The sequence below is a fragment of the Bradyrhizobium sp. AZCC 2289 genome, assembly GCF_036924615.1.
In the GTDB taxonomy this organism is placed as follows: Bacteria; Pseudomonadota; Alphaproteobacteria; order Rhizobiales; family Xanthobacteraceae; genus Bradyrhizobium.
This window is the reverse complement of sequence record NZ_JAZHRY010000001.1, coordinates 5,210,100-5,264,596: the sequence shown is the minus strand read 5'-3', so window position 1 is coordinate 5,264,596 and position 54,497 is coordinate 5,210,100. Positions and strand designations below refer to the sequence as shown.

The following is a 54,497-nucleotide window of genomic DNA, read 5'->3' as shown; positions in this document are numbered from 1 at the left end:
GTGCCAAGAACCTGCTGCAGGGTCTAACCACTACCCCCGGACAGCGCTTCGAGGAATTATTCCTGACACCCTTCCAATCCTTCCTCTCGGAAAGCCGCAGGCAGGAGCACCAGCGGTTGGAGGACGCGGTAGGGAGCGCGTTTGTCGCGACGATCGAGAACCTCCGTTCGACCGAGATGCCGCGGCGGGCTGCAGCGCCCAAACCGGCGGTGACCGGCTTCGTCGCCCACGATCCGGCGGTGCAGGCGATCGTACGTCAGGTCGAGACCGCAGCGGCCCGCAAGATGCCGATCCTGATCCGTGGCGAGACCGGCACCGGCAAGGAACAGCTCGCCCGCCACGCCCACGCCGCCAGCGGACGTAGCGGCGCCTTCGTCCCCGTCAACTGCGCCGCGCTTCCCGAGAGCCTCGTCGAGGCGGAACTATTCGGCTATGCCGAGGGCTCCTTTACCGGCGCGCGGCGCGGCGGCGCCATTGGCCTCGTCAAGGAGGCCGACGGCGGAACCCTGTTCCTCGACGAAATCGGCGATATGCCCGTCACATTGCAAGCGGTGCTGCTCCGCCTGCTCGACGACTGGACCGTGCGTCCGATCGGCGGCGCCCGCGCCAAGGTCGACGTCTTTCTTGTCTCCGCCACCAACGCCACCCTCGACAAGGCCATCCTCGAAGGACGCTTCCGCTCCGACCTACTCTACCGCCTCAATACCCTCGAGGTCACGCTGCCGCGGCTGCAGGATCGCACCGACTTCGACGCCATCGTCCACCATTTGCTCAGCGCCATCGATCCGGATTGCGAAATCACCTCGGCCACCATCGCCAACCTCGCGGCGCGGCCCTGGCCCGGCAACATCCGCGAATTGCGCAACATGCTGGCACGCTTCACCCTTGCCGCCACCGACGGCTTTATCGACGAGGCCGCGGTCGGAGCCATGATCGGCCCGCCTCCGCACAAGACCTCCGGCTCGCTGCAGGACATCCAGCGCGCCCGCGTCCTCGCCGTCCACTCCGAGACCGCCGGCAACATCAGCGAAACCGCACGACGTCTCGGTATCTCAAGAAATACCGTCTATCGGGCGCTCGGCCAAAGCCGCCGGGACAGCGGCCCATAGCCATCGCTGCCCTATATGTGACGGCCGCCAGCCACCGGATTGCAGCACGGACTTTATTGAAAACATCGTCCTGGTAGCCCCGGTCTCCTTTGCAGCACGCAGACAAGGAGTATAGGCTGTGCCGATAGGCGACATGAAAGAAACGCCTGCTAAAGCCGGGAAGTAAACGCGGGATAGGTTGTCTGATCGGATGACGCCGTGGTCATCGTGACGAGAGCGCCGGACAAATGTCCAAAATTCGATCCTGGAATGGGCCCTCCAAATGAATGGACGGGGACATCGGTCGATGAGCTTTTTGCATCATGGAGACGGTTATCTGACCGGGAACCCACATCAAGGTGATCGATAGCAGACCTGTCGAGACGCGGGTCGCCGACGTCGTCACCCCGGAGGAGCCAGGATGGACCAACGAGAAGTGCGGGTGGCGTGGGAAAAATTCGTCGAGCGCGGAGCCCTGTCGGCGAATTTGAGATCGTCGGTCGCAGCATCGTGGCAGAGATCTAAAAACCATCAAGTCACGGTCGATCGCGCCAGAGCGCCGCTGGTACCGGAAGCCGAGTTGTATCGTCACCGTTCCAAGCATGCCTTGCTCCGCAATGCCGCACGCTCCGCGCTCGAGAGCTCCGGAACATTCCTGAGCGATGCGAACTCCATGATGATTTTGACCGATCCCTCCGGATTGATCGTCGATACACAGGGAGACGCCAGAGTTATTGATGCCGGTCGCGCGGTTCATCTGGAGCATGGCGGACGATGGAGCGAAGCCGACATCGGCACCAATGCCATCGGCGCCGCGATGGCGGAATCGAAACCCGTCCAGATTCGCGGTACGGAGCATTTCTGCTCGGAAATTCAGCGATGGACCTGCGCTGCCGTTCCGATACATGACCCCGCCGACGGCGAACTTCTGGGAGTCGTTGATATTTCGGGTCCGGCAAACACTTTCAACCCGCAGAGTCTCGCGCTGGCCGTTTCCGTGGGCCATCATGTGGAAAGCGTATTGGCGCAATCGATCAGGCAGGATCACGAAAATCTGCTGCGTCACTTTCTCTCCAAGAGGTCGTTGTGGGCAAGCGACGATTGCGTCGTGCTCGATCGCCGGGGCATGATCGTCCATGCGACCGAGCACGCACTGAGCGTCGTCAGGGGTCACCGCAACTTTGTTGCCGATGGTGCGCCCACACAATTTCTGAAAGCGATCCCCTTTGACGAGTGGCCGCTCAAAGTGAAGGAGATACTTCCGAACGCGAGCTTCGATCTCGTGAGGAACGAAAGCTCCAACATTGGTGCCATCATATTGCTGCACACGCGCCGGCGTGTGGCAGTCGTAGATCGAAGCAGCCAAACCGAGAAACTTCGCTCGACCGAGATGCCGCGGCGGGCTGCAGCGCCCAAACCGGCGGTGACCGGCTTCGTCGCCCACGATCCGGCGGTGCAGGCGATCGTGCGTCAGGTCGAGACCGCAGCAGCCCGCAAGATGCCGATCCTGATCCGCGGCGAGACCGGCACCGGCAAGGAACAGCTCGCCCGCCACGCCCACGCCGCCAGCGGACGTAGCGGCGCCTTCGTCCCCGTCAACTGCGCCGCGCTTCCGGAGAGCCTCGTCGAGGCGGAACTATTCGGCTATGCCGAGGGCTCCTTTACCGGCGCGCGGCGCGGCGGCGCCATTGGCCTCGTCAAGGAGGCCGACGGCGGAACCCTGTTCCTCGACGAAATCGGCGATATGCCCGTCACATTGCAAGCGGTGCTGCTCCGCCTGCTCGACGACTGGACCGTGCGTCCGATCGGCGGCGCCCGCGCCAAGGTCGACGTCTTTCTTGTCTCCGCCACCAACGCCACCCTCGACAAGGCCATCCTCGAGGGACGCTTCCGCTCCGACCTGCTCTACCGCCTCAATACCCTCGAGGTGACGCTGCCGCGGCTGCAGGATCGCACCGACTTCGACGCCATCGTCCACCATTTGCTCGGCGCCATCGATCCGGATTGCGAAATCACCTCGGCCACCATCGCCAACCTCGCCGTGCGGCCCTGGCCCGGCAACATCCGCGAACTGCGCAACATGCTGGCGCGCTTCACCCTTGCCGCCACCGACGGCTTCATCGACGAGGCCGCGGTCGGGGCCATGATCGGCCCGCCTCCGCACAAGACCTCCGGCTCGTTGCAGGACATCCAGCGCGCCCGCGTCCTCTCCGTCCACTCCGAAACCGCCGGCAACATCAGCGAAACCGCACGACGTCTCGGTATCTCAAGAAATACCGTCTATCGGGTTCTGGAGCAGTGTCCGGCGCGGTCAGGATAATGTCGTCTTCGCTGCAGATCGACGCAATGTCGCAGCGACGTCGGGTGGTAGGTTCAAATCATGGAGACACAACTCCCGATTCTTGCCATTGGTCGCACAGGCGATTCCCCAGTTCGCCGGACAGCAATGTTTACGATGGTTCGAATCCCTCCACGTCCTACATCCCGCCGAATCTGCGATATAGCCCGATATTCCGCGACGCAGCCGCCGACGGATTCGGAATGACGTCACATTGGTCACTGACGCTGCGGCGGCGTTCGGCTCGGACGGGATGAGAGCGGATGCGACGAACGCCCCGAAGTTCGCACACGCCACTGAACCATTGATGTCGCGGCTTCCCACTGTAAACGGCTACGCGCGCCCTACCCGAGCCTGATGCCAAACTGATGGACTCTCTACTCAGTCCTTATCAGTCACGGGATGTTGTCTGCGTACGAACGGCCGCTTTGCGCCAGGAGCAGCCCTTCAACCGCCTAAGTGCGACGCGCTTCTTCAATCAGCCAATCCCGGAAGGCCAACAATGGTGGAAGTGTCGAGCCGGCAGAAGCACATTCAATATTCAAGCCGTACGCGCGCCATGACGGACCATGCGATGCGAATGCAGAAGATGCGTCAGGCGTTGCAGCGGACAATTGAAAAGCTGCCGAAAAGCGCAAAGGAGGATCCGGAATTCCGCGCCATCGCGGACATGGCGCGCCATTGCTCCTGCAACTTGGTTTGCCCGCGCGCTTCTGATTGATGAGATCGATGAGGGCAGTTTCGTACTGATCCTCGAACTTGCCGGGCTCGAAGTGGCCGGCCTTCTGATTGACGATGTGCCTAGCGAGATCAAGCATGTCCTTCGTGACTTTGACATCCTGGATGTCATCGAAATACTCGTCCGCGGAACGCACTTCGTATGGATAGCGCAGCAGCGTTCCCATCAAGCCCTTGTCAATCGGCTCGAGCGCGATGATGTGCTCGCGATTGGTAAGCACCACGCGTCCGATGGCGAGCTTGTTCATTTCGCGGAGAGTTTCGCGGATGACTGCGAAGGCGTCATGGCCGACCTTGCCATCGGGAGTGAGGTAGTAGGGACGGATCAGGTAGCGTGGATCGATCTCGCTGCCGTCGACGAACTCGTCGATTTCGATGGTTCGCGTCGATTCCAGCGCAACGTTCTCAAGCTCCTCCTTCGTCACCTCGATGAAAGTGTCGGTGTCGACCTTGTAGCCCTTGACGATGTCCTCGTTGGCGACCTCTTCGCCGAGCATGGCTCTACCGCGCTGGCGCGCGCATGGACGCCGGCTGGCCTGGCAGCTTCAGCCTGGGCCCTGCCTCGGTAAGCTTGCCGCCGGCGAGGTCAAACACCTGCAGGTCCTTGTCGAAATAGTTTCCCACATATAGGTAGTCGCTGTTCGGGCTGTAAGCGATGCCCTCCGGCAGGCCGCCGAGCGGCGCACGCGCAGTCACCGTCAGCTTACCGCCGGTGCCGATTGACATCAGAACGAGTTCGCCGGCTTTGGTCTTGAACCAGTCGCCGTCCTTGGCCGCGGTGCCGAGCAGCAGCGGGGCGGCTGCGGTCTTCCCATCGGGCGCGATGGCGAAGCCTTCCGGTCCGATACCAGGGGTCATCACGTCGACAACGTGGGGATGTGGGCCGGTCGCTTCGATAATCACCGCGGCATCGACGTTGTTCTTCTGTGCGCCGGTGTTCGAGGCGATGACGTATTTGCCGTCTGGTGTGATGTCGATGTTGTAGGGATTGAATGCCGATGGAATGTCCATCGACTTGTCGTAGGTCACTTTTTGTCCATCGATCGCCAACACGCCGATTTTGTGCACGAGGTTCAGGCAGACAAAAGCGCGCTTGCCGTCGGGTGCGATGACAACGGCGGCAGCCTGCTGCTCCAGCGGTACCTCGCCTGCGGCCTTGACCGTCAAGCCCTGGATGGAGACAACAGAAACACTCTTGCCGTCTCGGTTGGCAATCAACGCGAGGTCGCCCTTCTTGGAGATCGAGAGACCGGACGGCTGCCGCCCCACGGTAACCGTGTCGATCAATTTCGGCGGGTCGGCGGTGAGGTCAATCACGTAGAGTTTGTCATCCGGGACCGATTTCCAGGAGCTGCCCTCTTGGACGTGAACCACGGAATTGGCGACCAGGCCCAACTTGCCGTCTGGTGTGATCTGCAGGTTGGTTGGCGGGCCCAGCAGGGAATTCGCCAGCGGCAGGCTGGCGCGGATCTTGGGTTTGGTCGGGTCGGAGACGTCCACGACCAGCACGGCGTCATTACCCGGAGCGCCGTTCGTCGGGCCTTCGGGACCATAGGTGATCTTGTTGTCAAGGCCGATCAGGATATCGTTGGTTCCGGCCTGCGCCAAGCCGCTGTCGACGAGGCCGGCCAGGCACATGGCGCAAAGAGCACTGCGTAAAGTCATGATGCGTTTTCTCCCCGTCCCGACCCATTTCTAGATGAGCCCGTTTCGTCACCGTACTTCGCAGCCTTTAGGGCTGGCAACCATTTACCGCGCTGACGGCGCCGGGACTTTCGCCAGCGCCACGTGGACCATTGATCTTCGAGCAGCGCGCCGCGCAGCCGCGTGACTGTGAATCAGCACCCGACATTGACCCCACAGATGCGAAGTCAATCAAGCGCTTAGGACACCGATCGGCGTTCGGGCCCCACGCCGGATGACAACTGAGGAAACAGAATGTAGGCCGCCGAGGCGAAATCGCCCTGGAAGAACCGAGCGAAGCCCAGCGCGTACAGCGGTGCCTGTAGCTGCGGCACGAATGGCGATTGGAAGCGAAAGTGACGTTCTTCGATGGCGACCTTCCTGCCGATCAGCAACCGAACCGGATCGATGCTGTTGACGACGATCAGCGCGCGACGATAGGATTGCGCTTGGCCGATCATCCGGATGAACCAGTCTTCCGGCGGATCTCCGGATCCGGCGGCAGCCGTATTCACGACGGTCCTTCCCTCGTCGTCGAGGTGCTTCGCGCCCATCATCGCGCTCAGCGGCTCCTGCTCGGCCTGCTCCATCGCTTGTCTCTTGAGATCCTCCGTTTTCGGCGAATTCTCCAATAGAACAAACGATTTCAGCGCCGTGGAGAAATCCATCTCCGCGAACAGGCCGAGAATGCGGTCGCGTTCGGTGTCCATCCGAACGTCCACCGAGACCGTGCCCATTTCGCGCAGGGACGCGCGCTGCAAACGGCGCAACTCCTCTTCCAGCTCGGCCTCGAGCGCGAACGCTTCGTCGCACTTTATGTGGCGCAGCCGTTGAAGCGCGTCCATTACCCATGACGCCTTCGCGCTGGCCTAGCCGCACCCATCACGCATCCGGAGCAAACCGACAAATACGTGATGGCAATCGTACGACCTTTAAATCGGTTCTGATGAGGCAAAAATGCACCTCAACCCAGAGTCCCTCAGCTTTGCGCTGTTGATTTCAGATCTCGGCAGCATCGCCCGTGCCGCCAATATGCTCGGCATGAAACAAGCGACTCTGAGCCGAAAACTCACGGCCCTTGAAAGTCGGGTCGGGGTTCGCCTCTTCGACCGATCGACTCGCGGAGCCGTGCCTACCGTCTCTGGGCCGGGTTTCTGAATCAAGCGCGCCGGATCGTGGCTAGGCAAGCGAAAGCCCGCCGTCCGGCCTGCTCTGGGTTCATGAAATCAAGCATGACGGCTATCGGCTGATGGTGCGCCAGGCGACACGCTCAAAATGACAGTCGCTATCCCGGCCGCTTCGAAGGGGCAGCGCTTGTTCGCCGTGAGACTAGTCAAATCGAAGGGGATTAGCCAGTTCGCGGGCCAAGGCTCGGGATCGATCCCGCCTTCCTTACCCGTGGTGACGGTGATGGCGGTGGTAGCGATGATACACCCGGGCAGAACTGCCCTGCCAATCATTCCGGAAGAGACCGTTGGGATAGAGCGGGTTGCCGGGTCCATAGTTCTGGCAGTTCGCGGTCGGATAATATTGCGCGCAGTACCCGGGCTCCTCGACGACGGCCTGCGCTCTCGCTGGACCTGCGAGCGTCGTTGCTAGCAACGCTGCGCCAAGTACCCCTGCGCCAAGGATTGCAAATTTTGTCATGAACGGCCTCGAAAGGTTGGGTTTTTAGGTAGAACACCGCGCCTGCGTGCCTGTTCCCCCATCTATTCGCCGGTGCCTTCACGTCCGATCAATTCGGCGTGCTTTTGTCCAATGGTTCGAGCTAGGATGCCGAAAAAGGAGAACAAGATGCGGATGAACATAGTCGTTGAGGCGCTTGAGTAGCACGTCGCGGTTGGAGGCGGGCGAGGCCCATGCGCCAGCAAAAACCTGGCCCGGACGCGCCGCCGGTTAGCATGACCCGGAAGCGCGATTCGTGTTATTCGTGCGCGAGGACCGGCTGCTCGACAGACCTGCCCCCGCGCGCCCGCACGAACATCCCGCGAGCTATGTCACCAACCCGAACGACACCGTGCATCCCAGTGGTCATCGTCGCCCCGGCATGATGATGTCGAAGGCATGCGACGGCGACGTTCCCGGTGACGGGTTGGCGCGCGGTCGGTTGACGAGCTGGAGGCCAAGCACCGCTTGCGCTGTCGTGTCGCTGCGGAAGTCGATCACCTCGCCCTTGGCTTCGGCGGCCCAGATCGGCGCACACTCACTGCGCTCGATCATTAGCGTGTCGGCCATGATCTGCGCTTCGGCTTCCTGCCGTTCGCGCTAGCTCATGGCCGCGCCATCATCGGCGAGCGCGTCCAACTCCTGCTCAATGCGGACGATGATCTGATCACGGAATAAAAAACACATCAGTCCTAATGCGTCCGGGCTCTCAACGAATGTGATTGCTGGCCCCTCGACGTTGCGCACCATGGCGGAGACGATCTTGGTCACGAAGCCGATCGGCAAGCCGTGCTCAATGGCGCTGTCGCAATTCGGTGCGGCGGCAGCGGTGAGCGCTTCGATGTGCTCGCGCATCTTCGCCTTGGCCACCGATGATGGCCATGGACTGCCGCGCACCCGGTGAAGATCAGCGGCAAGCTCACGCAGCCGGTGACGGTAACGAGCCACTCCATCGCTTAAGGTTTCGCCCTTCTTCGGCAACTCCGACAACGGCGGGTCGTCAACCGGCCGCAATGGTGCAATCGCCGGGGATGCCGCCGCGCAAGAGCCAGTCGCTTACTGCACCTCGCAACTGCGCGTAGGTATTCCAGCGCGCGCCCCGGACCTCATACAACGCCTTCTGCCAATCAGCCGTCGCGCTACAGGGTCAATCGCGTCCTTCTGACAGCGCGCCGCTCACTTCCGGTCTTCCCCGCTAAGCAGACATGCCAAGCGGCGGCTGGCATGTCTCAAAGGTGCCAAAAGCAGAAGTTTACCCCCAACAGTCCGTACAGCCTGCTACACGCCATCCGTCCACGTGGGCGCAGCAGGCACCTCGCCGTCTTGGCACAACCCGTACAAGGACTGATGCTGACGGAAGCCGCGCAATTCGAAATGGCCGATTTCAACGACCGGTGCCGCAACTTCGGCGGCAAAAGCACCAGTCATGAGCAGTGGCCGGTCAACATCCTTGCAGAGGAGTTCCAGCCGGCTGAGGATGTTGATGTCGCGCCCGACGGCGGTGAAGTCGAGGCGATTGCCAGAGCCAATATTGCCGTATGCGGCATCACCATAGTGCAGAGCAATATCGATTGAAATATGCTGCTGGACCTCGGGCGGTGAAGCCTGCAGCGCAGCCAGCGTTGTCTGCGCTGCAGCCAGGGCCGACTCACAGGCCGGCGCCGGATCATCGCCGGTGACTGGAAAGATCGCAATGACCGCATCACCGATATACTTCAGGATGTCACCTTCGCTGCCAATGACGCCAGGGACGACCAGATCGAAGAAGGCATTTAGGAGTTCAATGATTCTTTGCTCCGGAAGCTCATCTGTCAGTCGGCTGAAACCACGCAAGTCGGCGAGCAGCATTGCCGCCTTGATGTGGCGGACGTTTCCGCGCTGGACTGCGCCCGCCATAATCCGCGCGCACGGATCTCGACCTACATAGGTGGCAAGAAGTTCACCATAGATCCGCCGGCCCGCCGTCACTTCGACAACTGGGGCAAAGGTCGGCACTAGTACCCACTTTTCTTAGATCGTGAGTCGTGATTCAAGGTCGGGATGATACCCGAAGCAAGAGAAGTCCACCTTTCGAGGAAAGATCGCAAGGTGCTTGAGGCGTGTTGTCGCTCACCGGTGACGTTGCAGCGCGATTTGAAGCGGGCGCGGATAGTTCTGTTGGCGGCGGTCGGGCGCAGCACCCGGTCGATCGCCAAGGAAGTTGGGGTCCAGCCGCGGATTGTCAGCCTTTGGCGGCATCGCTATGCCGATCATGGCCTAGAAGGGCTGCAAGACAAGCCGCGGCCGGGCAAGCAGCCGATCTATACGAAGGCCACCGACAAGCGGATTCTGAGGCTGCTGGACAAGCCGCCACCGGAAGGGTTCGCACGCTGGACCGGGCCCCTGCTGGCCGGGGCGCTGGGCGATGTTGACGTCCAATATGTCTGGCGGTTCCTGCGCAGCCACAAGATTGACCTCGCGGCTCGCAAGTCCTGGTGTGAGAGCAACGACCCGAACTTTACGGCCAAAGCCGCCGATGTTGTTGGCCTCTATGTCGCCCCGCCCGCGAAGGCCATTGTGCTATGCGTGGACGAAAAGCCCTCGATCCAGGCTTTGGAGCGAGCGCAGGGCTATCTGAAGCTGCCCAATGGCCGCGCCTTGACCGGCCAGAGCCACGATTACAAGCGGCATGGCACCACAACATTGTTTGCGGCGCTCGAAGTCGCCACCGGAAAGATCATCGCAACGCATTCAAAACGCCGTCGTCGCGTCGAGTTTCTCGACTTCATGAACAGCCTCACCGCGGCCTTTCCGAACCGCCAGCTTCACGTCATCCTCGACAACCTCAACACCCACAAGAAGAACGAGGACTGGCTCAAGGCCCACCCCAACGTGCAATTTCATTTCACGCCGACAAGTGCGTCCTGGCTCAATCAGGTCGAGGTATGGTTTTCGATCTTGCAGGGGCAGTCGCTCAGCGGCACCTCCTTCACAAGCCTCAAGCAGCTTCAGGAACACATCGATGCCTACGTCAGCGCGTACAATGACAGAGCAGAGCCCTTCGTCTGGACCAAGAAAAAGGTCCGTCAACGCCGTTTCAAAGGCCGCCGTATCACTCAGCTCTGATTCCGGGTACTAGATAGCGAAAGAGTTCAACGTCCGCTTCCCTAAACCCGCTGGGAGCGTCGCTTCCCCACGATATCGCGTTAACGATCCGATTCGAAAAGATAAGAGGCGCCATCACGTAATGGGTAATGCCTTGCGCCCGCAGCGTTGCGAGGATCGGGAAGCGCCGATCGGTGGCTTCGCTAAGGACAGTATCAAGCCACTGTCCGGTTTCGATAACGTACTGAAGGGGGCTATTCTGGTAATCCGACGTAGACTCGATACCGTGTCGCGACGTTCGGAACTCGGTACTCTGTCCACGGCGCCAGATACGCGATATTCCCCGGAATTCTGGATGCAGCGTACGGACATGCACTGTGGCGCGGGCTATCGGCGCCCCGAGCATGGTGAGCTTGTCGCAGAGCATCTCAAGAAGCCGACCGGTATCGGGCGCAAAACGTCCCTCCTCGCTTAGCCAGCGCAGAAGCTCGGCCTTGCGATCAGCAAGTGAGAAATCGAGAGCCTTGGTCACATTTCACCCGAAGGTTCCCAGGGCACATCCGCAACGATAAGTTCCTGTAGCGCGCTCGCAGCTCGGCTGGAAATTTCGTGCTGGCAGTGTCATGCCGGGCCGTCGCTTCATCGAGCCACCTTTCAGCCCGAGGAGAGCAATTTAGCACGGCCTGATGGCAGAGTGGTGGCCTCGTAGGTCACAGCAAATGGGGTGCTCGACTTCCGACTTGGGTCAAAAGCGCCGTTTTGACAGTCGGCCAGTCATTTCCAGTCTACCCTGATAACCGGACGTCTTCGGTGTCGACTGCCGCTTCGCAAAAGGGCCAAGAGCGGTCATATGCACCTGCTCCGTCGCCGCTCTCAGCCTCTCTCCCTGGTTCGCCCAGTCGAGACCGCGTTCCCGCGGACTCAATATCTGCGGGCCATGGTGCTTCATCAAGCAAGTTCGATAGACCGCTCTTTAAGCTCAGCGCCAAAACTCCCCGCTCAAAGGAGGCCCTTTTGGGCGCCGACGCAGGGTCCCACTCCAACGCCGATTGACACTCAAACGGGTCTGCATGGCGGCCGCGATCGCGCTGCACATGCAGATCGGTTACACGAACGAGCACACTTCGTTGATATCCGGACGCGGCAGACGCTCAAGCAATCCCGCCGGATCGCCATAGCCGATGGCACAGATAAAGTTCGATTTGATCTGGCCACCGGGGAAGAATTCCCGATCGACAGCCTCGTTGTCGAACCCGGACATCGGTCCGCAGTCGAGCCCGATGGCCCGCGCCGCCATGATAAAGTAGGCGCCTTGCAGGCTGCTGTTGCGGAAGGCCGTTGTTTCGGCAAAACCGGGCTTGTCGATAAACCAGGATCTGGCATCAACGTGCGGAAACAGGCGCGGCAGCCAGTCGTAGAACCTGGTGTCGTAGCCGATGATCGCTGTCACCGGCGCGTCTGTCACCTTTTGCCGGTTACCTTCAAGGACGAGGGGCTTTAGTCGCTCCTTCGCCGCCGGCGTCGTCACAAACACGATGCGCACGGGGAAGCAGTTCGCACTGGTCGGGCCCCAGCGCATCAGATCGTACAGGGCAACGAGTTGTTCACGCAAAACCGGCTTATCGAACCACTTGTTTTGAGTACGCGCTTTGCGAAAGATCGTATCAAGCGTGGAATCATCGAGCGGCGTCGCCATAAGATACCTCCTCGCTCTAGAAGCTACCCTTTCAATTCAAGTTGCAGCGCACTACCTCATCGAGGCGTCACGCGCCGCGATACACGCCAAAGTACGGGACTTCGCTAGGCGGCGGCGTGTATCCTGCGTCCTTGGCCTTCTTGAGAGCCTCAAGCCCTTCGTCGAAGGTCACGAGCGGCGTGGTCTTGACGCTCTTAACCGCCCCACCAGCTGAGATCGCCATGGACAGCGCCGTGGCGCTCACATTGTCCGGCAGCTGACAGATCACCAGCACGTCGTAATCGCCGAACGTCAGCCAGCCGTCGACGACACTGCCGCCGAGTCGTTGAACAACAGGTTTGACGGCCTCCATGCGGTTCTGAGGATCTTTAAGCAGGGCTGCCCACCCGACAGGGGCGTAAGCCGTCTGCAAGGCATAAAGGGCCATGGAGGGTCTCCTTTCAGAGTTTGCCGCCCCCTTGCTCACGCGCAAAACGCATTGCCGCGGTCGGATATCTTTGTTCCCCTCACAACGGCAAGCTCACGGCACCAGTGTTGATATTGAAAATAGTGTAGCACTTCGCGCCACTCCCGTGAAGGCACGCTCGAAACGAGAAGCCATCGTAATCGACAAAACAGTTATTGCGCCCACGCCGCGCTGGGATGCGATCTCGAACGGCCGCTTTGGGTGGCGGGTTCAACTGGTCAGCGCAACACACTAATCTTCTAGCAGAGATGGAGTGTGGGCCATGAAGCACGTCGCATTTATTACTCGGCGGCTCAGCGATCTGAAATCTGGGATCGCCGGCAAGCTGGCGAGCCGATGAGTTCGATCGGACGCCGATTTGACCGGGAATCCTCTTCGGACTTTTCGGTGATCTCGCCAAGCGGCGGCATTCGTCCGCCAGTTCGGCGACGAGCCAGGAAGGCGCTCAGCCTTACTGAATGGGAGGAGATTTCCAGAGGGCTCAGCAGGCAATGTTCGTTGCGCTTGATTGCCCGCCAATTGGGACGATCTGTATCGACCATCAGCTGTGAAGTCAGTCGCAATGGTGGATCGGATCGGTATCGGGCTGCCCGGTTCGAGGGTTTTGAGGTTCGCCAGACAGTAGGACGCAGCAAGGTCGCGTAATACGCACGGACATTTTGCTGTCCATCGGTAGAGTCGAGATGTGGCGCGGTGGTGTTAGGTAGAACATATCTGTTGCCGCCCCTTTCGTCTGGCGGTGCCTTAGTGGTTCCACCATGGCTCCGTTTCCACATCCACCGGGTCGCCGGAGGCAGTTGCCCGCCTCCGGCTCCCACAGAACGTAGCATGCGGATTTGCCGCACTACGCTCTTCGACAGTTGATTCACAGCACTGCAAGAGCCTGCAACTCCGTATATGGGAGGCGCAGCTTTGGTTTCAGTAACGGCGTCCGTTCGTTGATCTGGTTGAACATGCTCCAGTTGAGGGCTCGTCCGGCCCAGCTGCGGCTGCGCAACATCCGATGCCAGTAACGCTCCACGGCGCGGTACACCTTCACGAGACACCGAAGATTCCCGGCGACACCGTAATAGGCATAGTGGCCGCGTAGGAAGGCGTTGATTTCGCCGACCTGGTCACTGATCGTGTGATGTCGTATTTGCCGCATAAGCTCCTGCAGAGACGTAAGGCTGCGCCACAAGCGAGATTTCTCGGTGCGCATCCCAACCTTGAAGTTACCCTTCTGGTTTCGCGTGCAATACAGCGTCAGACCCAAGAAGTAGATGGTCTCCGGGCGTTTTCTGCCGCGTTTGCCTGCGTGTCGCTGCGCGAACCGACCAAACTCAACCAATTTGGTCTTGGTCGGCTCAAGAGTGAGGCCGAACTTTCCCAACCGAAGGCGTAAGGCGTCCTGAACACGGATGGCGTCCGATCGATATTGGAAGCAGATCACAAAGTCATCGATATAGCGCACCAGCCGGGCTTCGCCCCGCAACCGGCTCTTCACCACGCGTTCGAACCAGAGGTCGAGCACGTAGTGAAGATAGAGGTTACTCAAAAGTACGCTGATCGATCCCCCTTGCGGTGTTCCTTCCTCGTTCGGATGGACCTTTCCATCTTCTAAGACACCCGCTTTCAGCCAGCGCCGGATCAAACTGATCAGGCGTGGATCACCGACTCGATGCGCGACGAACCGGAGCACCCAATCATGATTGAGACTCCCGAAGAAGTTCTTGAGATCCGCCTCCAGCACCCAGCCCATCTTGCCGCCGGCGATGACCTCATTGAGGGTCGCCAGAGCATGATGAGCGCTGAGCTTTGGCCGGCCACCGAATGAGCAGGGCAGAAAGTCCTGCTCATAAATGGCAGACAACACTTCGGCCGTGCTGCGCTGGAGCGCCCGGTCGGCGACAGTCGGCACGCCAAGTGGCCGCTTTTCCGTCTTGCCGGGTTTGGGGATATAGACCCGCCGGATATCCGGCGCTCTATATCCTTGGCGGTGAATGGACTGGAGCATCGGCTCTATCCATCCATCGAAGCTCTTCTTCGCCGTCTCCACCGTCTGTCCATCCACCCCAGTGGCCGACCGCTTCGGAATCTGCAACAGATTCTTCCGCACCCGATCGCGCGTGATGTGATGAGCCAGCGACGTGAAACGGAGTTTTGGTTCGCGTCGAGCTTTCACTGCTATTTGTTCAAGTTTCGTTTCCATGGTCAGCTGATCTTCTCACTGAGTAGAAGGCCGTAACTCCCGTTGAATGGAGCCCATGTCGCCCAAGAACAATTCAACTACCGCTGACCGCTTCCCCATGTAGCCGGCTTTCCCGTCCTCGGAGTACTACCAGTCAGTCTGACTTCCACCCGGTCATCAGACCCTTCTCACCTCTTCGGCTTGGCAGGTCCTACAGGCTTGCGCCTGAACCGGATGGATCTCCCTTGTTCACGTTGCTTCCTTTGGTTGCATGCTGGCGGTACGAACCCCGGGAGCATCTCAGACCGCTCGCGTTGTCGCGGCCTGCGATTCCGCCTTCCCCTTTGAGCGACAGGGTCGGCTACTCCGATCACGTTCGATTTCGGGGCTATTTTCCCGTTCACTTCATTCCGGCCTACAACCTCCCTGTCTACGCTTCGCAACGGCCGTTACCGGACGCCACGCAAGACTCGGTTCGCGGCTGCTCGCTAGGCTTTGCCGCGGCCGTCATCGCAGACGGCAGACTTCAACGCGCTTGCAAGGCGCAACGCTCATCGAACCGGACGGGCGAATCTCTCGCATCCGGCTCTCGGACAAGACTTCACGCTTTCGCGTGCAACGCCATCTGCAGCTTCTGGACATTTATTGGAGTTGACTAGGTTTCCCAATCTCCGAGGTCCTTCACCACGTATTGCGTCTGTCTTGAACTGAGGTCCCTTCCCTCCACCGGAGTTACCCGGCTTCCGCGGTACTACGAACCTCTCCGCCACCCCAGGGCGCCCAGCCTGTCCCTCACGGGCTTCCGGTTGGTCATCGCGGACCACGCCTTGGGGCTTCCCGTGTTTCGTGCGCTTTCCTTGTGTACATGCCGCCGCCACTACCCCGGCGCAGCGTCTGAACGTATCGCTTCGCTCATTTCATCCAGACGTATCAGTCTTCCCCGATAGGGTTGTCGGGTCGACCTGCGCATTGTCCTTTTCGAGGATTGCTCGGCGTTCACTCGCGTTACGGCCTGCACACTCGCGCTGTCACCAATTCGTGACACGCTAATCGAAGGCTTCAGCCACTTCGTTACCTCCATGACTGCTCCGATTGCTTCCGGCTGGAGCGATTGCCGGGTGGGGCTTGCACCCACTGGAAAGCGCCGCCTTTGCACGGCGCACACCCTTGGCGGACATCGGGTTGCCGCTAAATGACCGGTAAGTGAAGCCCCCAGGCTCTTACAATGTGCTAATTTGAGCCGGCACGATCCACTGTCTTCAGCCCGGAACCGTTGCACCATGACCGATTATCATAATCCGGCATGGACCAAGGAAAGCCGCTTCCGCGGTAGCCTCGACGATGTGATTATCATCCCACTCGTTGTTGTCGCGCTCGCCGCCAACAAAATCCTGCGTTTCATCCTTTCGATCCTGATGCGGTTGCTCGACTACGCCTTCCCTTTGGCAATGCAGATCGTCTGGCTTCCGCTCTTCGCCGCCAGGGTTCTTGGCAATGTCATCGTTACTGCCATAGGCGGCGCGTTACGTCTTGTTCCCCTTTCCGAGACGAATCGTCGGCGCTGGAGCATATCGATCCGCCGGAACTGGTCGTGGCTTCGGCGGAAGATTAGCTATCAGGCGTTCGAACGAGCTGTGCATACCGCCTTTGAGAGCGGCATGGCATGCGTGTTCCGGAAATGCCGGCATCTCACGCCGAACACCGCACTGCTCGTGATCCTGGGCGCGGTACTTTGGCTCCCGATCTCTTTCGGGGCAGCAACGGCGATGCACGCGATATTGTTTGCGAAGGTCACGTCCTGGCCGGCGTGGATGCAACTCTTGCATCCGCTGGCAACGGTCATCGCGAAGAGCAAGCTCTTGGTGCTGCCGGTGTACCCGGCAGCCTGGCCACAGGCTAAAAGACACCCCCTCGTTCAGCTCGTATTCAAGGGCTATGAAACCCTCAAGCGCATGTATGTGATCAAAAAGGTCGGCTTTCGCTATCGGCAGGCAGAGATCGCCGGCATCGCAGTGGTTGAGAGGCTCGAGCGTACCATCGGCATCGCATCGGCGGTGAAGTGGCTGCGCAACGCGCACGTTGTCGAACATTTCGGCGTCGAGAAGCCCACTCAGAGATTGCAATCGTTCTTCTCGCGATGGTCAATCAAGTTCTCGGCCGAATACTACGAGGCGAAAGAACAGCAAGCCTCAGATGTCCTATCGTTAAGCAGCCGCGCGCTGCGAACGCTGAGGTGATCGTCAATCTCAAAACCGTATGCGGCCGTAGTCGCTATGGCGTAACCTTGAAACGCCAGCGTCATCACACCAACCAGCCAACGGCGCTCTCGCCTTGTGAGAGGTCAGCGATGCCCGAAAATCATGATCCGCGCCATGATACGCGCCCCTTGGGTCGAACCGGCATCCATGTGCTGCCCTTGGGCATCGGCACGAACAAGTGGCGGCGTGCCGATCGTGAGGCCGTGTTGGAAACGTACAGGACCATTTATAATGCCGGCCCGTGCATGATCGACACGGCTGAGATCTATTTCTCGGAGCGCGTCGTGGGCGACTGCTTGCGCGCCGGTCCCACCCGCGCGGTGATAGCATCGAAATTCCTTCCCTTTCCGGGCCGAACCTCTCCGCGCCGCCTGATGAGCGCGCTTGACGGTTCGCTCGCGCGCCTGGGCCTCAAGACAATCGATCTCTACCATGTTCATAATCCGCTGCCCTTGATCGACGTGGGAGTGTTCGCCGAAGGTCTCGTCGAAGCCGTGAAGTCCGGCAAGGCACGCGCGGTCGGCGTGGCAAATTTCAATGCGGACCAGATGCGCCGTATCGCCGATCACCTCGCAAGGGCAGGCGTGCCGCTCGCGGCCAATCAGGTCAACTACAGCCTGCTCCGACGAGGAGCGGAAACAAATGGCGTGCTCGAAGCCTGCCGTGAGCTCGATGTGGCACTCGTCGCGTATTTTCCCCTTGCGTCCGGCCGCCTCACGCAGCCGTCGGACAGCATCGGCACGAAAGCGCTGCTGACGTGTCTCGCCGATATTGCCCGCGCGCACGACGCCAGCATCAGCCAGGTCGCCCTGAACTGGCTGTTGGCGCGCGACAGCCACGTGATTCCCATCCCCGGCGCGACTAGGCCTGATCACGCCAGGACCAATCTCGATGCACTCGGTTGGCGCTTGAGTAAGACCGAGTTCGACGCAATCGACCGAGCCTCAGCAAAGAGCGGTACATGAATCCGGCGCCTTTCGTCCCTCCACCTTAGATTAGCACGACTCTGTTGCATTTCCGCCCTGACCGTGCCCGGACGGCCAATGCGGCCCCATTCCCTCACCAGCGACCATCCGCCGAATAGCGTGCGCTGGACATCCAACTTATAAAACCGTGCCACATTACGGCGATTGTCGATGCGGGTGAGCATGATTGCGGTCATGCGGCTTCCTCCTCTTGATGTTGGGTTTGCAATGCGCGGGAAACTGTTGAAGCATGGCAGCCGATAAGCTCTGCAATCTCTCGAAGACCTCGCCCCTCCTGCTGCAGATCCCGCGCATGCGCGATCTGCAGCGCATTGAGCTTGGGCTTGCGGCCGAACCTCCGGCCCTAAGCCCTAGCCCGTTCCCTGCCCTCCTTCGTCCTCGCCAGGATGAATGCCCGGTCGAGCTGGGCGAACGCCGACAGCATGGTGAGCATCGCAGCGGCCTGCGGCGCGTTGGTGTTGGCCCACGGCTCGGTCAGCGGCTCGAACGTGGCACCCCTCGCCTCGATGTCATGTACAATATTGAGCAGATCGCGCGACGACCGCGCCAGGCGGTCGATCCTGACCACCGCGAGCACGTCGCCCCGGTCAAGCGCAGCGATGACCCGCGGCAGCTGTGGCCGGTCGGCCCGACCGCAGCCATTACTTCAGTGGAACTACGACGATATCGGCCCGAAACTTGAGGTGGGGCGCGCTGGCCACTCAGGGCCACGCACGCCCCTCATTTAGATTAATTGTCCGCGTCGTACCTTTTTCTTTTCGAGGCTACGCCACGGCTAGTGGATCGTTCGAGCAGGAAGATATCTAGAACTGTTGCGTCGTGGCGAACCTCGTGAAGCAAGTTTAGGAGCTCGGTTAGTACCGCGAACGTTTCTTTCTGCCACCTATCCAAAATCTCCTCTCTCCTCTTTCCCTCCATCCGCCAACTAATCGGATCATCGTCACTTTCCAATGATGAAGCCTCGTGCTCACCCAGCGAGAAACGGCATAGACGATCAAACTTCCGTCGCGCGACTGTCAGACGATCCGCGTATTCGTCAACGTTATACTCAGGGAGTTCACCGTAATCGGACAGCAAAGCGACACGGCTCTTGTTCTCTTGAATGTCGATTTTCTTTCGAGCTGACATTTTGGATGTTACCTTCTGATTCAGAGCCACCCTATGTGGCTTGATACTTTACAGGATCAGAAGTCTGGCCCATCGTTTTGGGCGTTTTTCCATTGCATCCTTCACGATGAACGAAGCCATCTTGCTTCGTTGATCATTTACCAAGATCGCTTCGCCGCGAGACGGAGACATCAGTTCGAGAATTGATAAGCAAACTCTCATTTCCTTATCAGTTGCGGCCTCGACAGAGGCCGGCACGAGAATTCCGGTTTCGCCAACGAAAATCCGAGCATGCCGGAATTTGCCCGGCATGCTCGACGCTCAGAGACCTCTCATCATGCAAGTATCGCGAGCACGCCACGTGCTCGCGACGTTAACTCCTCAAGTCGGATAGCTTCACCTTAGTTTTCGACCGCTTGTTCGACTTCCCTTCGATTTTCGCCTTGGTATCTCGGTCGCCTTTGTTGATCGCGACGTCAGCTTCCGCGAGTTCGGCGGTCCCCAATAGATCTCGCACATCACTTAGAATAAATAGGGTCTCATGCAAGGCGCATTTCAACTCCCTCTCAACGTGTCTTATCCCGGCGACTTTCAATCTGGCCTTCTCCTGCCACGTAGTCACATCATCACCCGATAGGTACTCGTCGAAAACGAACTGTCTCAGGTCATTCATCCTGTCGATTACAGCCGCCAGAGAATCAGACCAATCATCTCCATCGACCCGGGTCAGAAACGTTAGTTCTCTGCCCATTGGACCGCTCGTGATACAAGACGCGTAGTCTTTTCTGAAGTTAGAGATCTTGTCGTAAGCCATACGTTCTTCCTGTGTTAATCTTGCAATCGTAGCGTCGAAGCTGGTGCTACGCGGACCATTTACAAGTTTGGTTATTTTCGTGGGGTATCTGTGCCTGGCTCTCGTGGCGCCTCACTCGACGACAAACGATCGGGCATCATCCACGGTCAGCTTCTGTCCGACTGCCTCGTGCACGAAGTCACCAGATCCCACCCGGCCGATCATGAGCCCCTCGTCTTCGATCCGAGCTATCAGCGCCATCAAGGTAGCGAGCGCCTTGGCCGCGGTCATCTTGGCACCAAAGATGACGACCAGTTCGTCAGCCAGCTTGTCGTCCGGCAATTCATCAACTAGCACGCCTTGGCTGGCACGAAACAGCCGGGTTGCACGCATATCTGCTGGTTCGGATTCGTCCGCGAAACTGACCCGGTAGTCACCACTGAGACCAAACGACGTAATACCGCTCGCGGCATAAATCATCGCAGTACCGGACCAATCCGCGTCGATGCTCCAATTGTCACGCACTTTCCAGCGCCTTGAGCCGCGCTTCGATTGTTGCTTCCGCATGGCAGAACCCTTTTCATGTCGATTGCTCCCCGGTCGGGGAGATGAAGCGAATTGCTTCATCGTTCCTTTACAAGATTGCCGCGCCGCTACACTGAAACGGCTTTGACCTGGTGACTACCGCGCAAAATTCCCCTTGCACGCAGATTCTGATTCTTTAGAATCTGGTTGCAACTGGTTTTGAATGAGATGGCTGGCAAGCAAGCCAAGACACTTTCGACTGATCATATCGACGATCTCTTGTTTTTCGCCGAGCGCTCTCGGCACCCGCTTCGCACCGTCTGATCGTCCTACTCTCGGTCAAGGCAGGTCTTCGCGCCGCCGAGATCGCCAAGTTGACATGGGCCATGCTGCTGGACCCGAGTGGCGAGGTCGGCAGCACGCTTGAGGTTCGCGACGAGATCGCTAAGAAGCGTGGCGGTCGCGGCATTCCAATTCATCCTGAGCTCCGACAGGCCCTCGTCGAGGCGCGCCTACTATGTAAGGGGCATGGGCCACTCATTCGATCCGAGCGCGGCGGCGCAATGACACCGATGAGCATCGTTGTCTGGTTCAGCCGCGCTTATGACGAGCTCGGGTTCGAGGGATGCTCGTCGCACTCAGGACGTAGAACTTTCATTGCGCGAGCTGCACGTGCGGTCCACAAGGCAGGGGGCTCGTTGCGGGATGTTCAACTGCTGGCTGGGCACCGGTCCATCCAGACAACGCAGCGCTACATCGATGGCGATAGCGATGCCCAACGGAGGCTGGTATCCCTCATCTAGCAACCAACGTTTCGAGTCGGCGCTCGGCAAATACTCTCTCCGGCACGGCATCGGTCGTTGCCAAGCAAAACTCCGATCCACTGGACCGAGCTGAAAGCTTGATCCGGACTGTCTGCGCAGTCGCCGGATCGATGTCATTCCTCGACGAGATCGACGACGAGGCCCGGCACGCAGGTCTAGATCAAGCTGTCGCCCTCGCCGATACGCCCCCGATTTTTGATTGGCTCGTCACGACTTTTAGCTTTCAGGGGATCTCTGACCGTGTTGCGCGGGACTACATTAACAAGCACGGCACGGCGTCCTGGTCTGCGATTGAAGCGAGTGACAGGAACGCGCCCTCATGTCCCAAGCTACGCAGCTATTGGCATTTCGAGGGCTGCCGATACGACAAGACTAGCTTTACATGCTCGGAGCCCGACCACATCGATGCCTGCCCCCTGCCCCGGCCGCACCTTCGGAACGGGCGACTGAACCAAACCGCACATTCGCTTTTCTTGTTCGTCCGCGACCTCGCCGAGGGCGACCTGGTTGGCTGGATCGACCACCAACTGGACAGCGCGAAGGGTGCGACCAGGGCCGAGCTGGAAGCCGCACGGCAGGAAGCCTTGATCGGTCCTCTTCGGAACGTCTACGGCGTGTCCGACAAGATACTCATGATGACGCTTTCCACGCTGCTGATCGGCGCGGGCGCGCATCGGCCGCTCTGGCTTGAGACCGGTACGGCGATGATCGCGGTGGACACGCTGGTTCACAACTTTCTGCATCGCACGGGCATTCTACAGGACAGCGGCGGTGCTCACGCTTATGGCGCTGCGTGCTATGGCCCTGGTGGCTGCGCTGAAATCATCAGAACCGTGGCCGACCGTATCGATACGCGCACGTTGAATCCTGCATTCCCGCAGAAGTTTGCGCGATTTGTGCAGAACGCCATCTGGCGGTTTTGCTCAGCCGACTGTCTGAACCTGTGCAACGGCAACCGAATTGACGACCGGCAAGCCTGCCAGATCGGCTATTGCCACCTGCACCAAAGATGCGACCGAATACCGCTAAAAACGGCAAAAATTGACGTTAAAACAGTTACTTAGAGTGTCACCGCAGCGAAGGATTCGCTTGAGGCGGTAGCGCGTTTCGTCTATACTCGCTCTACAAGGTCTAACAACGACTTTGCAATTTATAGTGGAGATACTTCCGTGATTAGTTTGCCTAGGCGGGCACCGGGCCTGCCACCGTGGCCAAGCCACGACATCGCTAGAACCGCAGACCACGGGGCCCTATTGGGCCCCGTCTGCTTTTGAGGAGGAGAAAGATGGGAAAGCAGCCAGAGAAGAAGACGGCCAACGCTCCAGACAAGCTCTTTGTCTTCGGCCTTGATGAGGACGGCAAGCCAAGGGGTGCTCGGTTTGCGGAATTCAACGAGAAAGTCGTCAGCGCCGCGGCCCAAATGAAGTTGGCGTCCGTGCACCCAGCTTCGCCAGCAGTCGCAGAGATCGGAATGAAGCTGCCCGTGGGAAGGCTGTACGCCAGCGGCAAGGCATTTGTGCCACCGGTCCGGCGCGATCTCCTGGGGAAGCTCAAAGCAGCGCTCGAAGCGCCTGGAGACGAAAGCCAGGTTCAGCAACCCGCGCCAGCGCAAGCCGCCGAGAAGGCGAAGGCGGCTAGCGGGGTCGTCGCTGCTGGACTGCCGCGAACCTGGGGGAGCATCGAGGTCGGCCAACTGGTACTCGTTGAGGACGATGACCCCGGATATGGCTGGTGGCCTTGCTTGGTAACCGAGCGGAACAAAGACGTCTTAACGCTTCGCCTTCGCGATTATCCGGACAAAGGCACCTACGTCCGCCACATAGCCCAAGTGGGGCTCGTGAACCCCGGTCCAGAGTAACTTGCTCGACTAGCTCCCAAGCCCGGACCACGGCCCGGGCTTTTGCAATCTGACCATGCCTGATGCTGAGCGGACGCGAGCCGGGCACATCAACCAACACAAATTATTTGGAGAACAACCATGTCCATGCACACGGACACGGATCACATACGCGCGCTTAACGACGAGCTCAGGAAGCACCTTCTCGGCGGCGGAGCCGTCATCACAGCAGGCATTGCCGAACTAGGCCACGAGGCCGTCGAACGCTTGGTCAAGACCATCGCAGTCTTCGACGACTTTTGCCACGCCAACGATCCGCACGAGGAGCACGACTTCGGCGTCTTCGATTTCGACGGGACCGCCGTGATGTTCAAAATCGACTATTACGATAAGTCCTTGAACTTCCACTCCCCAAACCCGGCGGACCCTTCCGTCACCGAGCGTGTCATCACGATTATGAAGGCGGACGAATACTAGCGTCCTCCTAATCGACCAAACATATCCTCACTGCTCGCTCAAGAGTTTCACGAGCGGCACCGACAAAGCCTCAGCAATTCGAGCCATCGCCAAAAGGCTGGGGTTACGCCGCCCTCGCTCGATCCCGCCGATGTAAGTCAAATCCAGGTCAGCTTCGAACGCCAATTTCTCTTGGGTCAATCGACGCTGCTGGCGAATACGCCGGACATTCTTGCCAACAATGACGCGCCAATCCTGCATTGCGGGATGGAGCACCATCGGGCATATAGTCTCTAGGGACTATATTCCCTATTGGCGAGATTTTGGGTCGAAGCGAGGGCGACTTCCAAAACCTATTTCAGAAAGAGGAGAACCAAAGTGACTGAAGAACTCTCTGCACCACCCCCGCTTCCAAATTTCGGAGAAGCAAACAATCCTGGACCAAACGAGTGGTACTACGTCGCGAGCGGCGCTCGGCAGGGGCCGACGACAGCTACGATCATCAGGGACCTACTGAACAGAAAAGAGATCGAAACGGATACGCAGGTCTGGCGGAAGGGCATGCCCGAATGGAAGCCTCTTCGGGAAAGCGACCTTGCTGACTTGGTGGCTGCCGAACCACCTGCGATTTCGTCCCAGCACATTGGCAACGGTTACGTCTGGACGCTGGCTCTCTTGCCACTGCTTTTCGGGGTGATCGAGGCAGCAGTGAGCGCGAGCAACCAGGAAGCCGCGGCTCGCTCTCTGTTACTGGGGTTTCCATATCACCCGAGCAGGGGACTTCCGTTCCAGGTGCCTCTTGTCATCAACGCTCTTCTCGGCTGGCTCGATGATCGCCGGTTGAAACAGGCGGGATATGGTTCTCGGCTAACCCGCGTCACAGCCGTGCTGTTCACGCCGGTTTATCTATTCCTAAGAGCGAAACGCTCGAAGCAGCGCCCCTATTACGCGGTCGCCTGGATCCTCAGTATGATAGTCGGCTTCTTGATCTACGCATCCGTTGAAAGTTAGACCCATTGCTACTGCCGGGCTCCACCCCGAGCCCGGCTCTCTCCCTCCGAGGGTCCATTGCAGTACGACCCAAACGATGGCGTGCGCTTCGCTGACACTTCGTCGGCGACGCGCCAAACCAACTAGGCAAAAGACATGAAATCCATATTCCTGTTGATGTTGTTGCTGTTCTCCGCCGCAGCTTCCGCCGAAGAGGTCAAGATCAAGTGGAAGGGCGACTACCCTCACAACTCGAGCAAGACCTGGACGAAGGACAACCCCTACGACTCCGGCTTCTCAAAGAACTTTAAGAACGGCACGCCCGAAGAGTTCGACGAAGTGCAGAAGAATGGTGAGCTGAATGCATTCATTTACTCGCCAAAAGACGCGCAGGGTTCGGTGCCGTTCATCATTCTGCTGCACGGCTGCGGGGGCCTCAGCACGAGTGCCAAAGAGTGGTCCGCTCACGTTGCCGAACTACTAAATTCGCAAGGCGTCGGCGTGCTCGTGCTCGACAGCTTCACCACGCGCTATGTGGATCAAAGCTGCGGCCCCGCTGACCTGCACTGGGGTCGCCGCCGTGCCGACGATGCCTACTCCGCACTCGATTACTTGATCGAGAAGAAGCTGGCAAAATCCAACGAAGTCTATCTGATGGGTTACAGCAACGGCGGCACGACGACGTTGGTGTCATTGACGACGCGGGAAGCCGACCATCAGCACCACTTTGCTGGCGCCTTCGCGGTGGCCCCAGGTTGCAGTCCATCGTTGCAGCATTCCGCGCTATATACGGGAGCGATTATCTTTATGGGTGACCAAGACGACGCGAACAATCCAAAATGGTGTGAAGAGCTGGCGAAGAAGAAGCGATCAGTTCCGGTGCAGATGGTCGAGTATCGTGGTGCCAATCATGGTTTCCCAGTGAACGCCCCTCCGCACGATTTCATGGGCTGGCACTTGAGCTATAACCCGGTGGCGGAGAAGGACATGATGCAGACCATCATTGCCACCCTGAAGTCAAAGAGGTTCGTCAAAGGCGTAGAGTCCAGATGATCACCGCGGCTCACTGACGACGGCCTTCCATGCTGAGGGTTACCTGATGGGCCAGAGATCAGAACCGACCGGATTCCATCAAGTTTTTGTCCTTGGTCTAGACCGTGATGGAGCACCACGTGGCGCTCGGTTCGCTATCCTAAAGGACAGCATCGTCTCCGCGGCAATGGACATGAATTATCGCGTCCTGATCAACCAACCTAGTACCCACTTTTCTTGGATCGTGAGTCGTGATTCAAGATATGGATGATACCCGAAGCAAGAGAAGTCCACCTTTCGAGGAAAGATCGCAAGGTGCTTGAGGCGTGTTGTCGCTCACCGGTGACGTTGCAGCGCGATTTGAAGCGGGCGCGGATAGTTCTGTTGGCGGCGGCCGGGCGCAGCACCCGGTCGATCGCCAAGGAAGTTGGGGTCCAGCCGCGGATTGTCAGCCTTTGGCGGCATCGCTATGCCGACCATGGCCTTGAAGGGCTGCGAGACAAGCCGCGGCCTGGCAAGCAGCCGATTTATACGAAGACGACCGACAAGCGGATTCTGAAGCTGCTGGATAAGCCGCCCCCGGATGGGTTTGCGCGCTGGACCGGCCCTCTGCTGGCCGAGGCGCTGGGCGATGTTGACGTCCAATATGTCTGGCGGTTCCTGCGCAGCCACAAGATTGACCTCGCGGCTCGCAAGTCCTGGTGCGAGAGCACCGACCCGAACTTTACGGCCAAAGCCGCCGATGTTGTTGGCCTCTATGTCGCCCCGCCCGCGAAGGCCATTGTGCTATGCGTGGACGAGAAGCCCTCGATCCAGGCTTTGGAGCGAGCGCAGGGTTATCTGAAGTTGCCCAATGGCCGCGCCTTGACCGGCCAGAACCACGATTACAAGCGGCATGGCACCACAACATTGTTTGCGGCGCTCGAAGTCGCCACCGGAAAGATCATCGCGGCTCATTCAAAACGACGTCGCCGCGTCGAGTTTCTCGACTTCATGAACAGCGTCACCGCGGCCTTTCCGGACCGAAAGCTTCACGTCATTCTCGACAACCTCAACACCCACAAGAAAAACGAACATTGGCTCAAGGCCCACCCCAACGTGCAATTTCATTTCACGCCGACAAGTGCGTCCTGGCTCAATCAGGTCGAGGTATGGTTTTCGATCCTGCAGGGGCAGTCGCTTAGCGGCACCTCCTTCACAAGCCTCAAGCAGCTTCAGGAACACATCGATGCCTATGTCAACGCGTACAACGACAAAGCCGAGCCCTTCGTCTGGACCAAGAAAAAGGTCCGTCAACGCCGTTTCAAAGGCCGCCGTATCACTCAGCTCTGATTCCGGGTACTAGGGCCGTCTCCGCGCTTGGCATGCGACTGCCGGTCGGAACTGTTTGCGGCAATGGCAAGGTCGTGAACCTCGTTATCCCAAGCATCAGTCGCGAGCTTTACCAGGCCATATTGGACTCGGTCGGGACTGCGGCTCGGGAACAACGCGCCGCGGAAACGATACCACGCACCCTCCACTGAGCATCGCTATTCCCGCACACGCGATGCACGATGCCCGTCATTTTGCCGACCTTTTCCGTTTCGGAGTGGCCCCGTCACAACGGCCCTTCGTGAAATCAGGCCAGAAAGCGCAACCAATTCTAAACTCGAAAACCTCCGTTTTTGGCGCGAATGTTCGCCTGAGGCGACACACTAATTTCGCGATTATCGCCTGAGAAAAAATCGGAGAAATCGCGATGCCTGCAATCCAAGCCGCGCCTCGACGCACGCCGCGTTTGTCGCCTGATCTGGCCGCTGTTATGGGAAGCTGCGGCTAGACTGAGCCAGAGGAAGGGCCGATTCGAAATATACAACGTTTTGGAGGCAGTTTATTGCGTATACATGGATTGGAAGCGGCGCAAGGCGGCAAAGCGGTCGGCCCGCACCCTCGCTGACCAGCTAGCCTAGACCGTCAGCCCACGCAAGTGCGGGGCTGTTTCTTAGTTATAGCCGCTGGTACCGGCCGATGAACCGCCGTACGAAGAGTCTCCGGTGCCGCTCAACGTCGTCGGACCGTCCGGATTACCATTCGGGTTGCCGTAGTTCGGATGCAGATGAACCATACCGACGGCACCGCGATCAGCCCTCGCGGCCGCTTTATGATGAACCGTGTTTGCAAAGGCGGCCGTCCCCGAGAGGGCGAACGCGGCGGCTAATGCGATTGCGGTGAGTTTCATGTTTGTGTCCTTTCGTGTAGATCGTCGTGCCCCCTTGACCTGTAGATAAGAGACAATCTCGATCGTCCCATTAAATTCTTCTTTATGCGCGATAGAAGCGGCCAAGACGCTCGCAGCAGCACTCCGTTGGGAGTCGCCGATCACGAAATCAGATGCAAGGCGCTGACGCCTTGCCGTTGGTCCTGGTGAGTTAGCCAAGATTACTTTCTTTATAATCGCTTTCGCGCTCGCCAATCTCGATGTTGAGAGTGGGCATCCAGGACAATGAAGACTCGATATGAAGATGATATCGATGACCGCGATCGCTGCAGTAATTGCTCTTTCAATTGTGGCTTTCGGCGCGACGGAAACTGCGAAGGCGGGCCCCATCGTTCCCCCGGGACATGACTGTCTCGAATATGCTGAAGGAGGCACGGATTGCAGCTTCACGAGCTACGCGCAGTGTGAGGCGACCGCTTCGGGCCTCGCCGCCGAATGCTATGCACCCGCAGTTCGCGATGATGAGCATTGGCGATGGCAAGGCCGAGGTGTCGGCCAGTAGCAGCTAACAGCAAGAAGAAGCCCTCACCCTCAGTTCGTCCGCCCCTCGGGCGCGCCGAGGTCGCGCTGTTCACTCATGCCTGTCGGGACAAATGATCTCCAACCGACCGCCCTGGCCGGAGTGGATCACAAGACGAAAGCCGTGCAACTTCACGATCGCGGCCACCAGATTCAGGCCAAGGCCCACGCCCGGCGTACTTCGGATCTTGTCGGATCGATAGAAACGCCGCAGCACCGCCTCGCGCTCCTGCTCACTGATGCCGGGGCCAGTATCGGTCACGCGCACGATGGTTTCGCCATCGCCACGCAACAGTTCGATATCCACCTTGCCGCCTTCGGGCGTAAACTTGATGGCATTGTCGACGAGATTGGCGACCGCTTCGAGCAAGAGATCCCGGTCGCCGCCCACGTAAAGCCGGTGTCCCACATCGACCCGCAAGCTGATATTCTTGTTTTCGGCGATCGGTTCGTAGATATCGCAGACCTCGCGCAGCATTTCGTGCAACGGGACAATACCGAAGGCCGCCGACCGCCGGCTGTTCTCGATTGCGGCCAGGCGCAACAGCGCTGTGATGATCGTCAGCGACTGATCGATGTTCGCGACCGCCTTGTCCGCAACCGCCTGGAGCTGTTCCATCGTCGTTGCGTTGGTGCGGCCGCGCTCGAGAGCGAGCCGCGCCCGCGTCAGTGGCGTGCGTAAATCATGGGCGATGTCGTTGCCTACCCCGGCGAGCGCGTGGATCATCGTTTCCATTTCATCAAGCATGCCATTGACGATGGCCGCGAGCCTCGAAAACGGATCGTCGACGTCACGGTGCGGAAGCCGCTCACGCAGATCGCCGGCGATGATACGCTGAACATGCTGATTTACATCTTCGACGCGCTCCTGAGCCCGCATGCTCAACCACGCACCAGCCAGCAGGCACAGGCAAAACGCCGGCAACAGACCCAGCGCAAGCGCCTGACCGACAACATGGGAAATTTCCCTGGTTTCGTCGACCTCTCGTCCGATCGCCAGCGCATCGCCATTCGGCATTCGGCGGGCGACCGCGCGGATCGCGCGCGTCTCTCGACCGGCCGGCAGCGTTCGGACGACCGAGAGGCTCTGGACCGAATCATTCATCTGGAGCCCTGGTGGGAACTGTTCCAGATTGCCCGTTATCCTGCGGCCATCCGCGGCGAACAACCCGGCATATTGCACGCCACGGGAATCCTGCCTTAGATGCTCGTCGATCGCATCCAGGCGCCGTTCACCGGGCAACGCCGCGATAACGTTGAGTTGCCTCGCGATCATTCGGTCAGATCGCGCGATCAGGTATTGATCGGTCTGCCAATAGATGAAGCCGAACAGCGCGATGACGAAAACCGCGAATGCGCCGGTCACCGCCAGCGCTCGACGGAAGGTAATTGAACGTATGATTTGCGCCTGAAGCATCTGATCTCGCCGCGTGCACATTCTATTTGATGCCCGCGGCGGCGCGTTGCCCCCCGGCCATCGGAGCCTATGGTCCGGTGCGAAGGATAAAGCCGGCACCGCGAACATTGTGGATCATCGGCACTTCTTCCGGTCCGTCCACCTTGTGACGCAGCCGCCCCATATGCACGTCCACCAGGTTCGTTGCCGGAACGAATTTGTAGTTCCAGACCTCCTCCAAAAGCATGGCTCGCGTCAGCAGCTGGTCGCTGCGTTGCATCATATATTCGAGCAAGCGAAACTCACGCGGCAAAAGATCGATCACCCGGTCGCCGCGTTTGGCGGTGCGCTCGATCAGATCCAGTTCCAGCGGTCCTACCCGCAACGTCGTGTCGCGCGATTCCGCCGGTCTGCGCAGCAACGCCTCCACTCTGGCGACGAGCTCGACGATCGCGAACGGTTTGGTGAGATAGTCGTCGCCGCCCATCCGCAATCCGCGCACGCGGTCATCCACCGCGCCGAGCGCACTCAGCACCAGTACCGGCGTGCGCACCTGGTCCTTCCGGAGCGCTTCGATGACCGTAAGGCCGTCCATTCCGGGCAGCAGCCGATCGACGATCATGGCGTCCGGCCTAGAAGATCGTGCCTTGTCAAGGCCTTCTATACCGTTGGCCGACCACTCGATTTCAAAACCGCGGTCGGCCAGTTCGGCTGTGATTTCCTCAGCCGTCTCGCTGTCATCCTCGATCAGCAACAATTTTGTCATCAATCGATTCCCGACTGCGGCGAAGACCGTCGCAGGGTTTGAGGTTGCTGTTTCCACGACTGCACGCTTGCCCGAGACCGCTGCCATTCAACGACCCGCAACTGTCATTGGCTTCTCCCGAAGGGAGCCGGACAGCGCCGCCCGCCTTTCGGGGGCAAAAGGCGTGGCGTCGCCGTCCGCTCGGCGGCATCTGCCCACCGCCTGAGGGGGCAAGCGGTGGGGCCGCTCGCTAAAAAAATAGCCCTCATGAATGAGCCGCACCATTAAATAGCATTTTAGAATTGCCGTGGCAGGTCGATCAAAGCGGGGACGACTGTTCGCGGATCCGGTTCAAGGATTGGACCAGTCAGCAGCCCGGCGGCGATACGCCCGGCGTCGCCGCGGCGCCCGTGGCGTTGGCCGGTGCCGTCGTGCCGGGCGTCGCCAGGTTCATCGTCCTGCTCTCGGCGCATGCCGACGTGTTCGGCGTTGGCATAACCGCCACTATCGGATCGATGCTGGTGCCGCCAAGCTGCGCGATGTCCTGCTGAATCGTGCCGGGCGGCGGGTTCGCCGGAATTGCCGGCGTCGAGAGCGGCAGAGCCGTGCCATTGGTCGGCGGACCTCCCGGCATGGAGCTGCATACGGTAGTCGAGGGACTGCCAATCGGGCTCGTCGGCGAGACGGTCCCGGTCGTCGTGATGACGGTTGGCGTGGCAATGGTTCCCAATGCCGCAGGCATCGTCGCAGTCGGTGACATCGTCATGGTCGGTGCCGTCATCGTGGCTATTGTGCCCGGCATGGATGTGGAGATTGTGCTCAGCGCCGTCGATGATGTCGGTACGGGCATCGGCGTAATGGAAGGTGCCGGCAGAGGTGGCACTGCAGGCGGCTGCGGCGCCGGTATGGTCGTGCCAGGAAAATCCGTGATGAATGACGTAGCCGGTTGTGCGGACAGCGGCAGAAATGGTGTGGTCGTGCTTCCGATGAATGATGCGGTGGCCGTGCTTCCAATTATAGATGCGGAAGACGCAGCTGGTGCTGCCGACATCGTCGGCGCCGCGGCTATCGATGGCGTCGTTCCGATTGTGCCGGCCATTGACGACAGGGAAGTAACTGGCACCGCGGGAGTTCCAGGCGTGATTTGCCCTGTCGGTGTGGAACAGGTCACGACCGTCCCCGGAACCGTGGGATCAGAAGCCAGCGGTACCGGCGCCAGCGTCGTGTCGGGTGCGCCTGGCTGTGTGGCCGCGGAGAACGGACTCGGGCCAAAGAGCGGGGAGGTCACGATCGTTCCCGGCGTCGATGAAAGGCCCATGGCAGTGGTGCCCATGGTGGAGACTTGCGCCAGGCTCGCGTGAGCGCCCAACAGCAGCGTCGCCATTGTCAACAGCAAGCGGTGCATCGTCCGTCCTCCGCTGCGCCGATCTAGCTTGTCTGCGCCTTGCGCGCCGCGACCTTGCTGCCTTCCGCGAGGTTCACCATCGGATTGAGGATGACCTGATCGCCCGGCTTGACGCCGTCGTGCACTTCGACCTCCGTGCCGAAGTCGCGTGCGATCGTGATCTTTTGCAGATGGGCGGTGCCGTCCTTGACGACCGCGACATGCAGGCCGTTCTGATCGAATACGACCGCATCGGCCGGTATCGTCATCGATGGTGTCTTGCGCGGAATAAGCAGCTCGACCGTGCAATAGATCCCGGGGCTGAGCGCACCGTCCGGATTGGGGACGTCAATCTCGGTCAGCAGCGTCCGGCTCCCGGGCTGCAACGCGCTCGCGATCCGCGTGACCTTGCCGGGAAAACTCCGGTCCGGAATCTCCGGGACACGAACCACTGCATCGACGCCGGGCCCAAGCCCAAAGGCCTCATCCTGGGGGACGAACACCTGGGTACGGATCACATCAGGGTGCATCAGCGTGAACATGAAGGTCGATCCGGACGTCACCAGGCTGCCATTGTCGATGTTGCGCTGTGTGATCACGCCGTCGAATGGCGCCACGACGCGCTGGTAGGCCTTCTCCTGCTCGAGGATTCGAATCTGCGCCTCCTGGGCGGCAATATTCGACTGAGCTACGCCGACCGCTGCCTGTTGCGCCTGCAGGGTCAGGCGATCGTTGTCGCCTTGCTGAAGCGTGAGCCATCCCTGCTTGACGAGCTTGCTATCGCGCCCGTTGGTGACTTCGGCGAGCTCACGACTTGCCTGTGTTTGCTGCAACGTGGCCTGGTTCTGGGCCAGCGTCGCCTGGGCCTGCGTAATCTGGTGGTCGAGCTCAGGGGCGGTAATCTCTGCCAACAGGGCTCCGGCCTTGACCCGATCGCCGATGTCGACGTAGCGCTTTTCGATGTAGCCGTTGGTGCGCGCAAAAATATTCGCCGCTTCGAATGCGGTCGTCGTCGCCGGCAAGGTGACGGTAATTTTACTATCGCTGGCGCGAATCGTACCCACGCGAACGTCGGGAACCAGGGTACGGCTCTGTTGCGTGGTAGCCGCGACGTCGAACTCGGCCTGGTAGTGGCGCCAACCTCCTATCGCAAGGCCGCCTGCGAGCAGCAGCAGCGCGCTTGCCCCGAATAGCGCGCCTCCGTAACCTCGCCGCTTGGGCGCAGCGTTCGGCAACGTAACAACACGATCGGTTTCCGGATCAGGCCGGTCCTTCGGCACTTCAGTTTTCGGCCGCATACGAGTCTCGGTCATTCCTAAGCTTCCTCGAATACGCCATGGTGAGGCTTTCCGTCGTTGCCCTTGCGCAGCATGGCGAACAGGTAAGGCACGATCAGCAACGTGGTCGGTGTCGCGAACAAGAGGCCGCCGATGACGGCGCGCGCGAGCGCAGCGTTCTGTTCCTCGCCGGCGCCACCGATCGCCATCGGGATCATGCCGACGATCATCGCGGCGGCGGTCATCAGCACGGGGCGGATTCGGGTGTGGCCGGCACTCAGAGCGGCCTCAAAGGCGGAGTGCCCTTTCAGCTGCTGCTCGCGTGCGAAGGTCACGAGCAGAATCGAGTTCGCGGAAGCGACGCCGACCGCCATGATCGCTCCCATCAGCGACGGCACGTTCAGCGTGGTACCGGTGATGAACAGCATCGTGACGATGCCGCAGAGTGTCGCCGGCAGAGCCAGGATCACCACGAATGGATCGCCAAAGGTCTGATAGTTCACAACCATCAGCAAATAGACGAAGACCGCGGCGAACAGCAGCCCGATGCCCAGATTCCGGAACGAGTCGTTCATGCTCTGGATCTGGCCGATCACCTGAATTGAATTGCCGGGCTTCAGTTCCTTCTGAAGCTGGGTCGTCACCTTGTTGATGTCGGCTGCAACACTGCCGAGATCGCGGCCCTGCACGCTGGCATAGACGTCGAAAACCGGCTGAATGTTGGTCTGGTTGGAATTTGTGGCGACCTTGTCCCGCTTGAACGTCGCGACATTGCTCAGCATGCCAGGGACCGTTTGCCCACTCACCGCCAACGAAGTGGAAACCGGCGTGTTCGCGAGAGCATTGAGCGAGTTGACTTTGTACTCCGGCGTCTGCACAGCCAGATAATACGGAATCCCCGAGGTCGGATCGGTCCAGAAGTTGGGCGAAACCTGCTCCGACGAGCTCAGGCTGACATTGATGTTGGTCGCCACGGTGCTGGCATTGAGGCCAAGCTGCGCAGCCCGCGTCCGGTCGATCTGGGCGTAGAACGCCGGCGCGTCGACTTCCTGCTGCAGATGCGCGTCGACGATACCCGGAATTGCAGCGAGGCGTTGACGGAGCTCCCTTGCAACCGAAAGGTTGTTCTTGTCGTAGCCCACCGTCCGGACGTCTATCTGCGCCGGCAGTCCGAAGTTCAGAATCTGCGTTACGATATCGGCCGCCTGGAAATAGAATACGTCCTCCGGGAATGCGGCGGGCAGCACCTGACGCAATTTCTTGACGTAATCGGCGGTTGGTTTGTGGCCCTCCTTGAGCGCTACCTGGATGACGCCGTCGTTGATCCCGATCGTTGAGCCGTCGGCGAACGCCAGATTGAAGGCTCGCGCCGGCAGTCCAATATTGTCGACGATCAGGGAGCGATCCTTTTCCGGAATGACCTCGCGAATCTTGTCCTCAACCGCCTGAAAAATCGCTTCGGTGCTTTCGATACGGGTGCCGGCGGGAGCACGAACGTGGAGCTGGATCTGGCCGCCGTCGATGAGCGGGAAAAAGTCCCGGCCAACGAATAACAGCATCACCGTGCCGAGACTGAGCATCAGGACGACGACGACCGGAACGATAGCCCTCCGCCGAAGCAGCGTTGCCAGCAATTTCGCGTATCCATTACGCAGGTGCTCGAACCCGCGCTCGAATGCGGCGGTCATCCGCGAGAAGAAGCCCCTCGGGGCTCCATCGTCTGCGTGATGACGTTCGCCCTTGAGCAGCAGGCCGATCGTGATCGGCGTTAGCGTCCGCGACAATCCGTAAGAAGCCAGCATCGCAAATACGACGGCAAGTCCCAGCGGCGTGAACAGGTACTTGGCTGGTCCGTCGAGGAACACCACCGAGGTGAACACGCAGCTGATGGCAAGCGTCGAAACCAGCGTCGGCACCGCGATTTCGGCGGCGCCATGCAGCGTCGCCTCGGAGAGCGGCATGCCCTCTTCGGTCCACAGCCGGTGGGTATTCTCGATGGTCACGGTCGAATCGTCGACCAATATGCCGACCGCCAGCGCAAGACCGCCGAGGGTCATGGTGTTCAACGTTTCGCCGAGAAAGTACAGCACCACGAGCGACGACAGGATCGCCAGCGGAATTGAGATCATCACGACCAGCGTCGATCGCCACGAACCAAGGAAGACAAGGATCATCAGCGCCGTGAGGCCTGCCGCAATGGCGCCCTCACGCAGCACGCCGGTGACCGAGTTTGTAACGAAGATCGACTGGTCGAACAGCTCGTTGACCTTGAGTCCGGCCGGTGCGGAGGCGCGGATCGCCTGCATCGCATTCTTCACGCCGTTGACGACCGCCAGCGTCGACGCATTGCCGTTCTTGATCACGCTAAGCAGAACCGAGCGACGGCCATCCTCGCGCACGATGTTCTGCTGCACCAGCGATCCGTCGCGGACCTGCGCCACGTCCTTCAATAAAATGGTGGCGCCGTTGGCGAACTTGACCGGTATCATGTTGAGGTCGTTAATCGACGCGGGCGTGGCGTTGGTTCGCACCGTATACTGGGTGTCGCCGATCTTGGCCGTTCCCGACGGCAGCGTGAGGTTTTGCGTATTGACCGCATTGACGATGTCGAGCGGCGTCAGTCCCCGGGAAAGCAGCTTGTCCGGGTCGATATCGACCATGATCTGGCGATATTTGCCGCCCGCCGGCGTCGGCAGGGTGACGCCGGGAACCGGGGCCAATTGCTGACGAACGCGATAGATGCCGAAATCGTAGAGTTGCTGCTCGTTCAGGCTGTCCGAATTGAGACTGAGCTGCAGAACCGGAACGCTGGACGCATTGAACTGCACGACAATTGGCGGCTGGATGCCCGGCGGCATCAGGGCGCGGATGGCATTGGTCGCAGACACGATTTGCGCGATAGCGAGGTCGAGATTGACGTCCGGCTGGAAGTAGATCTTCTGGATCGACAGACCATTGAGGGTCTGCGCTTCCATGTTCTTGATGCCGTTGACGTTGGCGCTGATGGAATATTGGCTGTAGGTGCTGACGCGCTGTTCCATTTCCGGCGTGGTGAGGCCGGTGTACTGCCATATGACAGTCACCACCGGAATGCGGATTTCCGGAAAAATATCGGTGGGCATCGATCGGATGGCGGCGACACCGAGAAACAGGATCAGGGCTGCCAGCACATAGAAAGTATGCGGAAACCTCAGCGCAAAACGAACAATGCCCATGATTTATCCTTGCAGCGCAGCCCGCAAAAGAGGCCCTACGACGGGAGTCGGCTATGAGACATTTTCATTCCGCCATCGCCGTCAATCGGGACGGATGCGTTTGCGGACAAAGGAGCGTGAGAACAGAACCATCTTTACCACCGGACATAGTCAGCCGTTGCGTGCGCGAACTTTTCCACGACCACGCCTTGAGAGTTTCCCAGGTATTTTCTTTGGAGGGTCGCCCCACCGAAAACTTCCGGCAACAGAACAGGGGCCAGATGCCGCTCCGACAATGGTCGGACACCGACACGTTCTCAATTAAAAACCAATTTAGAATTCCAAGCAGGTTTCTGCCATCGCACGACGCACCGATCTCACGCGGCGTTGAAACGAGGTGAGGAATTGTGACTTTGATCGGCTGGTCGTTACTCCATCTCCATAGAGGAGCCAAACGCTGTTGGCTTTCATATCCAACGGAGAAATCGAATGACCCCGCTCAAACTTCTGTCGGCTGCACTGATCGCCGCCGCCACGCTTGCAACTCCCGCGATGGCTCGCGAGGGCCACGTAACCTCGCGGCACCAGGCCAATGCGGTCACTACGTCCGACGGGCGCGTCTGCGTCCCCGCTCCGGCCGTCGGCGCATTTGCCACACAGCCCTGGGATAGCAGTCCCCCCTGCGAACCCGTGTCGGCTAATTGATCCGTCCGCGTCTTGGACCGGCGTAGCCGTTCGACGGTGGCAACAACAAATCCGGATCGATGTCCGTCCGGACCGAACGCTGACGTGACCGCACTCGCGGAGGTCGGGCGGGCAATAAGCCCGACTTCTTTTTCTGGCGCTTGAGAATGCCCTTTTGAGAACCAGACACTTCGGCGTGCCGGATCTTTACGCACGATCAAAGGCAATAAGCCTGCGCAAAACGTTCAACACTCGTCTTGACGCGGGTCACCGGTGGACGTTGCGGACCGAATGACATCATGAGCCCCGGAGAATAACGATGCTGATCCACCTACCAATCATTATCCTGACTTCCCTGCACCCCATCGCCATCGCGGACGCCATACCGCAATTTGAAATCGCGCGGGAGTGCCAACTCGAAGGCGGTACGAAGGAGATGGAGCAAAGGTGCGTTGTCGATGAGAAACAAGCACGCAACCAACTTCAAGCAGAATGGATACAATTTAGTCCCAGCGCCAAACTCCAGTGCAACGAAGAAGTCGGCATCGACGGCACCCCAAGCTATGTCGAATTCCTGACGTGCCTCGAAATGGAGAGAGACGTGAGGACCGAGAGAGAAGCCAAGATGTCACAGTAACGTTCGCCGCCTGCGATCATGGATCAAGATCATCCGGCGCTACGTCGATCGCAGCGCGGCCACCAAAGCCCTGATCCGGCAATTCAACGAAAGGCGAACATAACGTGCAAAACCAACGACAAAACCCTGCCCCTGAAAGCGGGCTAAGTAGCTGGAGCGGGCGAAGGGAATCGAACCCTCGTATGCAGCTTGGGAAGCTGCCGTTCTGCCATTGAACTACGCCCGCATTCGCCTCTTCTATTTGAGCATGATCTTTTCGGAAAACCGGTATCCACTTTTCCGGATCATGCTTCCCATTGATTAGCCGAGACCGGGCGATCCGCCAAGCGGTTCCCACGCCCTCCGCGCCAAGCCCTTAACCGAACCCCAAGATTCCAGATGCGCCGGCCTGTGACGGTGTTATGATGCCCCCGGGGGGTTGGGCGTCATGGCGGGGCGTGCGTACAGCATTTTCGATACCGGCATCGGCCGCTGCGGCATCGCCTGGGGCGATCGCGGCATCATCGGCGTGCAACTCCCGGAAGCCCGCGAGATCGACACAAGGCGGAGGCTGTTTCAGCTCTATCCCGAGGCCCGCGAAACCCGCGCGCCAGTGGATGTCGGGATCGCGATCGAGAGCATCGCCGAGTTGCTGCGCGGCGGGAGCGCCGATCTTTCCGACGTGACCCTGGATATGACCGGCATCCCCGCCTTCAACCAGCGCGTCTATGCCTTCGCCCGCAGCATCCCGCGCGGCGAAACCCGCACCTATGGCGAGGTCGCGTCCCATCTGCGCGCGTCGGGCGCGGTGTATTCGGTGGCGCAGGCGATCGGCCGCAATCCCTTCATGATCATCGTTCCCTGCCATCGCGTGCTCGAAGCCGGCCACTATGCCGACAAGATCTCGCCGAACGGCGGCGCCATCTCCAAGCGCCGGCTGCTCTCGATCGAGGGCGCGCACCCGACCGCCAGCAAGACCCTGTTCGACGTGCTGCTGCCCGTTGCGCCGCCCCGCCCGCATAGCTAAATCTGGGCTATGAACAGGAAGACGCTGCTCGAGCGCAAACGCATTTCCGTGTCCGATTTCCGTTGCACCGCGGTATCAGGCGAAAAGCCGTTCGCGGAACAATACGCCTGTCATTCGATCTCCTATGTGCGCAAGGGCAGTTTTGGCTGCCATTGCCGCGGGCGCTTCCACGAGCTGGTGGCGGGATCGATCCTGGTCGGCCATCCCGGCGACGAATACATTTGCACCCATGACCACGTCATCGGCGACGAATGCCTGTCGTTTTTCCTCGATCCGGAACTGGTTGAAACGATCGGCGACAACAGGGACATCTGGCAGGTCGGCTCGGTGCCGCCGCTGCCGGAACTGATGGTGCTGGGCGAACGCGCGCAAACGGCGGCCGGTGGCAACAGCGATGTGGGTCTCGACGAAGTCGGACACCTGTTCGCCAGCCGTTTTGTCGATGTGGTTTCCGGGCGCGCGCCCAAGCCCGTGACGGCGACGTTGAGGGACCGCCGCCGCGCCGTGGAAACCGCGCTGTGGATCGACGCCAACTCGCACCGGGCCATCGAGCTGGAGGATGCCGCCGCCCAGGCCGGCATCAGCCCGTTCCATTTCCTGCGGCTGTTTTCCGACGTGCTGGGGGTGACCCCGCACCAATATCTGGTGCGCTCGCGGCTGCGCCATGCGGCGCGGCGGCTGGCCGATGACGACAGCCCGATCACCGATATCGCCTATGACGTCGGCTTTAACGACCTCTCCAACTTCGTTCGCACCTTCCACCGCGCCGCCGGCGCCTCGCCGCAGAAATTCCGCCTGATATCGCGGGGCGACCGCAAGAATCTCCAAGAACGGCTTGCGCTCCACTGACTAGGGTTGCTCCAGGCCGCGCGGCATCTCGCGCGTTTCACTGGAGAAAATCATGTACGACCACATCGGATTACGCGTCGGAAATCTCGACGCCAGCGTGCGCTTCTACACCGCGGCATTGGCGCCGCTCGGCTATGTCCTGTGCTCGCGCGACGATGCAGGCGCGGGGTTCGGCCCCAAGGGCGAGCCGGCATTGTGGCTGCATCTTCACCAGGGCAAAGCCAACACCGGCGCCCACGTCGCCTTCCGAGCGCCCGACCACGCCGCCATCAAGAAATTCCACGCCGACGGGCTGAAAGCCGGCGGCCGCGATAATGGTGAGGCCGGCCATCGCAAGGACTACAGCCCGACCTATTTTGCCGCGTTCCTGATCGATCCCGACGGCAACAATGTCGAGGCGGTTTGTACCTGACGCGCTGCTGCCACCGGCGTCATTGCGAGCGAAGCGAAGCAATCCATCGCGCCACAAGGAAGAGTGGATTGCTTCGTCGCTTCGCTCCTCGCAATGACCATTCCCATACCTGCGAAAAGGACTCACTAATATGGCTTCCATCCACAAAGACATCGCCATCGACGCAAGCCCCGATCACGTCTGGGACGCGGTGCGCGATTTCGGCGCGCTGCATACGCGTCTCGTGCCCGGTTTCGTGCTCGACACAAAACTCGATGGCGACGCGCGCATCGTGACGTTCTCGAACGGCACCGTCGCGCGCGAGCTGCTGGTCGATTGCGATGACGCCAGGCGGCGGCTGGTCTATGCCATCACCAGCGAACGCCTGAAGCAGCACAGCGCGTCGGTGCAGGTGATCGCCGATGGCGACGGCCGCAGCCGGCTGCTCTGGACCGTCGACGTGCTGCCGCACGAAATTGGCCCTTACATGAACGCGCAGATGGATCAGGCCGCGTTGGCGATGCAGAAGGCACTGGGACGCGCCGCGGCATAGCGAACGTGATCTTTCTCACAGATTGGGCGCTCCCCCTCTCCTAGCCTCGCCGCGTGCGTCCGGATGGCGCCGCGCCGCGGCTCCGCGCACGGGGAGTTTTGCCATGACTGGAGCTGACAAGGTGGTGTGCCAGGCGGCCACGCTATTGCTGCTGTTCACCCTGACATCGATGCCGGCGAAGGCCCAATTCGCAGGTTTTGGCGGCGGTGGCAGCGGCGAAGATATGATGACGCAGATGGCGCCGATGCTGGAAATGATGAAGGCGAAAATGGGCAAGCGCCGCTTTGGCATGATGATGCAGACCATCGGGCCGATGATGGGCAGCATGATGGAAGGTGGTGGCGGCGGCGGTCTCGGCGGCATGATGGGCGGCGGCGGAATGCCCGGCGGCTCGGGCGGAATGATCCCCGGCGGGTTTGGCGGCGGCGGCATGGGCATGGGCGCCATGGGCGGCGGCGACATCATGGGCATGCTCGGCGGCGGAGGCGGCGGCGAGCTGATGGGCATGATCCCGCAATTGATGCGGATGGCCAATTTCGGCGGCGGCCACCGGCGTCACCGGCGGCGCTAACGCGCTTGCGACAACACCGGACGAGCTGCCGGAACGGGACCGGGCTTTGGTCCCCATCGGGTCAGGATCACGCTCGCGCATGACAGCGCGCCGAGCACCACCATCGATGCCGCGGCGAGCGTGAAAAAGTTTTGCGCGGTCGCATCGTGCGTCGACAGCCACCAGCCGCCGGTGCCGATGAACAATAGCCGCGCGGTTTGTGCCAGAACCGGACCGACCACCTTGGCGGCGCCCTGGGATGAGAAATACATCGACGACGCCAGTCCAATGAAGGCGTACATGGGGGCTGCCGTCGACAGATATTGGTGGCTGGCGGCGCGCACGCCCGCGTCACGGGTGAAGAGGTTGACCCAGAGATCCGGGAAGATGGCGATGAAGGTCGCGATCGCCCCGACCGCGATGAACGAAACCAGGCCCGCGGTCCAGGCGATCTTCCGCGCCCGCGCGATCCGTTCCGCGCCGATTGCCATGCCGATCATCGGCACCGAGGCAATGCCGACCGCGAACGACACCGACGTCAGCAGGAATTCGAGCCGCGCGCCGATGCCGTAGCCGGCCAGAATCGCGGTGCCGAAGCCGGCCAGCATGTGGGTGAAGATGCTGATGGTCAGCACCGACTGCAGCGGCGAAAAGCAGGAAATCGCGCCGACTTTGAGGATATCGAACAACATCACCCATTGAATCCGCAATCCCCAGAGCTTGGGGACGACGCGGGCCCGGCCGGAAAACAGATACCAGGACATGATCGATATACTGATGATATAGGCCGTCAGCGAGCCCGCGGCGACGCCGCGCATGCCGAATTGCGGGATCGGCCCGAGGCCGAGGCCGAGCGTGCCGCCGAGAATGATCTGGCAGACCGCCGAAGAAAGCATCATCAGCGACGGCAGTTTCATGTTGCCGGTGCCGCGCAAAATTCCGGCCATCGTGTTCATCAGCCATGGCGCGACGGCGCCGCCGAAGAAAATCTGCACATAGGCAATCGCCTGCGCCAGCACGTTGCCTCGACCGCCGAGCAGTTCGAGCAATCGCGGCCCGAAGATCAGCATGCCCAGCATGAAGGTCAGTCCGAAGCAGACGCCGATCAGCAGCGTGTGTGCGGCCAGCGTCGAGGCGCGCTCCCGGTCGCCGGCGCCGAGCGCGCGCGCGATCGCGGAAGCGACGCCGCCGCCCATGGCGCCGCCGGACATCGTCATGGTCAGGATCACGCAGGGAAACACCAGCGCCATCGCAGCCAGCGATTCCACGCCCAGCCGGCCGATATAGGACGTCTCCGCGATCACCACGCAGGTGCTCGCGGAGAGCGCGATCACATTCGGCCAGGCGAGCCACAACAGCGTGCGCAGGATCGGGCGATCGAGCAGCGCATTCCGCACAGGCGGCTGCGGCGGCGGAAGCGGACGTTCCTCCTCGTCTACGGGTATTTCGGCAACCGCAATATCCGGCATCTCGGCTCCCAGGCGCATGACCCGCCAAAGTGTGAGCGGTTTGGCGACAAGGTCATGCGCCAATCATAAATTTTTCCGCAGTCTGATTGCTGCGGCACGGTGTTCCCTACCATGACCGGGGCCGATTCCACGTGCGCGGGGCGCAATGCGGGCCTGCGCGATTGCAGGCGAGCGCTCGCTTTAGCCGATCGACCAGATAAAGGGCGGTTTGCCGCCCTGCGCCGGCTTCAAATGCACCGGAATATGGCGGCCGCAGCCGGCCGCAAGGCCTTCAAACAACCCCTCCAGTACCTTGGCGCAGGCCGGATGATAATCGGGCACATCGGCCATCAGCTTCCAGGTCTGCTGACTGACTTCGAACGCTCCACCGGATAAGCTGATCTCGGCAACATCGTCGTGCGCCTCGAACAGGACGCGCAGGAATGCGACAAAGTCTTTTGCCGTGCCGCGGTTCGCCGCGAAGGCGCGCGCGATTTCGTCGAAATACTGCATGCCGATCAGCTTGCCCGTCAGGTGCAGCAAATATCCAGCGTCCTCCGGACCGAACACCTGCACCATCACGGGTGCGGCGGTCCGTACATATTCCATCGCGTAGTTGCGATAGGCTTTTTCCAGCCGTGGCTTTGGCCAGCTCGCGACCGGCAAGGCGGGTGCGGTGGCGGGATCGAACAAGGGGGCTTCGAGATGCCGCGCGAACACCAGGCGCTGATCGAGCTCCAGCGGATGGTCATATTCACAGTAATAGCCTTCGAGCCCGTCCTGGCCGTCGACGCTCTGCTTGGTGCAGACGAAGCCGAGGCGCAGGTCGCCCAGCGCCACGCCATTATTGGCGTGCCATCCCCGCAGCATCGCGCGCGAGACCTCGCCGGGCACGCCGCAGATCGCGGTGCCGCGCCAGATCCAGCGCGGCGGCGGATAGCGGATCCAGGCCTTGCGGTCGGTCTCGTACATATATTCGACATGGACGCCGCCGATCCAGTTGGAGAGATAATGATACTGCGCCGCCGCGACCGCGGGCGGCAGATGATCGAGGCCGAGTTTCTGCAGCCCAGGCAGAAAACGCTTCTGCTGCTGGCGGCGAAACACGCGGAATACGAATTCGGCGGCGTCGGCGGTGCCGCGACGGCTCACGACGGTGAGAATGAGCCCGGTGAAAAAAGCATGGTAGAGATCGGCGACGCTGCGCCATTTCAGCCATTGCGCCTCGCGCGCTTCCTGCTCTCCGGTCATGCTCGCTCCCGTCCCGATGTTCTTGTTGGTTGCGAGCATATATCAACCGTCATTGCGGGCGCCAGCGAAGCAATCCATGACGCCGCGTGTGCGGTATGGATTGCTTCGTCGCTAACGCTCCTCGCAATGACGGCTAGACCTTGAAATGCTTGGAGAGCTTCAGGCCTTGCGCCTGGTAGTTCGAGCCGATGCGCTGGCCGTACATCGCGTCGGGCCGCGCCAGCATTTTCTCGTAGACCAGGCGGCCGACGATCTGGCCGTGTTCGAGGATGAACGGCACCTCGCGCGAGCGCACTTCCAAAACCGCGCGCGAGCCCTGCCCGCCGGCGCCGACATAGCCGAAGCCGGGATCGAAGAAGCCGGCGTAGTGCACGCGGAATTCGCCGACCAGGGGATCGAACGGCACCATCTCGGCGGCGTAATCCGGCGGCACCTGCACGGCTTCCTTCGACGCCAGGATGTAGAACTCGCCGGGATCGAGGATCAGGGTGCCGTCGGGCCGCGCCGCGATCGGCTCCCAGAATTCACCGACCGCATAGCCGCTGCGGCGATCGATATCGACGACGCCGGTGTGGCGCTTGGCGCGGTAGCCGACGAAACCGCTGGCGTTCTCGCCGCTCAGATCGACCGACAGCGCGACCCCGTTGGCAAGATCGGCGTCATCGATATCGACCAGCCGCTCGGCGTCATGCAGCGCGTCGAGTTCGTCGGCATTGAGGATGGCGTCGCCAGTGCGGAAGCGGACCTGGCTCAGCCGCGATCCCTCGCGCAGCAGCACCGGGAACGTCTTCGGGCTGATCTCGGCGTAAAGCGGTCCGTGATAGCCGGCGCCGATCATGTCGAAGCGGCGGGTGCCGTCGGCGATCACGCGGGTAAACACGTCGAGCCGCCCGGTCGAACTCTTGGGATTGGCGGCGGCGACGATCTGCGGCGGCAGCGCCAGGCTTTCCAGCAATGGCACAATGTAGACGCAATTGGTCTCGAGCACCGCACCGTCCGAGAGATCTATTTCATGCAGCTTCAATTCGTCGATGCGCTCGGCCACCGTTGCGCCCGGCCCCGGGAGAAAGCTCGCCCGCACCCGGTAGGCGATATCGCCGAGGCGCAGATCGAGGCTCGCCGGCTGGATCTGGCTCTCGACAAAAGGATAGGCCGGCAGGATCAGGCCCGCATCCGCCATCGCCGCGATCATGCGGTCGGGCAGGATTCCGTTGGCATCGGGCGGCAGCGTGAACGACACGGCGTGTTTCCCAGGGAAAACTTATACCGAGGACCCAAATGGCCCCCAAACCCTGAATTTAAGGGCTTTTACGGGTTAAACGATGGCCGCCTTGACTGAAAGGGCGCAAGCGAATATCAGCATGACTTATCCCGTGGTGATTTGAGCCGGCCGGCTTGCAGCCACGTTAAATAAATCGCTAAACAGGCCGGGGACACGTGTGATCCCGGCCTGTGGAAATTTTTCCAGGCCGGTTTTTTGTGACCATTTTTGATGGTCACGACGGAGGTCACATGTCTGAGACTAAAGCGACTACCCGCTATCGCCCCGAAACCCGCCTCGTCCATGGCGGCACGCTGCGCTCGCAATTCGGCGAGACGTCCGAAGCGCTGTTCCTCACCCAAGGCTACGTCTACGACAGCGCAGAGCAGTGCGAGGCGCGCTTCAAGGGCGAGGATCCCGGCTTTATCTATTCGCGCTATTCCAATCCGACGATTGCGATGTTCGAGCGCCGGATGATCGAGCTCGAGGGCGCGGAAGCGGCTCGCTCCGCCGCCACCGGCATGGCCGCGGTGACGACCGCGATCCTCGCACCGCTCAGGGCCGGCGATCACGTTGTCGCCTCGAAAGCCCTGTTCGGCTCGTGCCTTTACGTGGTGCAGGACCTCTTGCCGCGCTACGGTATCGAAACGACGCTGGTCGACGGTCTCGATCTCGACCAGTGGCAGCGCGCACTGCGGCCGAACACCAAGACCTTCTTTTTGGAGAGCCCGACCAATCCGACGCTCGATGTGCTCGATATTCCGGGGATTGCCGAAATCGCGCACCGAGGCGGTGCACGGCTGGTCGTCGATAACGTCTTTGCCACGCCGATCTGGCAGAGCCCGCTTTCGCTCGGCGCCGACGTCGTGGTGTATTCAGCGACCAAGCATATTGATGGCCAGGGCCGCTGCCTGGGCGGCATCATTCTCTCGTCCGAAGCCTTCATCGCCGAGCACGTTCACAATTTCATGCGCCAGACCGGGCCGTCGCTCTCGCCGTTCAACGCCTGGGTCTTGCTCAAGGGGCTTGAGACGCTCGGCGTGCGGGTGCGCGCGCAGACCGACACCGCAGGCCGTGTCGCTGAGGTGCTCGCAAACCATCCGAAGATCTCGCGATTGATCTATCCCGGCCGCGCCGACCATCCGCAGGCCGCGCTGGTGAAGAAGCAGTTGCGCGGCGGCTCCACACTGGTCGGCTTCGAGGTGAAGGGCGGCAAGCCGGCCGCCTTCCGCGTCCTCAATGCGTTGAAGCTTACGAAGATCTCCAACAATCTCGGCGACGCGAAGAGTCTGGTGACGCATCCGGCGACCACCACGCATCAGCGGCTGGCGCCGGAGGCCCGCGCCGAACTCGGCATCAGCGAGGGCTTTATTCGTTTCTCCGCCGGGCTCGAGCATGCGGATGATCTGATCGAGGATTTTGCCGCGGCGCTGGAGAAGGCGTGAGGGGCGAACCTAACACCCTCGTCGTCCCGGCGCACGCCGGGGCCCATAACCACCGGGCGTTGTTGTCGGGGGATGGTCGTTGACCACTGCCTTTTATCAGCACGGCTGCGGCGTATGGGTCCCGGCTCAAGGCCGGGACGACGGTAACTACATCGGCCGATAGGTCCGCACGTCCGACGGCACGTTGACGCCGAGCTTGATCTGGCCGACCGACTTGATGATGTCGTCGCCGAGCAATTGCGCGAAGCAGGCGTAGCCCCAGTCGTTCATGTGCAGGCCGTCGGCGATCACGAAACCTTCGATCGGGATCGCCTGCTTCTCATGCCAGTCGCGCATCACCTCGAAGCGCGGGAAGATGCCGACGTGGCGCAGCTCGGCGACCTTGCCGAGCAGCTTCACCATCTTGCCGGCGCTTTCCGGCTTGGCGGTGACGGCCGGCGAGTACTGCGGATCGACCAGCACGAGATCCGCGCCCGCCGCCTGAATGCGCGCGATGCCCTCCTCCACCGTCTTGGCGGTCTCGGCCGGATCGAGGTTGCGCAACACCGCGTTAGTGCCGACCTGCCAGATCACCAGATCCGGATGCATGTCGATGACTTCGCTCTGCAGTCGCTTCATCATCTCCGGTGCGTCATCACCGCCATGGCCGCGATTGATCACGGTGATGTCGGCGCTCGGATATTTCTGGCGCAGTTGCGCCGCAAGACGGTTCGGATAGGTGAACTCCGGCGACGTCGAGCCGTAGCCTTGGGTCGACGACGAGCCGAACGCAACGATCACCACCGGCCGGCCGGCAGCGAGCTTGGCCGCGACATGCGGCAGCGAGCCCATCGACTTGGCGCCGCCCTTCGGCGGCAGGCAGGGAACGCGGCTGAAAATGTCGCCGGCCGACTTTGCGACCGCCTTCACCTTGTCGATCGCTCTGCCGGTGAGGCTCTTTTGTTGCGCGGGTGTTTGCGTTGCAGGATTGGCCTGATTGGTGGCGGCCACATTGCCGCCGGTCGCGGCGGTGGTTGTCTGTGGCGGAGCCGTTTTGGCGGCCTCAGACTTGGCTGCCTCGGGTTTGGCGGCGTCCGATTTGGCGGCGTCGGAAAGCGCGGCCTGCTGGGCAATCTGCCCATGGGCACACGGCAGCGATGCCGGCACCAGCGCCAGCAAGGCCGCGACGGCGGCTACGGTCAGCGATGCATTTCGGTAAAAAGGGTAGTGAGAACTCATTAACGCTGGTTCCTCAATTCTGCTGCGCCGGATTGAGATGGGCCGCATCGATTACAAATGTCGACAGCGCACGGCCAAGGCAATCGTGAACGCGTTTGGCGAGATCAGTGCCATGCGAGGTGCTAAACAGGTCGAAATCTCCGGAATCGTTCCAGTGGTGCATCATGGCGAAGCGGTCGAACAAGGGAATGTCGTGCTGCTGCGCCACCACGCGCATACTATCTAGGTATGGCGGCGCGGAAATCATCGTCTCCGTGCGCGGGCTGTATTGCAGATTGATCAAAACCACATCCGTTCCCGCGTTTTGCAACGCAACAACCCCTTCGTTGAGCGCACTCCGAAAGTCGTCAGGATCGATGGATCGCATAGCATCGACGGTTCCGGTCTGCCAGATGACCAAAGTAGGATTTTTTGCCTCCACAAGCTTAACGAGCGTGGCGGCCGCTTCCTCGGCGGTTTTCGCGGTCTGTAGTTCAACGGACAGGCTGATCGGGACCGATGGCAGCTTTTCCTTCAGCATCGCCTGCAACCTGGCGGGGTAGGCGCTGGCCTCCGACGAAGCGATGCTGGACGAGCGGCTGCCGATCACCAGGATGTTCAGCGGCTTGCCGCTTTTAACGGCTTCGGCGACTTTCGGAAGCGAGCTTTCGCTCGATAGCAGATAGGCCGGGACCTCGCAGTTCGGAGGAGCATCCTCGGCACGCGCCGATCCCGCGGTCAAACAACCGGCGAGCAGCATCAGGCCTAGCAGGGCCCCGAAATCGGACCTCATGCGCCCCCTCCCGCCATATCGGCGTTGCCGCCGGTGCCTTTTGTTTTCGACGCACCCTTGTCGGCGGAGTGTTTGTACCATGAAATCAGCCACGCCATTCCGCTCATAATGAGGATTCCGCAGATGCTCACCAGGGCGTGCAATGCAGCACCACCGGAAACTTCGGCGAGGACGAAATGCCCCGCGAACGCCAGGAATACGCCGAGGCAGAATATCTCAAGCGAGTGCTGGCCGCACAGGATCAATGGTCGCAGCCAGGGCGACTTTAGTCCTGACCATTCCTTGGGGAGGAAGCGTGCGGTGATGAGCGCCAGCGCCAGGAAATGCGCAAAGCGCAGCACGTCGAGATCGGTCTTGTCGATCGGATACATCCACTCTTCGACGCGGTGTGGCAGCATATGACCGAGTTGCGGCACGTGCCAGGTCAGCGTGACGTAGAGCGCGGCGACCAGATAGACGATCGAAATCCACATCGTGACCGGCGACGACAGGATCCGCGACATCCGCCGCGCCCCGCCCATCGCGCACCAGGCGCCGAACACGAACAGCAACTGCCAGGCGAACGGATTGAAGAACCAAACACCGTTCGGATAGGCCGTCAGATAGAGATCGTAATGCCAGGTCAGCGCATAGAGCCCGGCCGAGAGCGCCAGCGTGACGTCGGCTTTCCACTTCATCAGCCACAGGATCAGCGGCAGGAACAGCATCAGCACGATGTAGAGCGGCAGCACGTCCATGTTGACGGGGCGGAATCTCAGCAGCAACGCCTGGACGATAGTGACATCCGGCTGCTTGAGAAAATCCATGATGCCCATCTCTTCGGTGTAGAGCGGATTCTCGAAAGAGGTGGCGACGTAGGAAATCTCCGCGAGGAAGATCGTGAACAGAAACACATGCGCGACATAGATCTGCCAGACCCGCCGCAGAATCCGCGCGGTCGCCACCACAAAGCCCGCCTGCAGCATCGCGCGGCCATAGACGAAGGCGGCGGTGTAGCCGGAGATGAAGATGAAGATTTCGGTGGCGTCGGAAAATCCGTAATTGCGGATCGTGAACCAGGTCAGGATATTGGGCGGCAGATGGTCAATGAAGATCAGCCACAGCGCGAGCCCGCGAAACAGATCGAGCCTCAATTCGCGCTCGCCGGCCACGGGCAGCGTAATCGCCGGCGCGGCAGCCGCAACCGCATCGTCCTTCGCGAGCGCGGCTGCGTCCGCGACCGGCGGTCCGGCAATTTGATCGGCAATCGACGTCATCAGGTACCGTTTTGGACAGGCGGATTTTCGCCAGCACACGTCTGGAAAGATAATATCGGCCCGCAACTTGCAAACAAGATACGGGATTGTCGCGCGGGGGTGCGCTTTAGGATGGAACTATGTTGAAAGCGCGATGGAAAATGACGCCGGCGCGGGGTTTTGCAGGCCGCTGCGGCGATTGGTTCCATCCGATTCTTTCGCTATGATAGGGCCCAGGATTAAAGAAGATCGCCCGCATGTACCGCGCCGTCACCCGCCAGATCGAAGTCACCGTCGAGCCGAACTTCCTGCCGGAACGCTCGTCGATCGATCGGGGGCAGTATTTCTGGTCCTACACCATCGTCATCACCAATTCCGGCACGGAGACGGTGCAGTTGCGGACCCGGCACTGGATCATCACCGACGCCACCGGCCGCAAGCAGGAAGTCCGCGGCGAGGGCGTGGTCGGCGAGCAGCCGGTGCTGGCACCCGGCGAGCGCTTCGAATACACGAGCGGCGTGCCGCTCCCGACCGCCTCGGGCTTCATGGCCGGCCGCTACCAAATGGTCAGCGAAAGCGGCGAACGGTTTGAGATCGACGTGCCGACGTTTTCGCTGGATAGTCCGGACGGCAAGCGGGTGTTGAATTGACGAAGGCTTGCGCGCGTCATCACCGGGCTTGACCCGGTGATCCATCTTTCTTCGTAAGAGTCTTGCGAAAGTGATGGATGCCCGGGTCAAGCCCGGGCATGACGAAGGTGCAGGATTTTAATCTGTCAAGCGCCCCCGCGCGATTTTCGTTCGGATCGCCGGGCAAAAAGCGTGTTAAATTCCGAGGGTCATTACGAGCCGTGTATAGCTTATCCGTCCGCCGACTGAGAGCTGGTCGCCGATGAACGATATTCCTTTCGAGACGGCGCTGGGCGAACGCGTCGAGGACATGCTCGACGCCTGCACACGATGCGGCAAGTGCGTCGAGGTCTGTCCAAGCGTGAAGCCCGCCGGTATCGCGGACACGCCACCCGTGGACATCATCGGCGGCATACTCGACCTTGTGCGTACCGGCGACGGTCCCGAGGCGTCACGCAAATGGGCGGCGTCCTGCATGCTGAGCGGGGAATGCATCAAGGCGTGCGACTACGGCGTCAACCCGCGGTTCCTGCTGGCGATGGCGCGTCTCGGCATCGCCAGGGCCGACAACGAACTTCCTGAACGGCGCCGACACGGGGTGGAGAGATATCGTGATGTCAGCCGCGATGTGACGATGCTCTCGCGTTTGCAGCTCGATGCGGCGGTACTGGAGCGGCTGGGTCAGAAGTCGGCGTCGGTATCGACGCCCGCCGAGGCGCCGGATTTCGTGTTTTACACCGGCTGCAATGTGCTCAAGACGCCGCACATCGCGCTGCTTGCCCTCGATATCATGGAGATGCGCTCGGCATCACCTACCAGGTGATGGGCGGACCCAGCCATTGTTGCGGCATCGCGCAGCTGCGCGCCGGCGACGTCGAAATGTCCGGGCGCATGGGCTCGAATACCATCGAGAAGTTGTCGCACTCCAGGTCCGGTCAGGTGATCTCCTGGTGTCCGAGCTGTTACGTTCAGTTCACGGAAACGACGCTGCCGACGATCGAACGACAGCGCGGCTCGCGGCCGTTCGAGATGACGCCGTTCATGCGATTCCTCGACGGCCGGCTCGACGAGTTGAAGCCGCATTTGCAGCGGCGGGTCGAAATGCGGGTTGCGTTACACCGGCATCCCGGCGTGGCCGGCGTCATGGAAGCCGCCGCTGAAATCCTGAAGGCCATCCCCGGCGTTGAGCTCGTTGACCTGAAGCAGCCGGCGGTCGGCCTGCAGAGCGTCAATGTCGGCGTATTGCCCGCGTTCAAACGCGAGCTGCAGCTTAACGAACTCCAGGCGGCGCGCGATGCGGGCGTCGATGCACTGGTTGCGGTCTATCATTCCGATCATCGCGAGCTGTGCGCGCACGAACGCGACTGGCCGTTCCGTATCATCAACATCCTTGAAGTGGTCGGCGAGAGCATGGGGTTGCATCGGCATGATCGCTACAAGCAGCTCAAGATCATGCAGGATGCCGATCAGATCGTCGCGGAATGCAGCGATCTGATCGCAAAGCACTCACTCGACGCCGGCAACGCCCGCAACGTCATCGTCAAGGCGTTGCTTGGCGACCAGCCGCTTGCCCTGCGAGCGACGTAACGTCGCCTATGCCGCCCTACTCCACCCCCGCCTCATGCGGCGTGAACTGATACACCGAACTGCAGAACTCGCAGGTCACCACCACCTTGCCGTCCTTGACCATGTCGGCGCGGTCCTGTGGGGCAAAACTTTTCAGCATCGACGACACCGCGTCGCGCGAGCAGGAGCATTGCGCGCGTAACGGCAGAGGCGCGAAGACGCGGACGCCGCGTTCGTGGAACAGGCGATACAGCAAGCGCTCGCCCGACAGATCGGGATCGATCAGCTCGACGTCCTCGACGGTTGCGATCAGCGACTGGCCCTCGACCCAGGCGTCATCTTCCTTGACCTCATGCGTGGCCGCGCCTTCCGGGGCGTTGCCGGGATGCAGATCGGCCTGCCGCGCGCGCTCCGGCGCCTTCGGCAAAAATTGCAGCAAAATGCCGCCGGCGCGCCAGCGGTGCTTCGGGCCGTCGCCGCCGCCGCGCCATTCCTCGCCGACCGCAAGGCGCACCCTGGTCGGAATCTGTTCCGAGCGCAGAAAATATTCATGCGCGGCGTCCTCGAGGCTGTCGCCGTCGAGCGCCACCAGCCCCTGATAGCGGCTCATGTCCGGACCCTGATCGATGGTCATGGCAAGATGGCCCTTGCCGAGCAGCTGGCCGGAACTAAGCCCCTCCTTCAGCCGCGTGGCGTCGTAGCGCGCATAGGCGCGCAGGCGATCCGGGGCCTGGAAATCCACGATCAAAAACGACACCGGCCCATCGGTCTGCGTCTGCAGGATGAAGCGGCCGTCGAATTTCAGCGACGAGCCGAGCAAGGTCGTCAGCACGATCGCTTCCCCGAGCAGCTTGCAAACGGCCGGCGGATAATCGTGCTTGGTCAGGATGTCGTCGAGCGCGGGGCCAAGCCGGGTCAGCCGTCCACGCAGATCGAGCGCATCGACCTCGAAGGGCAGCACCGCGTCGTCGACGGGAACCGACGAAGGCGCCCGAATGGGCGCCTCGGCCGTGATTTTGGTGTCTGATTGTGAATCCATGGCGCTTTATCTGGGGTCGGAAGACGGAAATCGAAAGGGGGTTACCGTCGTCCCGGCGAACGCCGGGACCCATAACCACCGGCGGTTGTCGTTACGAAGGGCGTCTGCCACATCGCGAGAACGTGAGATCACGCGGTATGGGTCCCGGCGTTCGCCGGGACGACGACGTTGCAAGATCCGGTCCGAACGCCGCTACGCCACCGCGTCAAAGCACCAGGCCAGAATGCCCTTTTGCGCATGCAGGCGGTTTTCGGCCTCGTCGAACACGACCGACTGCGGGCCGTCGATCACCTCGTCGGTGACCTCCTCGCCGCGATGGGCGGGCAGGCAGTGCATGAACAGCGCGTCCTTATTGGCCAGCGACATCAGCTTTGCATTCACCTGATAGGGTTTCAGCACATTGTGGCGGTGCTCGCCGTCCTTGTCGCCCATCGACACCCAGGTGTCGGTGACGACGCAATCGGCGCCGCGCACGGCGGCTTCCGGATCGTTGCCGAGCACGATCGAGGCTTGCGTTGCCTTGATCCAGTCCTTCATCGCCTTGTTCGGCGCGAGCTGCGGCGGGGTGGCGACGTTCAGATTGAACTTGAAGCGCTCGGCCGCATGCGCCCATGACGCCAGCACGTTGTTGTCGTCGCCGGTCCAGGCCACGGTGCGGCCCTTGATCGGCCCGCGATGCTCCTCGAAGGTCATCAGGTCCGCCATCACCTGGCAGGGATGCGAGCGCCGCGTCAGCCCGTTGATCACGGGCACGGTGGCGTGCGCGGCGAGCTCCAGCAGCGCGTCGTGATTGAGGATGCGGATCATGATCGCATCGACATAACGCGACAGCACGCGCGCGGTATCGGCGATGGTCTCGCCGCGGCCGAGCTGCATTTCGGTGCCGGTCAGCATGATGGACTCGCCGCCGAGCTGGCGCATGCCGACGTCGAACGACACCCGCGTCCGTGTCGAGGGCCGTTCGAAGATCATCGCCAGCGTCTTGCCTTCGAGCGGCTTGTTGGGCTTCTCATGCGCTTTCAGCTTCGCCTTCATGGCGGCGCTGGCGGCCAGCATGTTCTGCAACTCCTTGAGCGGCAGCTCGTTGATATCGAGGAAGTGACGGACGGCCTTGCTCATCACCCCGCCGCCTTCTTCAACTGGCCGCCGGATAGCGCCATGCAGGCGCGCTCGAGGCTGGCGACGGATTCCGCGATCTCGGACTCGGAGACGATCAGGGGCGCCAGGAAGCGCACCACATTGTCGCCGGCGCCGACGGTCAGCAGCTTCTGGTCGCGCAACGCATTGACGAGATCGCCCGACGGCACCACGGCCTTGACGCCGACCAAAAGGCCTTCGCCGCGCACTTCCGACAGCACTTGGGGATAGCGATCGACCACCGAGGCCAGCTTCTGTTTCAACAGCAGCGACATCTTCTGCACATGGTCGAAGAAGCCGGGCTTCAGCATCACGTCG

Annotated in this window: 57 protein-coding genes, 1 tRNA gene, 3 pseudogenes and 1 riboswitch (2 of these 62 cut by a window edge); of the genes and pseudogenes, 27 read left to right on the top strand and 34 right to left on the bottom strand. The window is 60.8% G+C overall.

The window, feature by feature from the left end:
• The 3 genes from V1289_RS25085 to V1289_RS25075 all read left to right on the top strand — a co-directional run.
• On the top strand, positions 1–1,109 hold the 3' portion of the coding sequence (locus tag V1289_RS25085) for a sigma-54-dependent Fis family transcriptional regulator (RefSeq protein ID WP_334399718.1). The gene continues 736 nt to the left of window position 1, outside the view; the window shows 1,109 of its 1,845 coding nt (coding positions 737–1,845); the start codon falls outside the window, past its left edge; it ends in the stop codon at positions 1,107–1,109.
• A 400-nt stretch (positions 1,110–1,509) separates the two neighbouring features.
• Positions 1,510–3,408 (top strand): sigma-54-dependent Fis family transcriptional regulator, encoded by a 1,899-nt coding sequence (locus V1289_RS25080; protein ID WP_334399716.1) that lies wholly within the window; start codon positions 1,510–1,512, stop codon positions 3,406–3,408.
• A gap of 520 nt (positions 3,409–3,928) precedes the next feature.
• Positions 3,929–4,147, top strand: a complete 219-nt coding sequence (locus V1289_RS25075; RefSeq protein ID WP_334407666.1) for a DUF3734 domain-containing protein — start codon at positions 3,929–3,931, stop codon at positions 4,145–4,147.
• Here the strand turns inward: V1289_RS25075 and ku are convergent.
• The 3 genes and pseudogenes from ku to V1289_RS25060 all read right to left on the bottom strand — a co-directional run.
• A pseudogene (ku, locus tag V1289_RS25070) lies at positions 4,122–4,655 on the bottom strand (non-homologous end joining protein Ku); the annotation flags it as partial. The gene V1289_RS25075 and the pseudogene ku sit on opposite strands and share 26 nt — an antisense overlap.
• 10 nt (positions 4,656–4,665) lie before the next feature.
• A complete protein-coding gene (locus V1289_RS25065) occupies positions 4,666–5,829 on the bottom strand; it encodes a YncE family protein (RefSeq protein WP_334399714.1) in 1,164 nt (387 codons plus the stop codon).
• Positions 5,830–6,047: 218 nt separating this feature from the next.
• Positions 6,048–6,692 (bottom strand): hypothetical protein, encoded by a 645-nt coding sequence (locus tag V1289_RS25060; RefSeq protein WP_334399712.1) that lies wholly within the window; start codon positions 6,690–6,692, stop codon positions 6,048–6,050.
• Positions 6,693–6,804: 112 nt separating this feature from the next.
• Here V1289_RS25060 and V1289_RS49825 point away from each other — a divergent pair, with 112 nt between their 5' ends.
• The gene (locus V1289_RS49825; RefSeq protein WP_442896072.1) at positions 6,805–7,005 is read left to right on the top strand and encodes a helix-turn-helix domain-containing protein; all 201 of its coding nucleotides are present in this window, start codon (positions 6,805–6,807) and stop codon (positions 7,003–7,005) included.
• A gap of 234 nt (positions 7,006–7,239) precedes the next feature.
• Here V1289_RS49825 and V1289_RS25055 read toward each other — a convergent pair whose 3' ends face one another.
• The 4 genes from V1289_RS25055 to V1289_RS25040 all read right to left on the bottom strand — a co-directional run bounded on the left by V1289_RS25055 (position 7,240) and on the right by V1289_RS25040 (position 9,507).
• Positions 7,240–7,494, bottom strand: coding sequence for a hypothetical protein (locus tag V1289_RS25055; RefSeq protein ID WP_334399710.1), 255 nt, complete (start codon positions 7,492–7,494; stop codon positions 7,240–7,242).
• Positions 7,495–7,878: 384 nt separating this feature from the next.
• Complete coding sequence (locus V1289_RS25050; RefSeq protein WP_334399708.1) at positions 7,879–8,082, bottom strand: hypothetical protein; 204 nt, start codon at positions 8,080–8,082, stop codon at positions 7,879–7,881.
• Positions 8,083–8,112: 30 nt separating this feature from the next.
• Positions 8,113–8,526 carry a hypothetical protein gene (locus tag V1289_RS25045; protein WP_334399706.1) on the bottom strand — a complete coding sequence of 138 codons (414 nt, stop codon included), beginning with the start codon at positions 8,524–8,526 and terminating at the stop codon, positions 8,113–8,115.
• 264 nt (positions 8,527–8,790) lie between these two features.
• On the bottom strand, positions 8,791–9,507 hold the full coding sequence (locus V1289_RS25040; RefSeq protein ID WP_334399704.1) for an adenylate/guanylate cyclase domain-containing protein: 717 nt from the start codon (positions 9,505–9,507) through the stop codon (positions 8,791–8,793).
• Between the two features lie 45 nt (positions 9,508–9,552).
• Between V1289_RS25040 and V1289_RS25035 the strand changes: the two genes are divergently transcribed.
• Positions 9,553–10,617, top strand: a complete 1,065-nt coding sequence (locus tag V1289_RS25035) for an IS630 family transposase (RefSeq protein ID WP_334399702.1) — start codon at positions 9,553–9,555, stop codon at positions 10,615–10,617.
• Here V1289_RS25035 and V1289_RS25030 read toward each other — a convergent pair.
• The 3 genes from V1289_RS25030 to V1289_RS25020 form a co-directional block, all read right to left on the bottom strand.
• On the bottom strand, positions 10,604–11,128 hold the full coding sequence (locus V1289_RS25030) for a hypothetical protein (RefSeq protein ID WP_334399700.1): 525 nt from the start codon (positions 11,126–11,128) through the stop codon (positions 10,604–10,606). The two genes, V1289_RS25035 and V1289_RS25030, sit on opposite strands and share 14 nt — an antisense overlap.
• 573 nt (positions 11,129–11,701) lie before the next feature.
• Positions 11,702–12,292, bottom strand: a complete 591-nt coding sequence (locus V1289_RS25025; RefSeq protein WP_334399699.1) for a malonic semialdehyde reductase — start codon at positions 12,290–12,292, stop codon at positions 11,702–11,704.
• Between the two features lie 67 nt (positions 12,293–12,359).
• Positions 12,360–12,719 (bottom strand): GYD domain-containing protein, encoded by a 360-nt coding sequence (locus V1289_RS25020; protein WP_161852522.1) that lies wholly within the window; start codon positions 12,717–12,719, stop codon positions 12,360–12,362.
• A 375-nt stretch (positions 12,720–13,094) separates the two neighbouring features.
• Here V1289_RS25020 and V1289_RS25015 point away from each other — a divergent pair, with 375 nt between their 5' ends.
• Entirely contained in the window at positions 13,095–13,403 is a 309-nt protein-coding gene (locus V1289_RS25015; RefSeq protein ID WP_442896195.1) for a helix-turn-helix domain-containing protein, read from the top strand.
• Positions 13,404–13,623: 220 nt separating this feature from the next.
• On the opposite strand, the gene ltrA is transcribed toward V1289_RS25015, so the two are convergent.
• Complete coding sequence (gene ltrA, locus V1289_RS25010; protein WP_334397564.1) at positions 13,624–14,949, bottom strand: group II intron reverse transcriptase/maturase; 1,326 nt, start codon at positions 14,947–14,949, stop codon at positions 13,624–13,626.
• A 1,259-nt stretch (positions 14,950–16,208) separates the two neighbouring features.
• On the opposite strand from ltrA, the gene V1289_RS25005 reads away from it, so the two are divergent.
• Positions 16,209–17,165, top strand: a complete 957-nt coding sequence (locus V1289_RS25005) for a hypothetical protein (RefSeq protein WP_334395373.1) — start codon at positions 16,209–16,211, stop codon at positions 17,163–17,165.
• Entirely contained in the window at positions 17,162–18,151 is a 990-nt protein-coding gene (locus V1289_RS25000; RefSeq protein WP_334399696.1) for an aldo/keto reductase, read from the top strand. Before V1289_RS25005 ends, V1289_RS25000 begins: the two co-directional genes overlap by 4 nt.
• Here the strand turns inward: V1289_RS25000 and V1289_RS24995 are convergent.
• The 6 genes and pseudogenes from V1289_RS24995 to V1289_RS24970 form a co-directional block, all read right to left on the bottom strand.
• Positions 18,058–18,336: a WGR domain-containing protein gene (locus tag V1289_RS24995; protein ID WP_334407664.1), complete on the bottom strand. Its 279-nt coding sequence runs from the start codon at positions 18,334–18,336 to the stop codon at positions 18,058–18,060. The genes V1289_RS25000 and V1289_RS24995 overlap by 94 nt on opposite strands.
• Positions 18,337–18,344: 8 nt before the next feature.
• Complete coding sequence (locus V1289_RS24990) at positions 18,345–18,455, bottom strand: helix-turn-helix domain-containing protein (RefSeq protein ID WP_334407661.1); 111 nt, start codon at positions 18,453–18,455, stop codon at positions 18,345–18,347.
• Between the two features lie 60 nt (positions 18,456–18,515).
• Positions 18,516–18,788, bottom strand: a pseudogene (locus V1289_RS24985) (recombinase family protein); the annotation flags it as partial.
• A 560-nt stretch (positions 18,789–19,348) separates the two neighbouring features.
• Positions 19,349–19,591 carry a hypothetical protein gene (locus V1289_RS24980; protein WP_334399694.1) on the bottom strand — a complete coding sequence of 81 codons (243 nt, stop codon included), beginning with the start codon at positions 19,589–19,591 and terminating at the stop codon, positions 19,349–19,351.
• A gap of 61 nt (positions 19,592–19,652) precedes the next feature.
• Positions 19,653–20,093: a hypothetical protein gene (locus V1289_RS24975; RefSeq protein ID WP_334399693.1), complete on the bottom strand. Its 441-nt coding sequence runs from the start codon at positions 20,091–20,093 to the stop codon at positions 19,653–19,655.
• 111 nt (positions 20,094–20,204) lie between these two features.
• Complete coding sequence (locus V1289_RS24970; RefSeq protein WP_334399691.1) at positions 20,205–20,639, bottom strand: hypothetical protein; 435 nt, start codon at positions 20,637–20,639, stop codon at positions 20,205–20,207.
• A gap of 278 nt (positions 20,640–20,917) precedes the next feature.
• On the opposite strand from V1289_RS24970, the gene V1289_RS24965 reads away from it, so the two are divergent.
• The 4 genes from V1289_RS24965 (at position 20,918) to V1289_RS24950 (ending at position 23,735) form a co-directional block, all read left to right on the top strand.
• Complete coding sequence (locus tag V1289_RS24965) at positions 20,918–21,400, top strand: tyrosine-type recombinase/integrase (RefSeq protein WP_334407659.1); 483 nt, start codon at positions 20,918–20,920, stop codon at positions 21,398–21,400.
• Between the two features lie 131 nt (positions 21,401–21,531).
• A complete protein-coding gene (locus V1289_RS24960; RefSeq protein WP_334399689.1) occupies positions 21,532–22,485 on the top strand; it encodes a hypothetical protein in 954 nt (317 codons plus the stop codon).
• A gap of 221 nt (positions 22,486–22,706) precedes the next feature.
• Positions 22,707–23,279: a hypothetical protein gene (locus tag V1289_RS24955; protein ID WP_334399687.1), complete on the top strand. Its 573-nt coding sequence runs from the start codon at positions 22,707–22,709 to the stop codon at positions 23,277–23,279.
• 120 nt (positions 23,280–23,399) lie between these two features.
• The gene (locus V1289_RS24950) at positions 23,400–23,735 is read left to right on the top strand and encodes a DUF3768 domain-containing protein (RefSeq protein ID WP_334399685.1); all 336 of its coding nucleotides are present in this window, start codon (positions 23,400–23,402) and stop codon (positions 23,733–23,735) included.
• Positions 23,736–23,762: 27 nt separating this feature from the next.
• Here the strand turns inward: V1289_RS24950 and V1289_RS24945 are convergent, their stop codons facing one another.
• Positions 23,763–23,993, bottom strand: coding sequence for a helix-turn-helix domain-containing protein (locus tag V1289_RS24945; protein ID WP_334399683.1), 231 nt, complete (start codon positions 23,991–23,993; stop codon positions 23,763–23,765).
• Positions 23,994–24,092: 99 nt separating this feature from the next.
• Between V1289_RS24945 and V1289_RS24940 the strand changes: the two genes are divergently transcribed.
• The 3 genes from V1289_RS24940 to V1289_RS24930 all read left to right on the top strand — a co-directional run bounded on the left by V1289_RS24940 (position 24,093) and on the right by V1289_RS24930 (position 27,068).
• Positions 24,093–24,725 (top strand): DUF4339 domain-containing protein, encoded by a 633-nt coding sequence (locus V1289_RS24940; protein WP_334399681.1) that lies wholly within the window; start codon positions 24,093–24,095, stop codon positions 24,723–24,725.
• Between the two features lie 135 nt (positions 24,726–24,860).
• A complete protein-coding gene (locus tag V1289_RS24935; RefSeq protein ID WP_334399679.1) occupies positions 24,861–25,757 on the top strand; it encodes a dienelactone hydrolase family protein in 897 nt (298 codons plus the stop codon).
• A gap of 246 nt (positions 25,758–26,003) precedes the next feature.
• Positions 26,004–27,068, top strand: a complete 1,065-nt coding sequence (locus V1289_RS24930) for an IS630 family transposase (RefSeq protein WP_334399677.1) — start codon at positions 26,004–26,006, stop codon at positions 27,066–27,068.
• A 649-nt stretch (positions 27,069–27,717) separates the two neighbouring features.
• Here the strand turns inward: V1289_RS24930 and V1289_RS24925 are convergent.
• The gene (locus V1289_RS24925) at positions 27,718–27,954 is read right to left on the bottom strand and encodes a hypothetical protein (RefSeq protein ID WP_334399676.1); all 237 of its coding nucleotides are present in this window, start codon (positions 27,952–27,954) and stop codon (positions 27,718–27,720) included.
• A gap of 277 nt (positions 27,955–28,231) precedes the next feature.
• Here V1289_RS24925 and V1289_RS24920 point away from each other — a divergent pair, with 277 nt between their 5' ends.
• A complete protein-coding gene (locus V1289_RS24920; RefSeq protein WP_334399674.1) occupies positions 28,232–28,495 on the top strand; it encodes a DUF3551 domain-containing protein in 264 nt (87 codons plus the stop codon).
• 90 nt (positions 28,496–28,585) lie between these two features.
• On the opposite strand, the pseudogene V1289_RS49820 reads toward V1289_RS24920, so the two are convergent.
• The 3 genes and pseudogenes from V1289_RS49820 to V1289_RS24895 form a co-directional block, all read right to left on the bottom strand.
• Positions 28,586–29,929: pseudogene (locus tag V1289_RS49820) on the bottom strand (sensor histidine kinase); the annotation flags it as partial.
• A 67-nt stretch (positions 29,930–29,996) separates the two neighbouring features.
• Complete coding sequence (locus tag V1289_RS24900; protein ID WP_309181488.1) at positions 29,997–30,674, bottom strand: response regulator transcription factor; 678 nt, start codon at positions 30,672–30,674, stop codon at positions 29,997–29,999.
• A 346-nt stretch (positions 30,675–31,020) separates the two neighbouring features.
• Complete coding sequence (locus tag V1289_RS24895; protein WP_334399666.1) at positions 31,021–31,287, bottom strand: hypothetical protein; 267 nt, start codon at positions 31,285–31,287, stop codon at positions 31,021–31,023.
• Between V1289_RS24895 and V1289_RS24890 the strand changes: the two genes are divergently transcribed.
• Positions 31,286–32,014 carry a hypothetical protein gene (locus V1289_RS24890; RefSeq protein ID WP_334399664.1) on the top strand — a complete coding sequence of 243 codons (729 nt, stop codon included), beginning with the start codon at positions 31,286–31,288 and terminating at the stop codon, positions 32,012–32,014. The genes V1289_RS24895 and V1289_RS24890 overlap by 2 nt on opposite strands.
• Before the next feature lie 67 nt (positions 32,015–32,081).
• Here the strand turns inward: V1289_RS24890 and V1289_RS24885 are convergent, their stop codons facing one another.
• Together V1289_RS24885 and V1289_RS24880 are read right to left on the bottom strand one after the other, a co-directional pair.
• On the bottom strand, positions 32,082–33,350 hold the full coding sequence (locus V1289_RS24885) for an efflux RND transporter periplasmic adaptor subunit (RefSeq protein ID WP_334399662.1): 1,269 nt from the start codon (positions 33,348–33,350) through the stop codon (positions 32,082–32,084).
• Positions 33,351–33,352: 2 nt separating this feature from the next.
• Positions 33,353–36,529, bottom strand: coding sequence for an efflux RND transporter permease subunit (locus V1289_RS24880; protein ID WP_334399660.1), 3,177 nt, complete (start codon positions 36,527–36,529; stop codon positions 33,353–33,355).
• A gap of 982 nt (positions 36,530–37,511) precedes the next feature.
• Here V1289_RS24880 and V1289_RS24875 point away from each other — a divergent pair.
• Positions 37,512–37,829 carry a hypothetical protein gene (locus V1289_RS24875; RefSeq protein WP_334399658.1) on the top strand — a complete coding sequence of 106 codons (318 nt, stop codon included), beginning with the start codon at positions 37,512–37,514 and terminating at the stop codon, positions 37,827–37,829.
• 152 nt (positions 37,830–37,981) lie between these two features.
• On the opposite strand, the gene V1289_RS24870 is transcribed toward V1289_RS24875, so the two are convergent.
• Positions 37,982–38,055 (bottom strand) — tRNA-Gly (locus V1289_RS24870).
• Positions 38,056–38,256: 201 nt separating this feature from the next.
• Between V1289_RS24870 and V1289_RS24865 the strand changes: the two genes are divergently transcribed.
• The 5 genes from V1289_RS24865 to V1289_RS24845 all read left to right on the top strand — a co-directional run bounded on the left by V1289_RS24865 (position 38,257) and on the right by V1289_RS24845 (position 41,199).
• Positions 38,257–38,835 (top strand): methylated-DNA--[protein]-cysteine S-methyltransferase, encoded by a 579-nt coding sequence (locus V1289_RS24865; protein ID WP_334399656.1) that lies wholly within the window; start codon positions 38,257–38,259, stop codon positions 38,833–38,835.
• 9 nt (positions 38,836–38,844) lie between these two features.
• Positions 38,845–39,684, top strand: a complete 840-nt coding sequence (locus V1289_RS24860) for a helix-turn-helix transcriptional regulator (protein ID WP_334399654.1) — start codon at positions 38,845–38,847, stop codon at positions 39,682–39,684.
• Positions 39,685–39,736: 52 nt separating this feature from the next.
• Positions 39,737–40,096, top strand: coding sequence for a VOC family protein (locus V1289_RS24855; RefSeq protein ID WP_334399652.1), 360 nt, complete (start codon positions 39,737–39,739; stop codon positions 40,094–40,096).
• Positions 40,097–40,226: 130 nt separating this feature from the next.
• Positions 40,227–40,628 carry an SRPBCC family protein gene (locus V1289_RS24850; protein WP_334399650.1) on the top strand — a complete coding sequence of 134 codons (402 nt, stop codon included), beginning with the start codon at positions 40,227–40,229 and terminating at the stop codon, positions 40,626–40,628.
• A gap of 103 nt (positions 40,629–40,731) precedes the next feature.
• Positions 40,732–41,199 carry a hypothetical protein gene (locus V1289_RS24845; protein ID WP_334399649.1) on the top strand — a complete coding sequence of 156 codons (468 nt, stop codon included), beginning with the start codon at positions 40,732–40,734 and terminating at the stop codon, positions 41,197–41,199.
• Here V1289_RS24845 and V1289_RS24840 read toward each other — a convergent pair.
• From V1289_RS24840 to V1289_RS24830, 3 genes are all read right to left on the bottom strand, one after another.
• Positions 41,196–42,647, bottom strand: a complete 1,452-nt coding sequence (locus V1289_RS24840; RefSeq protein ID WP_334399647.1) for an MATE family efflux transporter — start codon at positions 42,645–42,647, stop codon at positions 41,196–41,198. The two genes, V1289_RS24845 and V1289_RS24840, sit on opposite strands and share 4 nt — an antisense overlap.
• A 180-nt stretch (positions 42,648–42,827) precedes the next feature.
• Positions 42,828–43,877 carry a hypothetical protein gene (locus V1289_RS24835; RefSeq protein ID WP_334399645.1) on the bottom strand — a complete coding sequence of 350 codons (1,050 nt, stop codon included), beginning with the start codon at positions 43,875–43,877 and terminating at the stop codon, positions 42,828–42,830.
• A gap of 133 nt (positions 43,878–44,010) precedes the next feature.
• Positions 44,011–45,117, bottom strand: a complete 1,107-nt coding sequence (locus V1289_RS24830; protein ID WP_334399643.1) for a 2'-deoxycytidine 5'-triphosphate deaminase — start codon at positions 45,115–45,117, stop codon at positions 44,011–44,013.
• Between the two features lie 123 nt (positions 45,118–45,240).
• Positions 45,241–45,320, top strand: a riboswitch (SAM riboswitch).
• Positions 45,321–45,389: 69 nt separating this feature from the next.
• On the opposite strand from V1289_RS24830, the gene V1289_RS24825 reads away from it, so the two are divergent.
• Positions 45,390–46,583 carry an O-succinylhomoserine sulfhydrylase gene (locus V1289_RS24825; RefSeq protein WP_309181474.1) on the top strand — a complete coding sequence of 398 codons (1,194 nt, stop codon included), beginning with the start codon at positions 45,390–45,392 and terminating at the stop codon, positions 46,581–46,583.
• 147 nt (positions 46,584–46,730) lie between these two features.
• Here the strand turns inward: V1289_RS24825 and V1289_RS24820 are convergent, their stop codons facing one another.
• The 3 genes from V1289_RS24820 to V1289_RS24810 are packed head-to-tail and all read right to left on the bottom strand — an operon-like array spanning position 46,731 to position 49,829.
• A complete protein-coding gene (locus V1289_RS24820) occupies positions 46,731–47,801 on the bottom strand; it encodes an SGNH/GDSL hydrolase family protein (protein ID WP_334399641.1) in 1,071 nt (356 codons plus the stop codon).
• A gap of 13 nt (positions 47,802–47,814) precedes the next feature.
• Positions 47,815–48,573: an SGNH/GDSL hydrolase family protein gene (locus V1289_RS24815; protein WP_334399639.1), complete on the bottom strand. Its 759-nt coding sequence runs from the start codon at positions 48,571–48,573 to the stop codon at positions 47,815–47,817.
• Entirely contained in the window at positions 48,570–49,829 is a 1,260-nt protein-coding gene (locus V1289_RS24810; protein ID WP_334399637.1) for an OpgC domain-containing protein, read from the bottom strand. Before V1289_RS24810 ends, V1289_RS24815 begins: the two co-directional genes overlap by 4 nt.
• Positions 49,830–50,065: 236 nt before the next feature.
• On the opposite strand from V1289_RS24810, the gene apaG reads away from it, so the two are divergent.
• The 3 genes from apaG (at position 50,066) to V1289_RS24795 (ending at position 52,024) form a co-directional block, all read left to right on the top strand.
• Positions 50,066–50,458: a Co2+/Mg2+ efflux protein ApaG gene (gene apaG, locus V1289_RS24805; RefSeq protein WP_309181471.1), complete on the top strand. Its 393-nt coding sequence runs from the start codon at positions 50,066–50,068 to the stop codon at positions 50,456–50,458.
• A gap of 241 nt (positions 50,459–50,699) precedes the next feature.
• Complete coding sequence (locus V1289_RS24800; RefSeq protein WP_334399636.1) at positions 50,700–51,260, top strand: (Fe-S)-binding protein; 561 nt, start codon at positions 50,700–50,702, stop codon at positions 51,258–51,260.
• Complete coding sequence (locus V1289_RS24795) at positions 51,260–52,024, top strand: (Fe-S)-binding protein (RefSeq protein WP_334407657.1); 765 nt, start codon at positions 51,260–51,262, stop codon at positions 52,022–52,024. The genes V1289_RS24800 and V1289_RS24795 overlap by 1 nt, the downstream gene beginning before the upstream one ends.
• A 16-nt stretch (positions 52,025–52,040) precedes the next feature.
• On the opposite strand, the gene V1289_RS24790 is transcribed toward V1289_RS24795, so the two are convergent.
• The 3 genes from V1289_RS24790 to V1289_RS24780 form a co-directional block, all read right to left on the bottom strand.
• Positions 52,041–53,042, bottom strand: coding sequence for an Hsp33 family molecular chaperone (locus tag V1289_RS24790; RefSeq protein WP_334399635.1), 1,002 nt, complete (start codon positions 53,040–53,042; stop codon positions 52,041–52,043).
• Between the two features lie 192 nt (positions 53,043–53,234).
• Complete coding sequence (argF, locus tag V1289_RS24785; RefSeq protein WP_334399633.1) at positions 53,235–54,161, bottom strand: ornithine carbamoyltransferase; 927 nt, start codon at positions 54,159–54,161, stop codon at positions 53,235–53,237.
• Positions 54,161–54,497, bottom strand: partial view of an aspartate aminotransferase family protein gene (locus V1289_RS24780; RefSeq protein ID WP_334399631.1) — the 3' end only. 872 nt of this gene lie beyond the right edge of the window; 337 of the gene's 1,209 nt are visible here — the last part of the coding sequence; its start codon lies beyond the right edge, outside the window; it ends in the stop codon at positions 54,161–54,163. The genes argF and V1289_RS24780 overlap by 1 nt, the downstream gene beginning before the upstream one ends.

What these genes read in the sequence shown, in the direction of transcription:
- V1289_RS24885 (WP_334399662.1), bottom strand. Translation starts at nt 33,350, where the DNA reads ATGACCGAGACTCGTATGCGGCCGAAAACTGAAGTGCCGAAGGACCGG.
- V1289_RS25080 (WP_334399716.1), top strand. Translation starts at nt 1,510, where the DNA reads ATGGACCAACGAGAAGTGCGGGTGGCGTGGGAAAAATTCGTCGAGCGC.
- V1289_RS24890 (WP_334399664.1), top strand. Translation starts at nt 31,286, where the DNA reads ATGGAGCTGCATACGGTAGTCGAGGGACTGCCAATCGGGCTCGTCGGC.
- V1289_RS24845 (WP_334399649.1), top strand. Translation starts at nt 40,732, where the DNA reads ATGACTGGAGCTGACAAGGTGGTGTGCCAGGCGGCCACGCTATTGCTG.
- V1289_RS25075 (WP_334407666.1), top strand. Translation starts at nt 3,929, where the DNA reads ATGGTGGAAGTGTCGAGCCGGCAGAAGCACATTCAATATTCAAGCCGT.
- V1289_RS24835 (WP_334399645.1), bottom strand. Translation starts at nt 43,877, where the DNA reads ATGACCGGAGAGCAGGAAGCGCGCGAGGCGCAATGGCTGAAATGGCGC.
- V1289_RS49825 (WP_442896072.1), top strand. Translation starts at nt 6,805, where the DNA reads ATGCACCTCAACCCAGAGTCCCTCAGCTTTGCGCTGTTGATTTCAGAT.
- V1289_RS24825 (WP_309181474.1), top strand. Translation starts at nt 45,390, where the DNA reads ATGTCTGAGACTAAAGCGACTACCCGCTATCGCCCCGAAACCCGCCTC.
- V1289_RS24795 (WP_334407657.1), top strand. Translation starts at nt 51,260, where the DNA reads ATGGGCGGACCCAGCCATTGTTGCGGCATCGCGCAGCTGCGCGCCGGC.
- V1289_RS24875 (WP_334399658.1), top strand. Translation starts at nt 37,512, where the DNA reads ATGCTGATCCACCTACCAATCATTATCCTGACTTCCCTGCACCCCATC.
- V1289_RS25015 (WP_442896195.1), top strand. Translation starts at nt 13,095, where the DNA reads ATGAGTTCGATCGGACGCCGATTTGACCGGGAATCCTCTTCGGACTTT.
- V1289_RS24955 (WP_334399687.1), top strand. Translation starts at nt 22,707, where the DNA reads ATGGGAAAGCAGCCAGAGAAGAAGACGGCCAACGCTCCAGACAAGCTC.
- V1289_RS24970 (WP_334399691.1), bottom strand. Translation starts at nt 20,639, where the DNA reads ATGCGGAAGCAACAATCGAAGCGCGGCTCAAGGCGCTGGAAAGTGCGT.
- V1289_RS24925 (WP_334399676.1), bottom strand. Translation starts at nt 27,954, where the DNA reads ATGAAACTCACCGCAATCGCATTAGCCGCCGCGTTCGCCCTCTCGGGG.
- V1289_RS25065 (WP_334399714.1), bottom strand. Translation starts at nt 5,829, where the DNA reads ATGACTTTACGCAGTGCTCTTTGCGCCATGTGCCTGGCCGGCCTCGTC.
- V1289_RS24820 (WP_334399641.1), bottom strand. Translation starts at nt 47,801, where the DNA reads ATGAGTTCTCACTACCCTTTTTACCGAAATGCATCGCTGACCGTAGCC.
- V1289_RS24815 (WP_334399639.1), bottom strand. Translation starts at nt 48,573, where the DNA reads ATGAGGTCCGATTTCGGGGCCCTGCTAGGCCTGATGCTGCTCGCCGGT.
- V1289_RS24790 (WP_334399635.1), bottom strand. Translation starts at nt 53,042, where the DNA reads ATGGATTCACAATCAGACACCAAAATCACGGCCGAGGCGCCCATTCGG.
- V1289_RS24865 (WP_334399656.1), top strand. Translation starts at nt 38,257, where the DNA reads ATGGCGGGGCGTGCGTACAGCATTTTCGATACCGGCATCGGCCGCTGC.
- V1289_RS24920 (WP_334399674.1), top strand. Translation starts at nt 28,232, where the DNA reads ATGAAGATGATATCGATGACCGCGATCGCTGCAGTAATTGCTCTTTCA.
- V1289_RS24930 (WP_334399677.1), top strand. Translation starts at nt 26,004, where the DNA reads ATGATACCCGAAGCAAGAGAAGTCCACCTTTCGAGGAAAGATCGCAAG.
- V1289_RS24895 (WP_334399666.1), bottom strand. Translation starts at nt 31,287, where the DNA reads ATGCCGGGAGGTCCGCCGACCAATGGCACGGCTCTGCCGCTCTCGACG.
- V1289_RS24980 (WP_334399694.1), bottom strand. Translation starts at nt 19,591, where the DNA reads ATGCCGGGCAAATTCCGGCATGCTCGGATTTTCGTTGGCGAAACCGGA.
- V1289_RS24850 (WP_334399650.1), top strand. Translation starts at nt 40,227, where the DNA reads ATGGCTTCCATCCACAAAGACATCGCCATCGACGCAAGCCCCGATCAC.
- V1289_RS24935 (WP_334399679.1), top strand. Translation starts at nt 24,861, where the DNA reads ATGAAATCCATATTCCTGTTGATGTTGTTGCTGTTCTCCGCCGCAGCT.
- V1289_RS25060 (WP_334399712.1), bottom strand. Translation starts at nt 6,692, where the DNA reads ATGGACGCGCTTCAACGGCTGCGCCACATAAAGTGCGACGAAGCGTTC.
- V1289_RS24960 (WP_334399689.1), top strand. Translation starts at nt 21,532, where the DNA reads ATGTCATTCCTCGACGAGATCGACGACGAGGCCCGGCACGCAGGTCTA.
- V1289_RS24855 (WP_334399652.1), top strand. Translation starts at nt 39,737, where the DNA reads ATGTACGACCACATCGGATTACGCGTCGGAAATCTCGACGCCAGCGTG.
- V1289_RS25050 (WP_334399708.1), bottom strand. Translation starts at nt 8,082, where the DNA reads ATGGCCGACACGCTAATGATCGAGCGCAGTGAGTGTGCGCCGATCTGG.
- V1289_RS24900 (WP_309181488.1), bottom strand. Translation starts at nt 30,674, where the DNA reads ATGACAAAATTGTTGCTGATCGAGGATGACAGCGAGACGGCTGAGGAA.
- V1289_RS24800 (WP_334399636.1), top strand. Translation starts at nt 50,700, where the DNA reads ATGAACGATATTCCTTTCGAGACGGCGCTGGGCGAACGCGTCGAGGAC.
- V1289_RS25025 (WP_334399699.1), bottom strand. Translation starts at nt 12,292, where the DNA reads ATGGCGACGCCGCTCGATGATTCCACGCTTGATACGATCTTTCGCAAA.
- V1289_RS25055 (WP_334399710.1), bottom strand. Translation starts at nt 7,494, where the DNA reads ATGACAAAATTTGCAATCCTTGGCGCAGGGGTACTTGGCGCAGCGTTG.
- ltrA (WP_334397564.1), bottom strand. Translation starts at nt 14,949, where the DNA reads ATGGAAACGAAACTTGAACAAATAGCAGTGAAAGCTCGACGCGAACCA.
- V1289_RS24950 (WP_334399685.1), top strand. Translation starts at nt 23,400, where the DNA reads ATGTCCATGCACACGGACACGGATCACATACGCGCGCTTAACGACGAG.
- apaG (WP_309181471.1), top strand. Translation starts at nt 50,066, where the DNA reads ATGTACCGCGCCGTCACCCGCCAGATCGAAGTCACCGTCGAGCCGAAC.
- V1289_RS24810 (WP_334399637.1), bottom strand. Translation starts at nt 49,829, where the DNA reads ATGACGTCGATTGCCGATCAAATTGCCGGACCGCCGGTCGCGGACGCA.
- V1289_RS24945 (WP_334399683.1), bottom strand. Translation starts at nt 23,993, where the DNA reads ATGGTGCTCCATCCCGCAATGCAGGATTGGCGCGTCATTGTTGGCAAG.
- V1289_RS24880 (WP_334399660.1), bottom strand. Translation starts at nt 36,529, where the DNA reads ATGGGCATTGTTCGTTTTGCGCTGAGGTTTCCGCATACTTTCTATGTG.
- argF (WP_334399633.1), bottom strand. Translation starts at nt 54,161, where the DNA reads ATGAGCAAGGCCGTCCGTCACTTCCTCGATATCAACGAGCTGCCGCTC.
- V1289_RS25005 (WP_334395373.1), top strand. Translation starts at nt 16,209, where the DNA reads ATGACCGATTATCATAATCCGGCATGGACCAAGGAAAGCCGCTTCCGC.
- V1289_RS25020 (WP_161852522.1), bottom strand. Translation starts at nt 12,719, where the DNA reads ATGGCCCTTTATGCCTTGCAGACGGCTTACGCCCCTGTCGGGTGGGCA.
- V1289_RS24840 (WP_334399647.1), bottom strand. Translation starts at nt 42,647, where the DNA reads ATGCCGGATATTGCGGTTGCCGAAATACCCGTAGACGAGGAGGAACGT.
- V1289_RS24860 (WP_334399654.1), top strand. Translation starts at nt 38,845, where the DNA reads ATGAACAGGAAGACGCTGCTCGAGCGCAAACGCATTTCCGTGTCCGAT.
- V1289_RS24995 (WP_334407664.1), bottom strand. Translation starts at nt 18,336, where the DNA reads ATGCTCACCCGCATCGACAATCGCCGTAATGTGGCACGGTTTTATAAG.
- V1289_RS25035 (WP_334399702.1), top strand. Translation starts at nt 9,553, where the DNA reads ATGATACCCGAAGCAAGAGAAGTCCACCTTTCGAGGAAAGATCGCAAG.
- V1289_RS24975 (WP_334399693.1), bottom strand. Translation starts at nt 20,093, where the DNA reads ATGGCTTACGACAAGATCTCTAACTTCAGAAAAGACTACGCGTCTTGT.